Below are 57,671 nucleotides of genomic sequence, written 5' to 3'. Positions count from 1 at the left end.
ACTTTCGATGAAGTGATGCAGGCTTTTTCGCGATCGCACCACCGAGGATTTCCAGTCGTTGAAGATGGCAAATTAGTCGGAATTGTCAGTCAAACCGATTTGGCAAATGCCCGCGAGCGCAATTTGTCCGGCAACTCGCTGCTCAAAGAATTTATGACTGTACAGCCGATCGCAGTCAAAGCAAGCGATACTTTAAGCGAGGTATTGTACAGGCTTAACAACTACAATATCAGCCGCTTACCAGTCGTAGAAGGTCGGCGTTTGGTGGGAATTATTACCCGCAGCGACATTATCCGAGTTGAATCCGATCGCCTCAGCGGAGAAACAACCCGGGGCCCGCATCCAGAACCTTCCTATGTTGTCTATCAAACCAGAGCTCCGCAAGTCGGAAACGGCCGCTTATTAGTGCCGCTTTCCAACCCCCAAACAGCACCCGCTTTGCTGCGGCTGGCGGCCGCGATCGCGCGCGATCGTAATTATGAATTAGAATGCCTGCAAATCATCTTAGTACCGCGCAACAGTTCCCCCTCAGAAACCACAGTGCGGACAACAAAAAGCCGCCGCCTGCTGCAACAAGCCGAACGAATTATTCGCAATTGGAACTTGCCTGTACACACCCAAATACGGGTAGCTCATGACGTACCTCACGCGATTTTAGAGACAATTAAGGAGCGACATATCGATTTAATTTTGATGGGATGGCAAGGCGAAACATCCACCACTGGACGCATTTTTGGTGATGTGGTCGATACCGTAATTAGGCAAGCCGGCTGCGAGGTTATTTTGGTTAAATGGAGCGAAAAAATATTAGCAAACCGCAAGAAAAATGAGTTTGCCACCGCTCTTAACGGGGGGAAATATGCGTCTATAGAATGCGACTTAAATCCCGAAAGAGTTGACGGCGCAGATCATCCCAAATTTGCGATATCCTCAGATTCATCAGCGACTCCAGAGACTGAACTTTCCCCGCCGAATTCAGACATTCCAGGGCCAGAATTGGGACTGCACACCCTGATGGGTTTGCACCGCTGGTTGGTTCCTATTCGGGGCGGTTACAAGCAAGCTGCAGCTTTGAGGCTGCTACCTGCTTTGGTGGCTGCAAGTGCTGTACCGGAGATTAAATTGTGTCAGGTTCACCAGCCTTCTGTTGCAGAACCAGATAGGGGGGAATTAAAGCAAGCAGCGGAGTTTATCAAGCGCAGGGTTAGCTGTTCGATAATAGCGACTTCGGTTTGCGCTAAATCGGTTTCGGATGCTTTAATTGATTTGGCTCAGAACGATCAGTGCGATGCGATCGTCCTGGGAGCTAGCCGGGAAGGGCTGCTGAAGCAGGTGATTCACGGGAACATTCCGGAATCTGTGGCGCGGGGGTGCGACTGTACAGTCATTTTAGTGCGATCGGCTTCTTAGCAAATTAATACTATTTTAGTCTTGTTTCCAGGCAGACCTCCTAAATAATTAGACTTTAAATAATTATGGCTTACAGCTAGATAGTTTTCCTAATCCGGAGGCGTTTTCCTGAATTCCCTTCAAATTTCATAAAAAACTATCCATGCCTTTTTCTGCTTCTGCTTCACAACAGCTAAATTCTCGCTTTCCTTTTATTTTTAACACTCAATTGCTTAGTAAGTGATGTATAATAATGCAAAGCAAAAAGCAGATTAATTCCAAAAAAAACCAAAGTTAAAACAAAGGTAAAAAAAGAGGTAAACGACAGCCGGGAAGTCATCGTAAACATAGCCAGAATGATGGAGCAAAGCCCAAAACCTGCAGCAAAAGAACTTAAAAGCAGCAACCGTACCCTAGACATAGTTTTATTGAAAAATTATCAGTAAAATACACTTTTGGCACCTAACGATGAGTGCCAAATGATAATTATTACTATATAGCGAAATTGCTCAGTTCCGCCAAGGACAAAACGACTGCTTTCCTCAAAAGGTTTGAATTCTACAAAAAAATACAGCCCGCGCTCTTGTAAACTCGTATTGCTCGACTTAATACCAATCAAAGGAATTCGCCAGCCCAAGCTGAGCATTCCACCTTTGGCTGTACAGCCAGCGCAGGTGCAATCCCGCTGACAGCAAACTATTAGTTTCCAAAACCGCGCTTTCCCTGGGGTTCCAAACATTGCCAAAATCCACAAACGGCGTCACCTGCAAAACTCCTTGTTTGTCGTCGGTGCGCTTGCATCGGATACCGCAACTCGCCTGAATAGAAAATCCCGCTATTATCGGCAAGCATTGCATCCTGACGGTAGCCCGGCAATGTGTCTGAGCCTCCTATACCGAATGGTTCGATCGCCAAAAGCTCTGCCTCAGCCAATTTCACATCACCGCCCCCAGCAGCGTCTCACGAGCCAACCACCGCACGTACTGCAATTGACCGCTGCCAAGTCAAAAATTGACTGTCTGAGCTGCTGCTGCTCACCTTAGCGCCCAATGCTGCCATTCCCAGAGTGAACTGCGATCGCCTCGCCAAGACATCTCTCCCCTTTGAGTAAAATCCTGAAACAGCCTCAGCACCGCAACCGGATTTCTATCCGGATTATCTGCTTCCGGCGACAGTGGAAAATCCTTTCGCAGCAAAGATGTATCGCTTTCTCGACTGCAGGTACCAATATTGATCGCGATTTCTTTTCTGGGATTTTGCACGATCGGCTCGCGGTAAATCAACTGCCAACTACTTCCCATCGATCGACTTTTATCGTACCCGGAATCTTAGCAATTCTGCAGGCTGTGCCAGTGGGGGAACAGCAGGTGGCAAAAGCGGTTCGCCTGAAGGCAAGGGCTTTGGTGTTGCGGGTTATGGGAGAGGAGCCGGATTTGGCAGCCGCGGGTTAGGAATCGGAAATTCGTGTCTATTTTCTCCTCGGTTCGGCAATTGAGGGAGAGTTTCTGCAGGCTCACTTTGGGTCGATCGATCAAACTCCGGGATGCTATTTTCTTGCTCTTTACTGCCTCTATCTAATTCTGAACCCGAGTATAAATCACGAAGCCGATCGCGATCGTCTGCTGTTTCTTGATTTAGTTTTAATTGAGACAGTAAATTATCCTGTAAAATGGGCGCTTGCACCCCTGAGTCGGTAGCAACCATCGACTCGTTAACACTTAGAGCTGATAGCAGTGCGGGACAAATAGCTGCAATTGAAAAACCAAGTGCTAATGCCTTGAAAAACTTGATTTTACAAAAGCCTCTAGAAAATTGCACGGGCATGACAGGTTAGCAATATTTGATAGTTATTTACACTTACGATCGGGCGCGACCGACGCAATTGCAAGGAATAAAATTACTTTATCACTTTTTAAAGAGTTAATTTCTTAAATCAATATAAAGATAGTTGACAGCACTCCTGTTTTGTGTAATGACAAATTGCTCAAAAACTCTTACCTCCCAAGCTAGACTTCTTGCAAGAAATAAAATTACTTTATCACTTTTTAAAGAGTTAATTTCTTAAGTCAATATAAAGATAGTTGACATCACTTCTGTTTTGTGTAGTCAAAAATTACCAAAAAAACTCCGACCTCCCAAGCTAGCCCTGTAGGTCGGCGGAGCATTCTATCAAACCTGCGATCTGAGAAATAGGTAAATTTTGATAGAGATTACTACATTTTATTGAGCTGCGATCGCAATTCTTCCAACTCAGCGTCAATCACCGGGCTCGACTCCGAGCTACTAGCTGCTGCCGTTTTACCCGCAGCCGGCAATTGACCTTGAGACACAGAACCCCCGGTCAGTTGAGCTTTCATCTGAGCCAACTCGTCGTCAACATCACCACCGCTTTCGAGCAAGCGGAACTGTTCCTCTAAATTGCTGCTGCCGGCTGCCAATTCTGCCGAAGCCCCCGCGCGAGCTTCAATCTGCAAAACTTTTTCTTCCATGCGATCGAAAGCCGCCATTGAACTGCCTGTATTCAAGGTGCCAATGGTATTGTTGAGCTGTTCCTGAGCTTTAGCCGCCGATATCCTCGCTTTGAGCATATCCTTCTTAGTCTTAGCTTCAGAAATTTTGCTCTCCAAACCGATCAAGTTGCGCTTGAGACTTTCCACCTGAGCCGATTGCTGATCCAGACTGGCTTTCAGCGTAGCCGCCGTTTCAGCGTGAGACTTTTTGCGAACTAGCGCTTCCCGGGCCAAAGTCTCGTCTCCTTTTTGCAGGGCTAGCTGAGCGCGCTGCTGCCACTGGTTAGACTGAGATTCAGCTTGATTGTACTGAGTCTGGGTGCGCTTTTGAGTTGCGATCGCGCTGGCAACGGCCTGACGCAACTGCACCAAGTCTTCCTGCATATCCGTAACGGACTGTTCTAAAATCTTTTCCGGGTCTTCAGCTTTGTTGACCAGATCGTTAAGATTGGCTTTGACGACTCGGCTAATGCGGTCAAATAATCCCATAATGCTATTTTTCCTGGGTGAGGTGTACGAAGTAGGCGGAAAGCAGGCTTGATAGCCCTAGCCCGCAGTTGTGAAATTCACTCTTGTCAGATTTTTAGTGCGATTTAGTTTTTGGCAATTTTTGCAGACAGATAAATCCAGTTTAAAGCGATCGAGTAATGCGATGCAGGCAAGCTTATTCATGCACCTATCTATTGAGTTTAACGTCGATCCGGGAATTCCCCAACAGGCTTCGAGCCATCTCTAGCTAGGCTGTTGAGAAGTTTTTGCTCGTCCCGACTATTGTTCTGCTGCTTGGAGTTCAGGATGCGGGCGGCTCGCCCGACGGCAATTTGGGTGTATTGTTGCCCGGAAGCATTTGTGCTTTCATCGCCGCCAACTCGGTATCCACATCGTCGGCACCTTCGAGAGAGAGAAACTTCTTTTCTAAATCATTAGTTCCGAGTTCTGCGATTGCTTCGGAGCGAGCTTCTAGCTGCATGACTTTCTCTTCCATCCGTTCAAACGCGCTCAAAGCGCTGCCGGTACTCAGATTGCCCATCATTTCTTGCAGCCTTTCCGACGACGCGGCCGATCGAGCTCGGGCAATGTACATATCTTTTTTAGATTTTGCCTCGGAAATTTTACTTTCGAGCGCCCGCATATTTTCTTTAAGTTTAGTCACAACAGCGTTCTGTTGCCCGAGACTGGCTTTCATCGCCGTTGCCGTTTCTTGATAAGATTTTTTGCGCGTCAGAGCTTCCCGCGCCAAATTTTCCTCGCCTTTTTGCAAAGCTAGCTGCGCCCGCTGATGCCATTCTGCGGCTGTAGACTCAGCTTGGGAACACTGGCGTTCGGTGCGTTTTTGAGCTGCAATCGCTCCTGCGACAGCTTGTCTGAGCTGCACTAAGTCTTCCTGCATATCCATTACAGCCTGTTCCAGAATTTTTTCGGGGTCTTCTGCAGCCCCGACCAAACTGTTAATATTGGCTCGAATCACTCGCCATAGGCGATCGAATAATCCCATTTTGCCAGTCTCCCGATTTTATTAAATTTTAGATTTAGGACTGGGAATTGACAATTACAAAACCAATTTTGTGTTAGACAAAACATTCCTCATTGTCTAGCTTTGTCTAACAATTTAGTTAAAGTTTTTCACCCTTTACCTAATTTATGGCTGATAGTATTGTGGCTTCACCCCTTTTTCTTGGAGTTCTTTCGCCAAACGTTCTGCTGAGGCAGGATCGTTCAAAGCCCCCATTTGGATCTTGACACCCTTTGAGAAGTTCCGCACGTAGGCATCTGGAACTGCGGTTCTGGCTTGCTGCAGCGATTTTTCGCCTGTGTAATCGGTGACAACGTAATAAAAACCGTCAGCGGCCCGTGCAGGCCTTCCCAGCGGGGATGCGGCGGCTGGCGATGCGGCGGCCGGGGATGCTGTCGCCGGGGATGCGGCGGCAGGCTGGGCTGGGGAGGGTGTTGGAGGCAGTGTCGGCAGAGTCGGCACTGGCTGCGCGGCACTGGGGCTGGGAGTGGGAAGCAAAGCCGTACTCAGATTGCTGAGTCCTTGTTCCCTGCCTCTGGCCGGGTTGCCGTCTTCTGTAGGAATTGGCACAGCCCCGCTGGGACCCGGAGGCGCTGGCGGAGTTGGCGGGATTGATGCTTTTGGTGACGGGGAAGGAATCGGGCTGACTGTCGGCTGGACATTGCTGAGAGTGCTCAAATCTAGCTCGACAAATTCTTTGGATACCAGATTTGGAGCTTTCGGCAGTTCTTTGGTGCTGGTATCTGAGATGGAAGTAGAGGCGGGACTGTCGTTTGGAGAGGATGAGGTGCGATCGAGCAAACGATTCAGGCCGACCATCTTAACTAGATTTGACGGGTACATGACTGCATAGCCCAAAGCTGTGCACGACAGCAAAAACAGCAGCATCGAACTCAGTCCCAACGGAGTTAACAAACTGGCGGCTAAACTGCGTTCTACCGCAGGCTCAGCTTTTGACTCGTCCAAACTTTCGATCAGTTTTTCGCTTGATTCGAGATAATTGTTGGGTGCGAAAGCACTGCTAGATAATTTTGTGCCACCCCTGGTAGTTGCTAGCGGGGCATCGCCCTGAGTGCCGGCAAGGGATAGGGGCAGCGATAGCGGCTGCTGGGTTTCTTCCGCAGTCTCCGGCGCCAAATTTTGGGCTAGCTGTTGCTCGGTTGTGGCTGTTTGCTTGCCGGTACGAACTGAGGGCGACACCCACTGTTCGGCCCGCCGCCTGTGCCTTCTGTATGTTGTCAGTTCTGCTTCTAGGTTTACATCTAGACTCCCCAGGACTGCTTGCAAAGCAGGGTTGATTGGGGTTGAAGAGGATTGATGATTTGGGGATTCAACCGAAGAACGCTTACTCATTAGCAAAACTCCTACCGCCTCTGAATTAATTTTAATGTTTTGATTTTGACACTCCCGGGCCTAAAGGCGTGGGGATTCTTGCTTCGCAGGGATTCCAATGAATTTACCCTCGGCAAGCATCTTGACCGTATGCCCTACGGCTGCAAGCCCTCGGTTGAGAACTACTTGTGCGGCTGCAACATCTCTGTCGGTTGTATAGCCGCAATTGTGACACGAGTGAGTTGGTTGTGATAACTCTTTTTTGCTTGTTTGGTTAAGGCAATTGGGACAAATTTGGCTAGTCTTTTTAGCATCTAGTTTCTGGAAATACACACCGCGCTTAAAGCAAGTTTTCTCCAATATGTTGAAGAATTGCCCAAACCCAGCATCTAAGCAGTGCTTACCTAACATCCCCGTTTTCAGTTCGACCAGATTAAGGTCTTCGACAAACACCATACCCGCGTCATCACAGATTTGATGTGACAACTTGCGATGCCAGTCTTTTCGGCCGTTTGCCACGTATTCATGCAGCAAAGCGACTTTTTTTTGAGCCTTTTTCCAATTATTTGACCCGATTTTTTTTCTAGTAACGCGCTGTTGCAGCAATTTAAGCTTGCGTTCTGCGTCAGCAAAAAACCTCGTTCTTTTAATTAAAAGCCCGTTAGAAGTTGAAATCAAATTAGTCAACCCTATATCAATTCCTACGGGATTGCCGTGAGGAATGATATCGGGAATTGAGACATCCCATTGCAAAGTCAACATTATATACCAGCCACTAGACCGTCTAACGACGCGAGCCTGTTTGATGATTGCGCCCTGGGGGATGGGACGTGACTGACAAAATTTTATCGAGCCAATTACAGGCAATTTAAAGCGGTTGCCTTGATGGAAAGTTGTACCCAACTGTGGGAAACTCAAAGACCTCAAAGCACCCTGTTTTTTGAACCGAGGAAACCCGTGATTTTGCTCCCACATACTGACGAAAGCTTTTTCCAATCTCCGCAGCGTTTGTTGCAACACCTGAGCGTTGACTCGCTGCAATGCGGGGCTGGTCTTCCTGTATGCTGTTAAAGCCTTGCATTGACTTGAATATGTCGGTCTAGGCTCCTCAGCAGGAATAATATACTCGGAGCCAATGGAGCAAGAGTTGATCTGACATTTGCGTGAGTTGTACCAGTCTTTGCGTTCTCTTAGGGCATAGTTGTACACCTTGCGGCACTGTTCTAGCCAATCTTCAAAAACTGCTATTTGTGTCGCTGTGGGCTTCAACTTAAATTCAAACGTCAAATTAAACACTTGCTTCACCTCCTTGACTTAGCATACAGCAAGTCTACAAATCGTCTAAGAATTTCTTAGAACCAATTAAAATAGCCCGCTTATGGGCGAGGCTCTCACCCCAAAATTTTGGTAGATATAGAGAAGAAGCTTAAAAACTTGCCTATTTTATGATTAGCTACTTTTGGTGTCTATGCAACAGGGACCCGATCGCCTCCTGTCGATCGCCGGCAGCTATTTTTCATTTTCATTTGAAAACTTAATTGTTGCTGTTTTCCAGAGGCTGCTTAGCGACACTCTCAGCGAATTTTTGTATTCTAAGCTACCGCCTGTTTGTAACCTCTCATACTCTTCGGGCATTTGTACTTTTTCTTGATCCCTAACGGCTTTATAAACTTTTAACCTTTGTTTTTACCTATACAATGAGCAAGCACCGAGCTAATTGTTTCTATATATAACGAGATTATAAATAAATTATAAAATTTAATTATGCTTCGGGGATCGCTACAACCCAGACAGCATAAAGGTTGGGATGCTCTAAAACCTGCTAGCTCTACAAAGGAGAATTAGAGATGAAAATGATTTCCCTAAGAACTTTTATGCAAACCTCATTAACTTCACCTTTAACTTCAGCTTGTGGTCACTGCCGTCACTATACCCCTGAAGGCAGACGCGGGGGTGTTTGCGCTTTACTAGGCGGGCCGGTTCAAAGTCACTGGAAAGCTTGTGCTTTAGCAGTTTCGCCTTTTAGGTCATCTTGGGAAAACATAGAAGAAATTGGACTGTGGCAAGAACCCACTGTGACGCTGCAGGATGCCACCCTCACTCTTTCTGAGCGTCATGCCTGCCAGCTTACAGGCACAACGTTAACCGAAAAAACCGCAGCAGCAGTCTCGGTTTAGTTCGTCGGCTGCCCTGCTGCTCATACCATTTTCGATTTTCGATTTTCGATAGGGGAATCACCGATCATTATCATGGTTTGGATCTGGCAAAGCAGTTTCATTCTTTTTGGGAACTGGTATCAATACTGACACTTTTGGACGATCGGGTGCATTTGGCTTTACTAACTCATAAAAATCAGCAGTATCTACTTTAATATGAGCGCATAAAAAAACTGATTTTTCCATCCCGCTATGGCAGCCAAGGATATTGACTAAAATCAGGTTGCCGTTTTTCCAAAAAGGCTTGTTTGCCTTCGGCGCCTTCCTGCGTCATATAGTACAGCAAAGTGGCATTTCCCGCCAGTTCTTGCAAACCGGCTTGACCGTCGCAGTCGGCATTAAAGGCAGATTTCAAGCAGCGAATCGCGATCGGACTTTTTTCGAGAATTTCCGCAGCCCACTGAATCCCTTCTCTTTCTAGTTGTTCGACGGGCACGACGCAGTTGACTAAACCCATTTCTAGGGCTTGCTGTGCGCTGTACTGGCGACACAAAAACCAAATTTCTCTGGCTTTTTTCTGGCCGACAACTCTGGCGAGATAGCTAGCTCCGAAACCACCGTCGAAACTGCCGACTTTGGGACCGGTCTGTCCGAAAATAGCATTGTCAGCAGCGATCGTCAAGTCGCAAATTAAGTGGAGAACGTGACCCCCTCCAATTGCGTAGCCTGCAACTAAAGCAATTACTACTTTGGGCATAGAGCGAATCAACTTCTGCAAGTCGAGCACGTTCAAGCGGGGTATGCCACCTTCGTCTACATATCCCGCCGTACCCCGCACGCTTTGGTCGCCGCCGGCGCAAAAGGCGTATTTGCCGTCTGTATGAGGCCCCGCACCGGTGAACAGGACAACGCCGATTTTTGTGTCTTCGCGGGCATCAGTAAAGGCATCGCACAGTTCCAGCACGGTTTTGGGACGGAAAGCGTTCCGTTTGTGAGGTCGATTGATGGTAATTTTGGCGGTGCCGCCGCTTTTGTGATAGAGAATGTCTTCGTAGGTTTTGGCGGTTTGCCATTCAATTTGCATAATCAATCAATTTGAGATTTGAGATTGAGCTGGGTCAATCAAGGCAGCGACAAGTCGCTTTTAGATTTTAGAGGCATTCGGTTCAATGGGATACAAGGGTCGATCGACTCTTGCAAAAAAAATAAAGCGGGACTTAGGCAGAAACCAGGTTTTTGATCGAGATACGCCGTGCAGCGCTCTTGGTAGGGGTTAAACAACCCGGTTTTTGAGGGTAAGAGCGCCCAAGTCCCATCTCAAATGGAAACACCGTCAAATCCTCGAAATCCTCTCACTACTTTGTACTGCCCAAAAATTTGCGCTGGATTATTTGCGGAGTAAAATACTCAGCAAGTGCTTTGCTGCTTTGCCAAATACCGGATCGCGGGACTCGAATTCGCTGGGATCGAGTAAAGCTTGAACTTCGCCAAAAGCTTCTGAGTCGAGGGTCCCTTCTTTAGTAAATAAAGTGTCTAGGACTGCAATGTGTCTGGAGTCGAGGCCGAGCCGATTTGCGATCGACTGTAAGTACATTTGCTCCCGCATATCGATGTGCCCGTCGGCTGCTGACATTTCGTAGCCGGAACCGATAAGCAACAGTTTTTCTGATTCTGAGAACAAAGCTGTCAGGGTTAGCAATTCCGTGGGGTTGAAGTAAACCTGCTGTTTGGATACTCCTTTGACAAGGCGCTGAATTAGTTCTACCCGATCGCGGTCGCCGCTGGCAAAGGCTTTGAGAGTCTTTTGCAGCCGTTCTTCTTCTTCAACTGCGATCGTCCTGTCAATAATCATCACTCCGCGCAGGATGGAAATTAGAGCAGTCACAAACACTACCAAAGGAGTGATATCTTGTTCGCGCAGCTTTTGCCGGCTAATGCGGCACAACAGCTCAACAATTTCAGTGGTGATCGTCGTGGTGTCCATAATTAAAAATGACTTTCTATTAAGCTGTGATGTAACTTTCTTTCTCGATCTTAAGTTTTTCTGTTACGTAGGTATGACGTGAATTCTAAAACTGAGCCATTGTCTATTAGTGATACTACTTATTTTATTCACAAACACTGGATGACTAGGGCTGTGGAATTGGCGCAAGCAGCCGGTGATGCCGGTGAAGTACCCGTGGGTGCTGCCATTGTTGACGGTACTGGCAAATTGATTGCTGAAGCGCAAAATCGGCGAGAGCGAGACTGCGATCCGACTGCTCACGCTGAAATCTTGGCTTTGCGGGCGGCCGGCCAAGTTTTGCAAGACTGGCATCTGAACCAATGCACGCTGTATGTAACACTGGAACCTTGCCCGATGTGCGCTGGTGCGATCGTCCAAGCTCGGATTGGCCTGCTGGTATACGGAGCAGATGACCCGAAAACTGGCACGATTCGGACTGCGGCTAATATTCCCGATAGCGCGCATTCGTGTCACCGCTTAGAGGTGCTCGGCGGTATTATGGAGTCTGTTTGCCGCGATCAGTTGCTTTCTTGGTTTGAAGGGCGCCGGAAAAATTAACAGGTAAAATTTTTTACTTTCTTCGGGGCGAGGTTTAATCAAAATTGACCCTTTAGCTGAAATAATAGATCCGTAATTGCCCGATCGAGCTTTCCAGGCGGCCGACTACTTTGTATTGGTGCTGTCCGGTTGGCTGAGGTTTTATCTGTTAGAGATTATCTCTTGCGGGCGCGATCGCTCGATCGGTACAAGGCCAATAGCAAAACTGTCCCGACCCAAAAACTAAAGATTTGTCCAATCACTTACTTTAGACTTGAGATCTCGAGAGAGCAGCTTAATTGCTATGCCCCACACCGCCACGATCGCCGTTGAGTCCAGTAAATCATCTCTAGTGAAGCCAATGCCTGCCAAGGTAGCATCTAATACCTCTCGCGTTTCTCCTTGGTTAACCTCCTTGCTCTATCCGCTAGGTCACTATGTTGTCCTACCGTTTCATTTTGGCAAGATTGAGATAACCGGACAGGAGCACTTGCCGAAAGACGGGCCTGTCATCTTAGCCCCTACGCACCGCTCCCGGTGGGATGCCCTGATGATGCCCTATTCAACGGGACAGAAGGTGACTGGACGCGATTTGCGGTTTATGGTAACTGCTGATGAGGTCAAAGGACTGCAAGGTTGGTTCATCAGACATTTGGGGGGTTTTGCTGTGGATCTCAAGCATCCGGCAATTGGCAGTCTCCGTTATGGGGTGGAACTACTCCTCGACAGGGAAATGTTGGTGATTTTTCCCGAAGGCGGTATTTTTCAGGATGGCGAAGTTCATCCGATTAAGCCGGGATTGGCGCGTTTGGCAATGCAAGCAGAGTTGAGCAAACCGGGTTTGGGGGTGAAAATTGTACCGATGAGTATCCGCTATCGCCCGCGCATTCCTCAATGGGGTTCTCACGTAAAAATTGCGATCGGTGCTCCGATTTCCGTGGCGGATTATGCCAATGGTGGCGGTGGTAAAAAAGAAGCACGATTGTTGAGTGCCCAGCTCGAAATGGATCTTAAAAAGCTTGATGAAAGTTGAGAAGAAGGAAGTTCGGCAACGGATTCTGTAACGGATGTAACGGATATCTGGAAGAAGGAAGTTCGGCAACGGATTCTGTAACGGATGTTAGGAAGAAGGAAGAAGGAATTATGATATAATGTTGTATGGTGCTGTCGAGAGCTGTACCACTTGTTTTGTTTGGTTATATATGTATTAAAAGTCAGGATTAATGGGTTGTGCTTTGAACTTTAAGCCTGGTCAAATTGTTAGTTTAGAATGTGGAGATGCGTGCCTGCATTCCGAGGTAATCCAAGTGGTTGAGGCACGTCAAGTTTGTTGGGTGCGCCCTTTGATGTTAGTTGTATCGGCGTCGGGGAAGGATTTTTCGGCAGAATACACTTTATCCGATTTGCGAGATGGTGCTGATTTGCTTTGGCCGCTGAGCTTGTTTCGGGCGGCTTTAGATACTGAGGTAATTTCACTATTGACCGAGTTGCACTCTCTGGATGCTGAAAAAAAGGATGGTGCGATCGCATCTCGGCAACTTAGAGATTTTGTCGATCGAGTTTGGGAAGCTTTTCCCAGTGCTTTTCATTAAGTAGATATCTGGCGTTTTATCTATTAGTCCGCCAGGGGTTGAAAACCCCTGTCTAATAGCTAAAGTCCTGTTGCATAGGACTGATACCCTCTTGATTCTTCAGTCCGCGTAGGCGGACTTCGTTTGTCTAGAAGCGATTTCAATCGCCCAATTTTCTTTTCGCTTTTCGCAGACTCTTATACTAAAATACCGCGTGTGAAAGCTCTTCGGGGTTGAGATTATTGTGAATAACTTTACCGTCCCGGAACCAGACAACGCGGCGAGTTTGGCGCGCTACTTCGGGTTCGTGCGTTACCATAACAACAGTCATGCCGCTTTCGTTGAATTCGGTAAAAATATCCATTACTTCTTGAGTAGTTTTTGTATCCAATGCACCTGTAGGTTCATCAGCCAGCAACAACACGGGACGGTTGACAATAGCCCTGGCAATGGCTACCCGCTGCTGCTGTCCTCCTGATAGTTGATTCGGTCTGTTTTGCAGCCGACTTTCCAGGCCTACTTTTGTTAAAGCCTCTACTCCCCGTTCGCGTCTTTCTGCTGCGGGAATGCCTGCATAAACCATCGGTAACATGACATTTTCTAAGGCTGTCAATTGAGGCAACAGGTGAAATTGTTGGAATACAAAACCTAATTTTAAATTCCGAATTCCGGCTAATTCTGATTCGGGCATTTGGGCGACATCTACGCCGTCTAAGTAGTAACTGCCGCTCGTAGGTCGATCGAGACAGCCAATAATATTCATAGCTGTAGATTTGCCGGAACCAGACGCGCCCATAATCGAGCAATATTCTCCTTGTCTTACGGTCAAGCTGACGCCGTTTAAGGCGCGAACTTCCAGGTCGCCAATCCCGTAAACTTTTGTTACCTCTTCCAGACCGACAACAACGGGCTTTGAGAGGACTTGCGGGTCGAGGTCTTGGTATGTATCGGTTTGTAGTTCAGGCATTTTTTTTCTGTGCGATCGACACAACTAACTACTAACTTAACACTTCTTATCGGTTTTCGCGGGTGGAAGGGCGATCGTTTGGAGGTTAATTTCAGTATCAGGCGTCTTTGCAAATGCAGCGGATTGGAGTGAACCAATGTCGAAGAATAGAGATTGCTTCGCGATTTTAAACAAGTCGGACAAGTGGTAATTATGGGACTTGCACAAGGGTGGTGAGAAACCGGGTTTTTTCACGAAAATCATTCGCTACAGCGCGCAAAAATCATAAAAAACCCGGTTTCTTTGGTCTTGATGCGTAAACCCTAAATTAAACAATTTGTCGCTTAAATGCTCTCAGGATCGATGTTCAATTCGCGCAGCTTTGCTGCCAAACGTTCGGCCCTTTGAGATTCTTGTTCGGCCCTTTGAGATTCTTGCTCGGCCCTTTGAGATTCTTGTTCGGCTCTTTGAGCTTCTTGTTTGGCTCTTTGAGCTTCTTGTTGTGCACGCTGGCGGTTTAATTCCCCCTGTTCCTCCAATTCCGCATAGGAAAGAAACCTTTGTCCATCGGGTCGATATATTTCTAACCCTGCTTCGCCCAACTCAAATCGCACTCCCAATCTCGGACTTACCCAGCCCTCCATCGGCTCAATTATTTCTAAGTTTCCTTCAATTCTTTGCCAACCGCTCAAATCGTTGTTTTCGGGATCGTAAAGGTAATATTCATCGACTCCATAGCGATTGTAAAATGAAAGTTTTTTGTACATTTTGGTTTGTCTGTCGTTGTGAGAGCGAATCTCAAACGCAACCTGGGGAGCAATATTATCTTCGTTAAATTGCAGGTAGGAACGTCGATCGCCCTTTGGTCTACCAAATATTACCATGACATCCGGTGCTTGAGAAATGTCTGGTCTACCTTCAACTGGATACCACAGTAAATCGGCTGCTACAAACACGTTTGGGTCGTTTTTAAACAGCGATTCGCAACCTTCTTTGATTTTGACAATTAATTTGTATTGTATTGTGCTATCTGCCATTGGTTGACCGTCGCTGCATGGATAAATAATTTCTTCGATCGTGACTTGCATAGTGGTTGTCTCCGAGAACTATTTGATATTAATTATACTATTTTTGAACTAGCATAATTTGTGAATACTTTTTTTGTTTAGATTACAAATTCTCTAGTTCGGTCAACTTTTCCTATGAAAACAGGGAGAGTTGTGCACCTGGAGGATCATCTGATTGAGCGCATTCTCTGAGGATATGTAATGTTTCGGGGTCATCTTTCCACCCCCGTAGTAATTCTTGAAATGCTGCACGTCGCACATCCGAATTATGGTCAGATTGAGCGCATTCTTTGAGGATAGGTAATGTTTCGTGGTCATCTTTCCACCCCCGTACTAATTCTTGGACTGCTGCACGTCGCACATCCGAATTATGGTCAGATTGAGCACATTCTTTGAGGATAGGTAATGTTTCGGGGTCATTTTTCCACCCCCGTGCTAATTCTTGGACTGCTGCACGTCGCACAACCGAATTACGGTCTGATTGAGCCAGTTGTTTGAGCCAAGGTAAGGTTTTGGGGTCATCTTTCCACCCCCGTGCTAATTTTTGGACTGCTGCACGTCGCACAACCGAATTATGGCCTGATTGAGCCAGTTGTTTGAGCCAAGGTAAGGTTTTGGGGTCATCTTTCCACCCCCGTGCTAATTCTAGGACTGCTGAAGAGCGCACATCCCAATTATCATCTGATTGAGCCAGTTGTTTGAGCCAAGGTAAGGTTTTGGGGTCATCTTTCCACCCCCGTGCTAATTCTAGAACTGCTGAAGAGCGCACATCCCAATTATCGTCAGATTGAGCGCATTCTTTGAGGATATGTAATGTTTCGGGGTCATCTTTCCACCCCCGTGCTAATTCTTGGACTGCTACACGTCGCACATCCCATTTATGGTCAGATTGAGCGCGTTGTTTGAGCCAAGGTAAGGTTTCCGGGTCATCTTTCCACCCCCGTACTAATTCTTGGACTGCTGCACGTCGCACAGCCGAATTATGGTCAGATTGAGCGCGTTGTTTGAGCCAAGGTAAGGTTTCGGGGTCATCTTTCCACCCCCGTGCTAATTCTTGGACTGCTGCATATCCCACATCCCAATTATGGTCTGATTGAGTGCGTTGTTTGAGCCAAGGTAAGGTTTCCGGGTCATCTTTCCAAGTAAAGGCGATCGCACTTACTGCTTGAGTGCGAATTTCCTTCACTAGATGTGCCTTGTCTCCATCGGGCTTATAATGGTACTTGAAGTTGTACTTGGTTAACTCTTTTAAGCGTTTAAGCAATTGACTCTCCACCGAAGCAATCTCTTTTCTATCCCTCACCTCATTCACACACTTCGCCGCCAAAAACAGATGGTTGAACTTTTGGGCTACCCCATCCTGTTCCATCAAAAACTCAATCAATTTCCCTGTAAACTTTCCAGCAATCAATCCCGCAATCAAGCACAAAACTTCCTGCCAAGATTCATCATCCCAGTGCTTGCCAAAAACTTCGGTTTTCAACTCATCTAAACAAAGTTGGCGCGTTTTTTCAAATCGATATACAACCTCCGACGCACAGAAATATTCCAAAAAAGTTCGATGCACAAACCCATAAGTATCCGCACCCAAATAACATAAAATAAAGTTGCGAGTTCGCAGTTGATTAATTATCAACCTGGCCCGCTCTTTCGGTCGGTCGAAACCTTTATTATTTAGATATGCTGTCAGGGTATTCTCCAAATCTTCCGCACTAATAATATTGCCAGCCAACCCTTCAGGTGCTGCTTGCATTTCGTAAGCGACTCGACGCAGCATTTCTTGCTTATCTTTAGCATCAATTGTTTTCGGATCGAGCCTACTATCCTCTACTAAAGACCTTTCCACATCCCATTGATAAAGCAATACCCGCGAAGCATGATTGTAAAGTTCCGCCCTGTCTCTCGGCAATTCTTGCCCGCGATTTAAAATCGCCATAATCGTCAACAATAACGGATTACCCGCTAAATCTCGAATCGTTGATGAATACGCTAATGCTCTTTTCATGCGCTCACTAATCCGCGCTTTTTCCACAGTATCAGTAAAAGTTAATTCGTGCCAGCGGTGAACAAAATCCTGAATTTGTTCCGCATTCAAATCTTGGAGAATAAAGTGATGAAACCCTGCATCTTGCAAGCGTTGAGGTTTGTAACCAATAATCCGAGACGTGACAATCACTCGCACGCCGCGATACTCATTGGTAAACCGATGAATCGCCGTAATTACATCTTCTCGTTTTCCTGGATCGAAAATTTCATCTAACCCGTCGAACATCACCACAGCGTCGCCTGCTTTAAGCTGTTCCTGCAATTGATGCTGATTCAAGTGACAAATTGAACCCAGACTTTGATGGAAAAATTCGAGGAAATTCTTGCAATCTCCTGATTCCCCGTTGCGAAGGTAAGTCCGCAATTCTATTAGCAGCGGAATCGGCAGAGATGTCACGCTATTTAAGGGCGATCTCGCCCATTCTAATGCTAAATATTGTAACAGAATAGACTTGCCAGAACCCGGATCGCCTAAAATAACAATGTAGGGATACTTTTGCTTGTCATTGATAACATCTAACACGGATACGATCGGCTGAGAAAAATAACCGCGCCGATATTTCTCTAAATTTTCTAGATCGAGCGCGTCTAATTGATTGCTGTCTTGCAGCCGCCGTTGATGTTCTTTAGGAATTTCGTAAGCTTGGGGCAGAAATGATTCGTAAATCGATCGCACATCTTGGGAAATAAAGATTTGCCAAACTTTCAGTTTTTCCCGATAATCGTAGGTATTGGGATCGACGCTGCTTAAATTGAGATTGCTGTAACGCTCGCACAGAGCTTTTTGATATTGCCTCAAGTCAAAATCGGGGATAATTCCCGCCGTTTCTTGAGTATTTTTCTGAATGCTATCCAGATTTTGAGCATTCAAGATATCGCGCAAGTCTTTTGAGTCAGAGAGAATTTCTTGAGCTGCTTTGAGATACTGATTGGCGATGGTTTGCCACTTAAATCTTGCTGGTAAAGAAGTTAAATTTAGTTGAGTCCAGGTTTGTTCGAGAAGTTCTGCATCGAGAGATTTGCGATCGCTCTCAAAAGCCTTGCCCAAAATTTCCTTAACAGACTTGTTATTGATAAACTGTTTAACATCTTTAATATACCGCTTTCTTTGCTCTGGGGAAACTCCGCCAATTTTCAACTGCTGTTCCACCAACTCCAAAAACTTTTTGATTGCTTTGCCCGCTGCGACTTGTCGGGGGTCTTTTTCGCCAAATAAGACGTTTTTCAGGGAATCTTTAAAAAAATCTTTAGCAAAATCCTTCGCGCCGTCTTTGATCAAGTCTTCTAAGATGGGTTGAACGAGAATGCCCACTCCTTGCGTCACTCCCCAGATCACAAGCCAATCGATCATAAAGCTAGCCCGAAAATTAATTTATGTTTATAATATAGCAATTATCAAGGATTGATGAAATTCTCAAAAACTGTAGGGTAATCTCCCGTGATTGCCCCGATAGGTTAGGGTAGTATCAGTTTTCTATCGCTGCGCTGCGATTAGTCCCGATCCCGCCTGATTGTTGCCCCCTACTACCCCTTAAAAATCGGGAAGAGCATCAAAGTTGCGCTTTTTTACAGGGATTTACGGCAGTTCGACTCGGGTAGAAGGAGCGATCGACAATTAGGTCTTTCCTTCTTGGAAGCGCTCTCAAAAGAGTAAAATTTTAATATTTTTTTTGTCGATCACTTGTGCTATACTCTAATAATGGGAGTGTGGGCAATTTAATATTAACTCACAGATTTCTATTATTTAATAATACCTGGTAAAGGGCAAAAAGTAAAGTAGTTGACCCCAAAAAAAAACAAAAAATTTTTGAGATATCATTAAGAAAAGTAAACCGTAAAATTGGTAAGTTGGCGATAAAAAGGTACAGACAATTATGACATACGACTACGACTTGTTTGTGATAGGTGCGGGTTCCGGCGGATTGGCGAGTTCCAAGCGAGCAGCCTCCTACGGCGCAAAAGTGGCGATCGCCGAAAATGACTTAGTAGGCGGAACCTGCGTAATTCGCGGCTGTGTCCCCAAAAAACTCATGGTGTACGCCTCAACATTTTCGCACCTTTATGAAGATGCGGTGGGCTACGGTTGGAGTCCAGTAAAAAGCAGTTTCGACTGGGAAAAACTCGTCACCACCGTAGACGCTGAAGTGCGGCGGCTGAGCAAACTGCACATCAGCTTCCTCGAAAAAGCCGGAGTCGAATTAATCTCAGGATACGCCAAATTTATTGACCCCCATACCGTCGAAGTTGGTGACAAAAAATTTACCGCAGCTAAAATCTTAATTGCAGTCGGCGGAGAAGCGCAAAGAGTCCCAATTGTCGGCATTGAACACGCGATTACCTCTCGCGAAATCTTCCTACTAAAAGAGCAGCCAAAACGGTTGGCAATTTGGGGAGGAGGCTACATCGGCGTAGAATTTGCTTGCATTATGAACGGATTGGGAAGCGAAGTAACTCAAATCATCCGCCGTGACTTAATTTTGAACGAGTTTGACACAGAAATTCGCACCAACGTGCAAGAAGGAATGATTAAGCACGGAATAAACATTTTGACAGAAAGCTCGATCAACCACATTGAGAAAACCCCAGAAGGCTTAAAGTTAACTCTGTCGGGAACATCCGAAGGAACGCTAATAGTAGACGCGCTGTTGTGCGCTACCGGGCGTCAGCCTAATTTAGAAAAATTGGGTTTAGAAAATGCGGGAGTAGAAACAGATAAAGGTGCGATCGCAGTTACCAAAGACAGCCGCACCAGTCAGCCGCACATCTTTGCAGTAGGAGACTGCACGAACAGGATTAATTTAACACCAGTTGCGATCGCCGAAGGACGCGCTTTTGCAGATACTGAGTTTGGCCACAATCCCAGAGCAATCACTCACGAAAATGTGCCGTCGGCGGTATTTTCCCAGCCGGAAGCTGCTACAGTCGGCTTAAACGAAGTCCAGGCTAGAGCAAAGTTCCCCGACTCAATTAAGTGCTACACAGCCAAGTTTAGGCCAATGTTTCACGCTTTGACAGGTGCAGACGAGAAAACTTTTGTCAAGTTAATTGTTGAGACTAATACTGACAGAGTTTTGGGCGTGCACATGGTTGGGAAAGACGCCGGCGAGATTATTCAAGGAATGGCGATCGCTGTTAATATGGGAGCTACGAAGAAAGACTTCGATGCGACTATTGGCATTCACCCATCAACTGCTGAAGAGTTTGTTACTTTGCGGTAAAGCCCGCGAAGCCGCCAGGGGTTTAAACCCCTGGCTAATAGCTAAACTCGCTTAAAACCGACTGAATATCATCTTTTTGATGTTTTGTATAGCAGATCAATGAGTAATTCAACCCAACAAAACAAAATTTTAGCATTCTATCTCGGTCAGCAGCCTGATTCACAAGGTCGGGCGATAGAGCATATTTGGTCGTGGGATTACCAGAAGCTGGAATCTGTGCACAATTACATTCAATGGCTGTTTCCGCTGAGGGAAAAGAGTCGCTTTAATTCTACTGCTCCGACTTTAAATGATGAGGTGATTCAAGCTTTTAGAACAACTGAAGAGTTGAGAAATCGCTTACTCCATTCGTTCAAAGTCATGCTGGCGTTTTACGGGTTGGAATGCCGGGCAGGGGAAAACGCAGAAATTGTAATTGCCAAATCCGCCGAATATTTCTCAAGAAAAAGAGAGTGGATTGAAAAATTTAATCACAATTACTTGCGGCTGACTAGGATTCTTACAAGTTTGACCGAGTTAGGATTAAAAAATTACGCTTTAGCTCTTTTCAAGTGTTTAGATGAGATTTATAATGAAGAGAAAGAAAGTATTGGTTTAGAAACTTATACTTATTGGAAAAAAGCTGTAAATAGTTAGAATTTATATTGGCGACTTGCCGCCATAGCCAACCATACGCCCCACAAAAAAATTAAATTTTTGTTGAACGGGCCGGAGAACTTGTTCAGACCCACGACCCACAATCTGCTGTATGGGTTTTGGAAGAGGCCGGAAAGCCTGTTACTGACCTTGGTGCAGTTTTCCGCCCCAGACGGATTAATGCTCAAAATAATATTTTAAATAATTTGAACCTTTTTTAGAGCTGTCCTGTCTAAACACTCCAGATAACGAACTGGTGAGGGAGACTTCACAGGTGTTAGGTGTGCCAGCCAATGTTTTAACCGATGACTGTTCCGACTCCGACTTAGTTGCTGAGTGTCTAAAGGGCGATCGCACTTGCTTTCGCTACCTTTACCAACGCCACCAACACAAAGTCAGGTCAACCCTTTACCAACTCTGCGGCCCCTCGCTTCTTGACGATTTAGCACAAGAAGTATTTCTGCGAGTGTGGAAAGGATTACCCAAACTCAAGCACCAGGAAAACTTTTCTACTTGGCTTTATCGAATCACTTGGAATGTGGCTTCCGACCAAAGACAAGCATTTGCTAAACAGCATTCTTTTGACTCCAAACTCAAAAATCAAGAAACAATGGATCGGGTTATTGTCAAAGATAACACATCGGACTTGATGCAGTTGCACTATCAAGATTTAGTGCAGCGGGGACTGGAGCAATTGAGCTTTGAACACCGCAGCGTTTTGGTGCTGCACGACTTAGAAGACATCCCGCAAAAAGAAGTAGCCCAAATTTTGGGGCTGCCTGCGGGAACCGTGAAATCTCGCGTGTTTTATGCCCGAAATGCTGTGCGGCAATTTTTGCAAAAAGAAGGTGTCAGCGAGCTATGAATAACCCAAGCAGCGACCAAGAGTTAGTTAATTTCTTGAAGCAACATCGCCCCAATATTCCTGAAGCTGTACCAGACTTAGAGCAAAAAATTCTAGCAGCAATCGACAGTAATCAGGCGAGTGTTTTCCATGAAAGCCACCGCAAAAAGACGCGATTAAGTTCCTCAGCTAAGCCTGATGACAGGTTAAAAATCTCCTCGATTTCTAAGTGGGCTTTATCGTCTGCGATTACTGCTAGCCTGCTACTTTTTTGGTCGGGCTACCGTCCGTTTGAGACTGCACAAGTGTCCGATAAAGAAACAGCTCAGTTAGAAGCATTTTTAGTTACTAACTGGGAGGGTGTACTCCATGATTCTCCCCAAGAAAGTATGACCGATCGCTCACAAACAGACTGGTTGACTTTCAGCCCGGGTGCTGACAGTGAACCGCCAACAAATAAGTAATATCAAAGAGGCAATTTTCATGTCAATTCGTCGTATATCTGCCCTAGCCGTTTTAATGCTGACTCTCGGTAGCACAGCCGCAGCAATAGCAGTTCCTAATCCCCTAGAACCCCAAACACTTGCACAAAATCAGCGACCAAATCGACCTGCGGGCAAGGAAGGTGGGATGTTCGAGAAACTGAATTTAAGCGCAGACCAAAAGCAGCAAATGCAGGCAGTTCGCGATCGCTACAAAGACCAAGTTTCCCAGCGGATGCAAGCAGTCCGCCAAGCCAGACAAGAATTGGAAACGATGATGTCGGGTACGGCAAATGCTAGCGAAATACGCGAAAAACACCGTCAAATAGTCGGATTGAGACAGCAGTTGGAAGAGGTGCAGTTTGAAAGTACACTTGCAATGCGAGAAGTCCTCACTGCCGAACAGCGCAGCCAATTAGCTCAACTGATGCAGCAGCGCCGACAAACGGCTAGAAACAGGATGCAAAACGGTCAAAAACCGCAGTAGTTGACGAGGATTTTTGAGTGAACCGCAGGGTGTTTACGCCCTCTGCGATTAATTAGTTCAAGCTCCCAGATTGGGAGCTTGAACTTTTTCAGGTAAGCTATAAATTGGAGTTTTAAGGCAGGAGCCAGAAGGAAACAGGAAGAAGAAAGAAGTCATAAGAAGTGTTTTTACAAATATGAGATGCTCTCCCAGATTCATTGAGTAAATCTAAAATCTAAAACCTAAAATCGAATGACCCCTCTAGCCGCGGCGAAACGTTAGCTTTCATCCTGGTTCCGTCGCCTAATGTAAAGGTGTGGGTTGAGATTTTCCCCTCCAGCATGATATCATCAGGCTGCTATATTTGGTTTGTTAATTTATACTGGCTTTTAATATAGAATTTACTAAATGAACTGCCGAGAAGGCAGAAACTACAGAGGTGAGAGAAATATCCAATTAGAAATTTATTGATATGAGTACAATTTTCTATTAAACCGGAGCTATTGAAATGAGATTGTTAAAACCCTGGCGTTTAGTTTTATTAAGTCTAGTTTTTGGAATGGCTGTAATTTTATCAAATTGCGGCACGCCCTCAAACACGGTTAGCAATAATTCTCCAACTCGGACAACTCCTGCTGCGGTTCCTGCTGGGGCTTTGGTTTACGGTGCGGGCGGGCAGCCGATCAATCTGGAACCGGGAAATATTACTGATGGCAATTCGGTGATTGTTATCGACCAAATTTACAATCGCTTGACTGATTTCAAACCGGGAACTGTGGAACTTGAGCCGAGTCTCGCTACTGAATGGTCAAGTTCTAAAGATGGTAAAAGTTGGACTTTTAAGCTGCGTTCCGGGGTAAAGTTTCACGACGGTACGGATTTTGATGCGGAATCTGTAAAGTTTAATGTGGAGCGCTGGTGGGATGCAAAAAATTCTAACGGTTATCGAGAATCTGGCAAAACTTATCCTATTTGGAAGAATTTTTTTGGTGGTTTCAAGGGAGATAAAAATTCCCTGGTAAAAGATGTGGCAGTTGTTGATCGGTCTACGATTAAGTTTGTTTTAAATCAACCTTTTGCTGCTTTTCCCTCGGCGATTGGGTCTGGTTATTTCGGGATAGCGAGTCCGGCGGCGGTGAAAAAAGCGGGTGCTAAATACGGCACTCCGGGGTCGGTCGCGGTGGGTACTGGGCCTTTTATGTTTAAGGAATGGCGATCGGGCGATCGCATTGTTTTAGAGAAAAATCCTAATTATTGGAAAACTGGGACGCCAAAAGTCAATCAATTGGTAATTCGTTTTGTTGACGATCCGGCGGCAAGATTGGCTCAATTGAGAGCTGGTCAACTTGATTTTAGTGTTGATTTAACGCCGGATCAATTGAAAGAGGTTCAAGCAGATACTAATTTAGAAGCTGTTGTGCGACCTTCTTTTAATGTCGGTTATTTAGCCTTAAATCCGAGTTACGAACCTTTGTCAAAACCAGAAGTCAGGCGGGCGATCGCCCAAACAATTAACAAGCCAGCAATAGTCCAAGCTTTCTGGGGAGAACTCGGAAAACATGATTCGCAATTTATCCCGCCTGCGCTGAATTGGGCAGCGTCTGATAAAGTTAAAGATTATGAATTTAACCCGCAGCAAGCTAAAGAAATGCTCGCGAAAGCCGGCTATCCGAACGGTTTTGATTTGGATTTGTGGTATATGCCCGTCAGCCGTCCCTATTTTCCCACGCCGAAGCCGATCGCTGAGGCTTTGGCGGCGGATTTGAGCGCGATCGGGATTCGGGTAAAATTGCTGACAAAGGATTGGTCTGCTTATTTAGCCGATCGGCTAAAACCTCCTGGGTTTCAAGCTTTTATGATGGGTTGGACTGGAGATTACGGCGATCCAGACAATTTTTATTATCCTCACTTCGGACCGGGTTCGACGGCGGATTTGGGAAATTGGAAAAATCCGAAAGTTCTGGAACTTTTGGATCGGGGGAGGGCCAGTGGCGATAAAGCAGCTAGGGCGAAAATTTATGCGGAAGTTAGCGAGATTTTGCACGAGGAAGCTGTGCGTTTGCCGATCGTACATTCGCAGCCGCTTTTAGGGAAACGCAAGAATATTCAAGGTTGGATTCCGAGCCCTTTGGGGTCGGAGTCTTTTGAGGAAGTGAGCAAAAATTGAGAGTTTAGATCGAGACACCTCTCCTGGGTTCTCATACTTTACATGAATTTACCTTAACAAACAGTATGGAGAGCAATCAACAACCTGCAAATCATCAGCCACAAATTATTTTGATTACCGGAAACATGGCTGCCGGAAAATCAAGTGTGGCCCAATCACTTGCCGAACGCTTGCCCAAAAGCGTCCACCTTCGCGGCGATATCTTTCGTCGCATGATTGTCAATGGACAGGCCCAAATGGCGTTAAATTTGTCAGCAGAGGCATATCAGCAGCTTCAACTGCGATATCACCTGGCAGCAATGGCAGCGCGACACTATCTCCAGGCTGGTTTTACGGTGGTTTATCAAGACATCATCATTGGTTCGGCACTGGCTGAGGTACTTGCCACTTTCCACGATGTGCCGTTGTCCGCGATCGTTCTGTGTCCGAAGGCAGAAGTTGTAGCGGCACGGGATGCAGCAAGATCGAAGACCGGATATGCCAACGAAACAATGGTTTATGCCTTCGATCGCATTCTCCGTACCGAAACTCCTCGCCTTGGCTACTGGCTGGATTCAACCCATCTAACGGTAGAAGAAACGGTCGATCGGATTTTGGCAAATTTGCAAGGTGAATGAGATCGACTGATGTTTCAATATATTCTTAAACGTTTGCTGGGACTATTGCCAGTCCTTTTCGGAATCACTCTGCTAGTATTTACTTTTTTGCATTTGATACCGGGAGACCCAGCTACAGTGCTTTTGGGAGAACGCGGAACTCCCGAACAGGTGGAAATTTTGAAAGCGAGATTAGGTTTAAATCAGCCTTTACCTTTGCAATATTTGGCTTTTTTATGGAGTTTGCTGCGCTTGGATTTGGGAAATAGCATTATTAGCGGTATTCCGATAATTGATGAAATTACAAGCCGCTGGCCTGCTACTTTTGAACTGTCTGTGGTGGCGATGTTGCTGGCACTTTTAATCGGAATTCCGGCGGGGATTTTGGCTGCTGTTCGGAAAAATAGCTGGCTGGACAATCTCGCGATGAGTGGTTCGTTAATTGGCGTATCTTTGCCCGTGTATTGGTTGGGATTGATGTTGATTTATTTGTTTGCTGTTTATCTGAAATGGCTGCCTCCAAGCGGGCGGATTAGTGTAGATTTGGGGTTTGGTTTTAAGTCGATTACGGGTGTTTATATTTTGGATTCTTTGCTGAGGTGGAATTTAGCGGCTTTGCGAGATGCGATCGCCCATTTAATCCTGCCAGCTTTGACTTTAGGAACTATTCCCCTGGCGATTATAGCTCGCATCACTCGTTCTGCGATGCTGGAAGTGCTTTCTCAAGACTACATCCGCACTGCGAGGGCTAAGGGATTACCGGAATATTGGGTGATTTTGAAACACGCTTTGAAAAATGCGTTTTTGCCGATCGTCACAACTATCGGTTTGCAGTTTGGCACTCTTTTAGGTGGCGCTATTTTGACTGAAACTATTTTCTCGTGGCCGGGAATTGGTTCTTGGATTTACACTGGTATTCTGACGCGGGATTACCCAATTGTCCAAGGAGGAGTAATTTTTGTGGCTGTGACTTTTGTACTGATTAATCTGGCGGTTGATATTTCCTATGCTTTTTTCGATCCGAGAATTCAGTACCGTTAATTAAAAGGAAATTAAACAAGAAATGCTTGTTTAACATCCGGACGCAGCAGGTAGTAAATGCTAGCCACTGCAAAACCCAGGGTTAAAAAATTAACGGCTGCACCTGCGCTGCCAAACATTTTAGCAATTTGCGCGAGGGTGGCGATGACATGGATAATTAATGTTCCCGTCCAAGCCCATTTTTTTAGTTGAAACAAACCCCATGTTAAGATTAAGGAAATAATTCCGATAATTAGAGCGATCGTCGCAAAAATTGCAATGAAGCCGCCGATTACAGTGCCAACTCTCGCCCCGCCGACAGCCGCACCGAGACCGCCAAAAATGCCAGCAAAAAGTAAGATGAACAAGCCGTCAAGGAGGCTGAATACGCCGCTAATTAGCTGCAAAATTGCCAGAACTGTAACGCTTTGAGGACGATTCATTATTTTGATTTTCCCTTTTTAACGAGTTTGAAAAATATTTTAACCTGTTGTGGACACCGTGCGGATATGTATTCAGGACTTAGGCACCGCTACCAGTGAAACCGGGTTTATGAGAATAAGTGTGTCCATACTCTGTCGTTACGAGCTTAGCACTGGCCGATCCCGTTGCGATCGCTAACACGAGTCTGCAATGACCTAGTGACGATCGATCGCCCCCTGCCATATCTGCCTTGGTTGCTGGTGAGAAGCACGATCCTAGATCCCAAAAACAATATTATCTGCTAAAATATATTTTTATTTGCCAGCAGCCAGGATCGATTTTGTTTAGAACCACCTCTTTTGGCTGAAAAAAACTTAACATTTTTTAATAAATTGCAAAGATTAGCTATAATTGTTTACAGGTGCTGGTTGGGGAACTTTTTTTAAATCACCCGATCGGATGAGTCTGAAAGACGATGCCAAGCATCAGCAAAAATTTTACCTTTAAGGTAATCCTGAGATTAAATTAGGTGAGTCGGTATGATCGTTAGCCCTAAAAAGGAAACTGCTCAGGTCAAGGTGGAAGATACTCAGACTGTAGACACCAAGGCCGCAGAGACTAAAATTGCAGATAACAAAACCGCCCAAAAGCAGTCTCCGAAGCAACCCGCGCGCAAACCGCAGCGGTGGGTAATTGGGTTGGTTGCAGCCGGGTTGCTAGCTGTACCGACCACTATATATGTAGCAAAAAGTCGATCGCAGCCGAAAGTAGATGCGATCGCCACTATGACAGTGCCGGTGGAAGCGCAAAACCTCACGGTACGGATCACGTCTAGCGGCACGGTGCAGCCCGTACAGCGGGTGAATCTCAGCCCCAAAGGTTCCGGCAGGATCGCAGAATTGTTTGTCGAACAGGGCGATAAAGTCGAAGCAGGACAGATTGTGGCGCGCATGGAAAGCCGCGATGTAGAAGCTCAACTAGCTCAAGCTAAAGCCCGCGAAGCCAGCGCTAGAGCCAAACTCGCCAAAATCGAAGCCGGGAATCGATCGGAAGACATCGCCAGCGCCCGAGCGCGTTTAGAGCAAGCCGAGGCCAGTCTGGCACAAGTCCAAGCCGGCAGCCGCGTGGAAGAAGTTGCAGGAGCCAGAGCCCGCTTGCAGCAAACTCAAGCAGGCTTGCAGCGACTGAGAGCCGGCAGCCGCGTTGAAGAAGTCAGCCAAGCACGAGCTCGTTTAGCCCAAGCTCAAGCTCGTTTAGCCGACGCTCAAACCGGCAGTGTCAAACAAGAAATTGCCCAAGCACAAACGCAAATTGACTCGAGCAAAGCTCAAGCCGAACTAACCGCTCAACGGGTGGAACGCAATCGACCGTTAGTGGAAGAAGGTGCTCTGGCTAAAGATAAACTGGATGAATTAATTAAAGAAAATCGTACAGCCCAAGCTAAATTAATAGAATCTCAAAGACGCCTGCAACAACTGCAAGAAAATCGGCTGTCGCAAATTCAGCAACTGCAAGCTGCTGTGCAAGTCGAGCAGCAAGCATTGAACCAATTGCAAAACGGCACGCGATCGGAAGAAATTGCTCAAGCCGAAGCAGAAGTTGCCGAAGCTAAAAGCAAATTAGCGCAGCTAGAAAACGGCAACCGTCCCGAAGAAATCGCCAAAGCCGAAGCAGCAGTTGCTGAAGCAAAAAGCCAATTGGCGGCACAAGAAAACGGTTCTCGCCCGGAAGAAATAGCTCAAGCTCAAGCTGAATTAGCCGAAGCTCAAGCTCAAGTCCGCTTTCAAGAAGTGCAGTTAGAAGATACGAAAGTTCGCGCTCCTTTTGCTGGAATTATTACCCAAAGATACGCCATCCAAGGAGCTTTTGTAACTCCCGCAACTTCGGCCTCGGAAGCTACTTCGGCAACTTCGACATCGATTGTCGCTCTCGCAAGAGATGTGGAAGTTTTGGCGAAAGTCCCGGAGGCTGATATCAGTCAAATTAAACCGGGTCAAGAAGTTGAAATAGTCGCCGATGCTTATCCAGATAAAGTGTTTAAAGGCCGCGTTAAGTTAATTGCGCCGGAAGCTGTTAAGGAACGGGATGTGACGCTATTTCAAGTGCGAGTTGCCATTGATACGGGCAAAGAGTCGCTGCAATCGGGGATGAATGTAGATTTGAGATTTGTCGGTCAAAAGCTGAGCAATGCTTTAGTTGTGCCGACGGTGGCAATTGTGACTAATAAAGGTCAAACAGGTGTGCTAGTTCCCGATGAGAAACAGCAGCCGAAGTTTAAGCCTGTTACGGTTGGTTCGACTATTGGCAACAAGATTCAGATTTTAGAGGGTGCAAAAGCGGGCGATCGCGTTTTTACCGAACTTCCTCAAGGTAAAAAACTAGAGGATATCATCAAGAATCAAAAGTAGTCATTTCAGTGCGCTCCTCTCCCTCGCGAGTCATTAGTAGGGTGTGCAATGCGCCCCTTACCCAATTACCAATTCCTTAATCTAAAATCTAAAATTCAAAATCGAATTATGGATATTGTTGAAAGCGTCAAAATGGCTGTCACAACTTTGATGGCAAACAAGCTTCGCAGCACCTTGACGATGTTAGGAATTATCATCGGCAATGCTTCGGTAATTTCTATGATAGGTATCGGCGAAGGAGCTCAAACATTTATCGAGGGACAAGTTAACTCTCTGGGATCAAACTTGCTATTTATTATTCCCGGAAGTCCTGAAGCGCAAACGCGCCCGGTGATTCCGCCCCAGACTTTAGTAGTGGAAGATGCAGAGGCGATCGCATCTCAAGTTCCTTCGGTCCAAGAAGTCGCACCAACTCTCAATGATAGTCAAATCGTTACTTACCGCAATAAAAATGTCTCATCTTCCATTGTCGGAACTACCCCAGAATTTCTGACAGTCAGAAGCTTTGATATGGGTCAAGGTCGTTTTTTAAGCAAATTAGATTTAGAAAGACAAGAAAATGTGGTTGCTTTAGGATCGGAAGCAGCCGAACAATTATTTGGCAATACACAACCAGTTGGTCAATACATTCGCATCAAAAACTCTACCTTTCAAGTGATTGGAGTCATGCAGGCAAAAGGTTCAAGTTTTGGTGACAATCAAGATATGAACGTCTATTTGCCACTGACGACAATGGCAAACCGGATCGTAGGTCGCTCATCTCCCTACGGTACAAAAGTAACATTTATTTCGGTTGCTATTAAAGATGAAAATATGATGCAAGCAGCCCAATTTCAAATAGAAAATCTGCTCAGATTGCGTCATAAAATTACTAAGGAAGATGATTTTACTGTCCGAAATCAGAAAGATTTGATGAAGACTTTGGGAAGTATTACTGGTGCTTTGACGTTGATGTTGGCTTTCGTGGCGGCAATTTCGCTATTTGTCGGCGGCATCGGGATTATGAATATTATGCTAGTTTCCGTTACCGAACGCACGAAGGAAATTGGATTGAGAAAGGCGATCGGAGCTTCTCAGCAAGATATCCTAATTCAGTTTATGATAGAGTCTGTGATTTTGTCGGCAGCAGGCGGTGCGATCGGCACTGGATTCGGCATCGGCGGCGTGCTTTTAGTCGCTGCTTTTACTCCCCTGCAAGCTAGTGTTTCCCTAGTGGCGATCGCACTTGCAGTCGGTGTTTCCGGCAGCATCGGCCTATTTTTCGGCATTGTACCCGCCAAACAAGCTGCTAAATTAGACCCGATTGTGGCATTGAGAAGTGCTTAATTAATTTGTTGACGGTTGACGGTTGACTGTTGACTGTTATAAAAATAACTCATAATTAATAACTCATAATTAATAACTAAGTATGAATTTTATTGAAAGCGTCAAAATGGCAGGTCAAACACTGCTAGCTAATAAAACTCGCAGCAGTTTAACAATGATCGGCATGATTGTCGGCAACGCCTCAGTAATTGCGATGATTGGAGTGGGACAAGGAGCTCAAAAATTTGTAGCAGGACAAGTTCAATCCCTCGGTACAAACGTATTGATAGTTAGACCCGGAGTTCCCAACGCTAGGCGAAGTTCTATCGCAAGTGCGCCTCAAACACTGATAGTAGAAGATGCTAAGGCGATCGCAACTCAAGTCCCCTCCGTTCAAGGCGTGTCAGCAGAACTTAACAGTTCAGAGATTGTTCGCTACAGCAACAAAAACGTTTCTGCTCTAATTTTTGGCACGATTCCAGAATTCATAGAAGTCAGAAGCTTTGAAATGGCAAAAGGGCGGTTTTTGACCGAAGTAGATGTTAAACAAAGTAACCAAGTTGTCGTTTTAGGTTCCGAATTAGCGGAAAAACTTTTTGGGAATATAAATCCCTTGGGCGAACAAGTGCGTATCCAAAATGTCAGCCTCAAAGTAATAGGAGTATTGGCACCTAAAGGCACATCTTTTGGTACGAATTACGATAACTCTGCCGCAGTGCCGATCGCCACAATGGCAAACCGCATTGTCGGGCGGAAATCTCCCTACGGTTTAGCTGTCACGTCGGTATTTATTTCTATTAAAGATGAGTTGCAAATGGACGCGGCTCAATTTCAGGTAGAAAACTTGCTGAGACTGCGGCACAAAGTTACTACCGAAGACGACTTTACAGTCAGAAATCAAAAAGATTTAATGGCAACAATGGGTGCGATTTCTGGGGCTCTGACACTGATGTTAACTGCTGTTGCCAGCATTTCCCTATTAGTCGGTGGCATTGGGATTATGAATATTATGCTGGTTTCCGTCAGCGAACGCACTCAGGAAATTGGACTCAGAAAAGCGATCGGCGCATCCCAACAAGATATCTTGTTTCAATTTATTGTCGAAGCTGTAATTTTGTCAGCTGCCGGAGGGATAGTCGGTACTTGCGTAGGTGTCGGCGGTATCTTGCTTGTAGGTAATTTCACGCCCTTGCAAGCTGGAATATCACCCGTGGCGATCGCCCTTGCTGTCAGTGTATCCGGTGCAGTCGGCCTCTTCTTCGGCGTTGTCCCTGCCCGCCAAGCCGCCAAACTCGACCCGATCGCAGCTTTGAGAAGTGCTTAATCAATATATACTTATTCAGTTACACAATCCGCGCCTTTTATGCTGGTAAAAATTATCTCTATCTAAATATTAAAAAAGTGTTTTTTTATAAACAATTAACAACATTGCAGTATCGAATGCAGTTTTAATCTCTGTATTTTTACGCAGATTCAAAGCGCAAAACTTTATAAAAAGCCCGTTAAATATTAAATAAAGCTTGGTTGTGGCGTTTACTTGTCAACCAGAAAGTTTAATACTATTAAATCAGGGGTAAACACACCGAAGCATCTACAGACGGTACAAACCTTTGCGCTTTAATCAAAATATCCAATAAATAAACATGGCATCCCTCACCCCTAGTTCTAACTTTGACTATCTTGAAGGAACCACCCAACCAGACAGATTGAACGCCTTAGATGGCAACGACATCATTTATGCCAACAGCGGAGACGACTATCTCGAAGGCGATGTCGGTAAAGACAAAATCTGCGGCGACCAAGGCAACGATACGATTGTTGGCGGTGCGGACAATGACATCCTCTGGGGAGGCAAAGGCAGCGACCTAATTGGTGGCGATTCCGGCAACGATATCATCTACGCGGGCGCAGGTAGCGATACCGTGAGCGGTGGCGCAGGCGATGATATATTTGCCATTGCTAAAGGCCTCGGCGGGCCAACTTTAGCCACAGCCGACTACATCGCCGACTTGGGCAACGGCAATGACAAAATTCGATTGCTAGACGGTCTCACCTTTGAAGATTTAAACATCCAGCAAGGCACCGGAGTCAACAGCAACAGCACCGTAATTCAAGACAAACTCACGGGCGAATATTTAGCAGTCTTGCCAGGAGTCAACAGCAACACAATCAACCGCGACCAATTCACAAATCAGCTATCGGGCAACCCTGTCACCGAGTGGAACGGAGTCCTGCTGAATGCAGTGCGGACGGCCAGCACCGCGCCTCCCCTCGCTTCCCGCAACATGGCAATGGTTCACGTAGCCATTTACGATGCTGTTAACTCGATCGGCAAAAAATACAGCCCTTACCTCGTGGAAATAGACCCACCCGCAGGTACATCAGCAGAAGCAGCCACCGCCGCAGCCGCCCACCGCGTCTTAGTCAACCTCTACCCAGCGCAAGCAGCCACATTTGACCAAGCATACGCATCGTCTCTAGCTAAAATTACCGACGGTAAAGCCAAACAAGACGGGATTGCCCTCGGACAGCAAGTTGCCGACCAAATTATCAGTTCGCGGAGTACAGACGGCATCACGAAAGTAGTGCAGTACACTCCCTCAACCGACCCCGGCAGTTGGGTGCCGACTCCCCCCGCTTTTGCAGCAGCGTTAGCGCCACAGTGGGTCGAAGTTACTCCCTTTGCGATGACTAGCGGTTCTCAGTTCCGCCCGTCGGGCCCGCCCACCCTTGACAGCGCCAAGTACGCAGAGGAGGTTAACTATATCAAAGAAATCGGCAAAAGTGACAGCCTCACGCGCACCCCAGACCAAACAGTCATCGCCAAATTCTGGGCTAATGGCGCTGGGACGTTTACGCCTCCGGGCCACTGGAACCAAATCGCCGAAGAAACAGCGACTCTCACTGGTCAATCCTTAGAAGATAACGCCCGCTTGTTCTCCCTGCTGAATATTGCTCTGGCCGATGCAGCTATTAGCTGCTGGGATGCCAAGTATGAGTACAACTTGTGGCGGCCCGTGACAGCTATCCGCCAAGCTGACACAGACAACAATCCCGCAACGACAGCCGACCCCCTGTGGACTCCGCTGCTAACTACTCCGCCGTTCCCTGAGTACACGTCGGGTCACAGTACCTTTAGCGGTGCGGCAGATACTGTTATGAGTTCTGTATTTGGTTCGGATTATGGCTTTGGAGATCGGGGAGACAGGAGTGTCAACACTTTGCGAACCTTTGAAAACTTCAGCGAAGCGGCCGATGAATCGGGCATGAGTCGCCTTTACGGAGGCATTCATTTCATGAGTGCTAACGTAAATGGTTTAAGTGTGGGTAGAAATGTGGGGAATTATGTTGTGCAGAATTTCTTAAAGGCTTAGGAAAGCTTTTTTGTGGGGTGGGGGCGGGTTTACGAGATTGCTGAGATGTTGCACCATTTTCAATAATCTTTTTATGAACAGGCAAGATGCCTGTTCCACAAGAAATAAACTCTTTGTGGAACAGGCATCTTGCCTGTTGCTAATTATTCCAGCAATTCTACAGTGCCGAGATACCCGTCTACTCGGACTTTTTGACCGTCTCGCAATCGAGTTGTAGCTTCAGCAATATTCATGACTGCGGGAATTTTGTACTCGCGAGCGATTATTGCTCCGTGAGATAGTTGGCCGCCAACTTCGGCGATAATTGCTGTTGCTCCTAATAGCAGCGGCGCCCAACCTGCATCGGTGTAAGGAACTACTGCGATCGCATTTTCTCCTAAATCTGTGCTCGCGGTGCGGCAAATCTTGACAAAGCCTTCGACACGGCCGATACTCGCGGGAATTCCCTGGATGATATTAGTTGCGGATTGGGTAAGTTCGATCGCCCTTTTCTGAGAATTTGGCAGCAAATTGCCGTAGACCACGGGGGGAATCGGGCGATCGCGATCGGCTAACAGGCGATCGCGCCTTTCCCTAATTGTATCCTTAAACGAAACACTGGCACCGCTGCGAATCCACTGCTGAATTTCCCCAAATTCCAGATAAAAAATATCTCCGCTTTCCTGAAACACCTGCATTGCCAATCCGCAAGCTTCAATCTCCAAAAAATTCCAGCGTAAATGAGCCAACAACCGCGCGTAAATTTCGCTAATTTCGTTTTTGACGATCGCTCTTTCCTGACATTTATCTAGTCGCCACTTCTGCCCCCAAGTCAATCCTAATTTCCCCTTTTCGACTAAATTAGTTTCGCCTTTTTGAGCCATGCTTATTAGCAGTTTTTGGTACACTTCCGGTTGTTCTCGCCAAGTAGGAACAGCGATATCCGTTCCCACCTCGCTCAAATATCCGTAAGTATCAAGCCACTTTTTAAATTCTGCTTGTAAAGCCGGACTTTCGGCAAATATATGTGCTAAATCTGCTACTGAAACAGTTTCGTCAGACTGCGAAACAGCAGCTTGTCGCAACTTCTGAGCCAACTGCTGTAAAGCTCGCACAGAAGCAATTTCAGGAGCGCTGTCATTAGCTAGCCATTCATCAGAAACGCGAAAAATGGCCTTGCGAATAGCCAGCCCGATCGGTCCTAATATATTGTAGTAAGTAATCGGTTTTAGCCACTCCTGAATTTGCTCGGCTTTCTCCAACAATTCCGACAAATATTGATAATTGGGCATTGGGCGTTGGGCATTGGGCATTAATATTGCTTCGCTCGAGCCTCTTCCTTCTTCCTGCTCCAGAATTTGCAGTGCAGGGAGAAAAACAGAAGTACGATCGACCTTAAATTCTGCATTCAGCGCCCTCTCCCGCTGTACCAAACGCCACAAACCAGGCAAAGAAGGCAAAATCTTCCCCAAAGGCGGCTTACCCATTTTTTGCCCTCTCAGCAAAAATTCCAAACCCTGCTCCGGCAATCCCATCATCCGAAAGATTTCGCCCAACAAAGTCGCATTAAAATAGGCGTGAGAACCGAGCAAAGTTGCCGTTTCATTAAAGTTTAAGCCACTGGCGCGATCGCCCAAAACCACCTTAAAAATCTCTCCCCAAACCCCGCAAGTCAGCGGCCGGTTAATCGACCAAGTTAGGGGACGAATTGCACCGGGAATCACTTCTGCTGCAATAGTTCGCGTCCAGAATGGCTGCAAATTAGTAATGGGGCGACTTTGCAAAATCCAAACTTTTTCACCGTCCCAACTCCACTCAATATCCTGCGGGATGCCGTGAAAAAATGCTTCAATTGCTTGGGCTTGTTTCGCTAATTCTGCTATAATCGATTTATCAATAATTGAATTATTTTTAAATTTACTTAAACTTTCTTCTAATGATTCCGGTCTACTAAAATCTATTTCCAAATGAATCGGAGTAACTTGTCCGCCGACAACAGATTCAGCCCCTCCCGGTAAAGCTTCAATAATAATCTGGGAACCGCCATCTAAAGGATTGCGGCTGAACATGACTCCCGCAATTTGGCTGTCAATGTAAGGCTGAATCAGTACAGCCATTTGAGTATCGGGCAATTGTCGCTGTCGGCGGTAAGCAACGGCTTCGGAAGTCCAATAAGACTGGCGACAGCGATTAATTGCATCGAGCAATTCTGATTTAGTTGAAACAGGCCCAATGGTTTGATATTGTCCAGCCGCTGAACTAATATCCCCGTCTTCTCCCGCAGCAGAAGAACGCACAATTATGCGATTTTGGATTTGGGATTTTAGATTTTGGATTAAAACATCAATACTTGACAAATGCTCGGCATTTTTCTTTTCCCCTCTTCCCTCTTTCTTCTTCCGTCGGACTTCTTCCTTCTTACTTCCATCCGTTACATCCGTTACATAATCCGTTGCCGAACTTCCTTCTTCCTTGGATAACAATATAAAACCAGCAGGTACGTTAAAACCTGCGCGTTTCAGTTGAGACAATTTAGCAGCTTTATCGCCGCATATTGCAGCATCTAACGAGTCATCAAGAGAAAACAATTGTTCGGATTTAGATAAAGCCATATCATCACCCTGGCTGAAATTAATTGCTGCTAACAACAAAGCTAATCCTGTTGCTGCTAAAAATTCGGGGATTGATTGTCGCCACACCCAAACCCAGATTGGCGTGCACAGACACCCGCAACGGGAAGCAAAGAGTCTCGCCCGATCGCCCTCACCCCACCACCGCTGTGCCAAACTCCACACCAGCAGCCCCCAAATGCCCGATGAAACAGCCACTGGCGGCGAAAATACCAAAAGACCCCAAACAGCGTTGGTCACGCCTCCACCTCTGGCGATCGCATATCTGCCGGCAACTAGCGGAATTAACAGCGCGATCGCGATCGCAGGTGCATCCGGGAAGCAAAATCGCCCTGCCAAAACCGGTACAATACCCCTGGCAATTTCCGCCAACACCGCAGCAATTCCCGCTAATTTCCCCCCGTGAATGAAAGCTGCCGACACGCCAACATTCCCCGTACCCAGTGCCCTCAAATCTCGGCGGGTAAAAACTCGCACCGCCCATCCCGTTAGCGGTAAAGCACCCAGGCTGAAACTAGCAGCCAACAGCAATGCTATTGTCCCCAACGGCATAAATTCAGCTCTCATATTTTCAACCTCTAACCATTATGCCGACAATTCTGTCACTTTTTCTGCCTTCAGATATATCAACAAAACGGCATTAGCACTTAAGATAATGTAAAAGTAGAGTAGATAAGGATTTGGCCTAATGATAGATATAAGCTTGACCGCTCCCATGGCAGTTCTTGTTACACCCATCAAGCGAGTAACGATCGATCTGCTGATGCAGCAGCCAGTGCCGGAATCAAGTGTCAGCTTGACCGCTCCAATAGCAGTTCTTGGTGTTGGCTTTGTTGCCGCAGTTACCATCGGCTCGATCGCCTGGTACAACTCCAAGCGCCCCCCCGGTTGGGAATCCAAAGAACGCCCTGATTTTGTCCCGAAAGTTGATAAAGACGATTTGATTGCTGATGTTTCTGATTCAAAGAAAAAATAGAACCAAGCTGTTTTAGATCGGAAAAAGCTTTGAGAGGAATAGAAATTACCCTTGCTTATATATCAGGTAGGGTGCGCCTCGGCGCGCCTTACGCTGCTATTATGTATAAAAACTTTGAGTGAATATTTTTAATTGACAGAAAGCACTAAGGTCAATAAATCGAGTTGTCATCCCGCCCTCGAACCCTTTATTGACCTTGATGCAATAGATCGTTGAGATACATTTAATTATAGAAAGTTAGACATTGACTACAGCTTTAGAGTTCTCAGGAGATTCAGCCTCTTTTGGAAGCCGGCATTTGAGACATCTCACCACATATTCGTAAATTTGACTGCTAAGGCGATCGCCCCGACGACCATTTCCAGTTTAATGTCATAAGTTTATTTTTTTGAGGTATGGACGCTCAATCTAAAGCAATCCGGTGACTTGAGGCTGTGACTTTTTTTCTACGCCTAATTATGTCCGCTTCAAAACCAACAGCGTAATATCATCAAACACTTTTTGAGTGCCGATATGTCGCCGTAAATCGTCAATCACCGCTTGCTTAATTTTCCCAGCCGACAAATGCCAGTTTTGGCTAATGACTTCACACATCGCTTCCACGCCATATTGTTTTGTCTTAATGTCTTTTGCTTCGGGAATACCATCGGTATATAGCACGATACCATCTCCTGAGTATAGCTCCATTGAAATATGACTGATGAACTCAGCAATGTCATCGTGGAGGGCGATAGGAAAAAAAAATTCCTCGCAAGCAACACCAATCTGTCGGGAGAGATCAGGGCAAAACTTCTGATATAGAAAGATTCAATAATATCCTGATGCCAATGAACATTCGCTTTTTTAATATAAACTCGATCGTTTGATAAAAAGCTTTCCAATCAGGTGGGAGCTATCTGTTATTTTATCTATCATTACAATGCTTCTTTAAGCATAAAAGTATTTAATTTAGGGTTTTTGCTAGGTCTGTAAAATAATCTTATTAAAGTTTAAGTTTTGTAATATAATTGTAATCGAATTTTTCTTGTATATTCAGCTAATTCACTGCAAACAAATGTTTTGTTTAGCACAGTTAATCGCTCGATGCCCTCACGAAACAAACAACCCAGTCAGTTTAATTTATGGTAAAATAGTTCATGTTAATCAATATGTTTGAGATTTATTCATGATTACAATTTACCAAAAACACTATCGGTAATCGCAGCCTAAATCCCAGAAAATGTCAAATATATTGCTCTGCCTCATAAAAAAACAGAAAAAGAGTTAATTTTTTGAGCATATAACAGCTCTACAAGCATTTATATACTTTGGTTAAATTATATTATATATTATTTATGTAGGGGCTAATTTCAGACAGCCCCTACATTATTTTAGGTTATGCTTGCTTATTTTTGCAGCGGATTGAGTTTCGTAACCGAGCTTTCCTTGGCATCTTCAGCACTATCTTTGAGGAAACCAGAAGCATCCTTAAACGCAGCGCCTACTTTCTCTAAAATATTGGCATCAGAATCGCTTTGTCCGTCTGGCGCTTCTAACACAGTTTTATCTCCGCCGCGTTCGGGGTCTAACTTGTCAGTTTCCATGGGTGCAGAACCCGGATAAAGCAGCTTTGAGGAATTAGATTCACCCGTAGTCGCAGCCATAAGACGATCGCCCAAGATCGACAAATCAGCCCGATTCTTTTGTGCTTGAGCAGGCGACTGATTTACTTTAGGATCGGTGGAGGTTTTATAATTCGTGTATCCATCACCGCCACCCTTGTGAGGATTATTCATTCCTCCAGCTTGAACGGGAGGATTGTCAGGCCGAGCACCTCGAACATCGCCCGCATTGCAAGCGGTGCTGGTAAACAGCAGCACACCTGCCATCAATACAGTCAAAAATTGAGTCAAAAATCTACCGTTACGCAGTTTTTTCAAAAAAGAAATTACAGTGTTCATTAAAAGTTTCCGATTTTTTACTACTACTTGTCAAGAGTAAAAGTAAACTCCCGATGCCTGCCTCTAACGGCGGTAATATTTTGCTGCGGGTTGCTATCTACTTTTTTATAACTTTAGGGGGATTTAATAAACTGCCGAGATTTTTCCAAAGCAAAGCATAATAGTAGGGTTCGCCAGTTCCAATAGTTGCTGGAATTGAAGAGCTTTTTTGTTTCTGACACACCCTACAAGCTCCTAATTAGGGAATTTTTCGACTTTCGCTTCAGCTTGCAAAGTTAGCAAACCAGCTTCCACATTTAGCTGCTGGATCCGCAGGGACATTCCCTCAAGTTCAAAATTTCGCAAGTTTAAAACTTCACCAGCTTTGTCAGCCAAAGCTTCAGTTAACTCCGGCGAAAATTCCTTGTTTTCGGGATACTCGACATCCTGAAGAGAAATTGCCCAACCGCCCGCTGCGATCTCAGGTTTTGCTGTGAAATAAATCTTTTCCGTGGAAGCAGTTTCCCGCACCAATACCTCAGCATTTAAAGCGATTTTTCCAGCCAGCAATTTGCACTCAATAGTTTTAACGTCTATTGTCTGCTGTTGTCCGTCAACAGTAACTTTTAAGTTTTTCAGTTTCCTGCTGATGTATTCGGAATTAAAAGCGCGGTTGATATCGCTTTCTGTTAAAACTGCGCGCGCCCCACCGAAGGCAGGCCCGTTCAGTTCAATTTTGCCAAACATAGCGGTTAGGGGATTGACTGCAATATCCTTGACGTGGATTTGCAATTCTTCCACGCGCAAATCTTGCTGCATTACCAATCCTTTGCCCTCAACGGCAACGGCCTCTACTTCTCCCTGGGCTAGCTGGGCAGGATCGGTGTTAACTGTGACAGACAAAGTTTCGGATTCGTCTAATTTGCTAGCAATAGCAATCTCTGCCACTTTGTCGATCGCCTGTTCCCCTAAACTTCTATTTTGTTGAAGCACGCTCAGAATTCCTAATAATATTGTTGTCAAAATAGTAGTTAATACCTAAGTCATTTACCGTCTTCCTCTCGGCAGGTTTCTCGTCTGAAAAAAACTCAGCCAAAGACAGAGGGTTTCCAGAAAATTCCTAAAATTAATCAGGTACTCTTCGGCGCACTCTACATTGACTCGGTTGCGAAGCGGTGAAAACTCAAAAACTCGGACTTTTGCCCAAAGTCTTTTCTAGAAGTTCGATCGCCCGCTACAATAAGTAAGAGCCGGCACCGCTTTTTGCAATGAATTCAGAATCAACTCTCGCTAGACTACAAGCTACACTTCCCGACGGAAAACTGCCTTCTAGCTACGGGGTATACTTCAAAAACACCCTAGTAGCCCTATGTCACGCCCTAGAAGACCACATTTTGCAAACCAGTGGCGGGGACAAGAGCGAACTCCAACCCTTAGTTTTGGTAACGTTTCAGCAAGGTAAATGGTATTTACAGGAAGCCGATCGCTACCTAGATATTGCTAATGCCTCTCGGCGCGTTGTCATCGGTGCAGTAGCCGACAGCGGTTTCGCTACCCACAAAACGGGTCAATTAGAAAATGTATCTTTAATAAATCTCGATGAGAGCGACCCCCTCATCCAAGAATGGAATTTAATCATCGTCGCCCCCACATACAAAGCAATGGTGCTTTGCCGCGAACTTTCAGCCGAGGAATACTTGCCCGAGGGCAAGCCAGAAGTCGATACAGAACGAAAGTTCTACGGTTTGTGGTCGTTTGACCAGTCTTTGGTGTCGGCCTCGGCAGAAATTTTTATAGAACAGACGCGACATTACAACTCCCCCCTAGCCGACAGTTTGCTGGAAATGTACCGCGAAATCCTGGCAACCAAAGGCCCGCCCTTGGCAGATATTAGTGGCGTGGTATCGCGGATAGTCACTTACCTGCAAAGTTCTCAGCAGCAAATGGTGGCAATTAACCGCCAAACCCGCGAATTGTGGGAATTAGAAGGTCAAGCTTTGCGCGTCAGCCGCAATTTGAACGCTAACAAACTTCAAGCTTTTCTGCGGATGGCCCAGCGCGTGGACGAACGCGATACCTCAAATCCTACAGCGTCTTTGCAGGTGGCGGCTTTGTCGGAAACTTTGGGTCAACTGCTGGATTTGCCGGCTTTGCAGTTGCGGAGGCTGCGGCTGGCTGGATTGCTGTTTCGAGTCGGCTTAATTTCGGCCCCGAATGAGGTGTTCGATCGCACTCCCGATGCTTTCGACCAAGCAACTTTATCATTTTGGCGCGATCGCAGTTTCATTGGTTCCCAACTGCTGCAAGCAATGCCGGAACTAGCACCTGTGGCGGAAATTGTCAAGCACCAACTCGAATATTGGGACGGCAGCGGCAGGCCAGAGGGTTTGCGAGCCGAAACCATACCCGTTGCTTCGCGGATTTTGGGGTTGGTCGCTGATTTTCAAGAATTGACTCAACCCCGTGGCGATCGTCCAGCTTTGAGTTTGAGCGAAGCTTTGGAACAGTGCCGCGAACTGTCGGGCACTCGCTTCGATCCGGCTTTGGTGGAAACACTCAGCAACGTCGTCAGGCTGGCAGAAATGGGTTTGATGCAGTTACCGAACCGCCCCAGCCAACTGCCTAACGTATGGCTGGAGGATTTGGGCGATCGAACGACCGCGACCGCTCCGGCATTATAAAATAACTGGATGGGTAATGGGCGATCGGTAATTGGTAATTGGGAACTTGTACACAGCTTGTGCTGAGCGCAGCCGAAGTGCCTAGCCGAAGTATTGGGCATTTAAAACTCAGCACAAAATCTTTTCCAACACTACAAAAAATCAGCCTGTGCTTGCTAAGCGCACCCTACCACTGGGAGTTGTAGCCACCGCCTGTCTGTGCGCTAATGACTAATGACGACAATGACTAATGACTAAAAACTAATGACTAATGACCTCGAAGCCATACGCAAAGGCAAAATTTTGATGTTGGCCGGCACTGATTTAGCCGGCAAAGACTTAGCGGGAGCCGATCTCGCAGGTGCTGACTTGTCTCAAGCCAACTTGAGTGGAGCTAATCTCGCCGGCGCTAACTTGCAGCGGGCCGTATTGCGAGCCAACCTCAGAGGTGCTGACTTGAGCGGCGCTGACTTGCGAGGCGCAGATTTTCGCAATGCCGATTTGCGGGGAGCTTCCTTCGCTAACGCTTTAGTCCGCGACGCAAGTTTTGGGGGTGCTTTTTTGACGGGGGCATCCATCGGCAATTTGGATTTGAGCGGTGTCGATTTTCGTGGCGCCGATTTGCGGGGCGCTGCTTTGGCTCGGGCAATTTTGCTTGGTGCCGATTTGAGCAATGCCAATTTGTCCGGCGCTGATTTGTCAGGAGCTGACTTGGAAGAAGCGATTCTGAATGGAGCCGTACTGCGCGGCGCTAACCTGACGGGAGCTAATTTGCTTTGCGCCATGATCGAACAAACCCTGTGGGATGGAGCGTTGCTCGATCGCGCCTGTCTCCAAGGCACCCCCCTGAGCCTTTAAATTTCAACAATGTTGTTTTGAAGACAGACAAAAAAACAAGATCTGCTTATAGAGTGAATAAGCACAAGCGATTTTTACATTTCTTAATATAGGGTTATAATGGCGACTGTAGATGAGCAAACGAATAAATGGTAGCAGCTTTGTTTAGCGGTACATCCTTTCAAGGTCAAAGTGGCGATCGCCTTGTTAGTAAAGTAGCAGGAGCTGCGATCGCAGCCTTATTCAAGCGTTCTGAAAAGGCCGAGGCCAACATCCGAGTCGAACCAGTAGCCAAACTCTTGCAGGGAAGCATCGACGGTTTCGACTTTGTTGGCAAAGGTATGTTGATGTACAACGGCCTCCGCATAGAAGTGATGGAACTCTACCTGCAAGCAGTCTCAATTGATTTTGGGGCGATTTTTGCAGGTCAAGTGAAATTGCGACAGCCTACCCAGGCAAATATGCGAGTAGTCTTAAGTCGATCGGATTTAACCACCTCATTCAATACACCTTTTGTAGTTGAAAAACTCCAGAAGCTGAAGTATCAAGAGCAATCTCTGCACTTTCAAAACACTGAAGTCAGCTTCGGAAGTGACAAATCAATTCGGCTTCAGTCCGAAATTACCGTAGGCGAGGCCAGCGAACCCGTCAAAATAGATATTACAGCTCAATTGCAAGTAGAAGACCGACGTAAAATCCAATTTGTCAGCGTTACTTACGGCGGTGACGGGCAAGCAGTAGACTTGGGTCAGGCTATAATTGCCCACGTAAATAACTTGCTAGACTTAGACAAATTTGCCTTAGAAGGCACTCAACTGCGAGTAGACCGCTGCCGAGTTCAGAACGACGAGCTAGTTTTCTACGGTTGGGCTGGTATCGAACAGTTCCCCAAAGGCAAGCGCTAAACCTCAGCAGGCTGAGGTTGGCGCAGCCATCTAATTCGGAAAAAGAGCATTTTCAGTTAGCAAACAACCCGCACCGGCGGGTTTTGCTTTAGGTTTTAGATGGGAAGAAAAATCTAAGATCTAAAATCTCGCATCTCAGTTCGATCGACTCAAAATCAGCACTGAGGTTGATTCGAGGGGCAAATTATTTTGATAGATTTAAATAATAAATTAAATCACCCCTGAAGAATAAAAATGCTCGGATTTTATTTATTTTGTATCTACGTCGCAGTCTTGTCCGTCTTTGCGGGGCCCAGCCACCGCCAGTCTGAGAAATGGTGGGTAGAAATTGTCACCGACTTGCCCCACTGTACCTACTATTTTGGCCCCTTTGACACCGACAAAGAAGCTTCCAGCAATACTCCAGGCTACATAGAAGACTTGGAAAGCGAGGGAGCCAAAAAAGTTAGCATCCGCATCAAACGGTGTCAGCCTTCGGCTCTCACCATTTGTGATGAATTCTCAGAAGGTGTCGCAGCTTAATAATTTTGATAGTCCAACCGGCAGAAACCGGGTTTTTTAACGCAAATACTCCATCTATTGCGAGGGGTATCGGTTAAACAACCCGGTTTCTGGGCGTCTAGAGAGTGTAAGTTCTGTTTGAGTTTTTCCTTAACTGAAGCCTCAACAATAATATTAAGCATCATGTTGTCTTAGTCCTTACCCTGCGGACTTTATATTTGTAGTGGTGGCTTAAATGTCGGTATCTTCTCAGCCAAAATGCAGATTTTAGCTAGCACTAACTGCCAAAAATAATCGGGGCTAAATCAGCACTGAGGACGAGCCGATAGCTCCTGTTGCCTTGATAAATTGAGATAGAACAGAAAAAACTACTTAAATCTTCCCAGAGGTAAATATGTTTGAAATATCTATGTTGGCTATGTTTTTCACGGCCTTTTGGGTGCTAGCTCAACCTGCTAGCAGCACTCGACGTGGCGAATGGTGGGTAGAAGTTGAGACTGATTCGCCAAAGCGTACCTATTACTTTGGTCCCTATGACAGCAGACAGGAAGCTTCTAACAGCTCGAACAGGTACATCCGAGACCTGGAGAACAAAGGAGCTAAAAAAATTAGCATTAACATCAAAGAAGGTAGCAAGCCTACTCAGCTAACAGCTAGCGAAGAGTCTTGATCGCGTTGGAAACTGCCAATTACGGGCGAATAAAATTTCAGTTCTTAACAGGGTTTTTTTAAAATGAGAGCGCGCTTGCATACAGTAGGGACACAAAAATGCTGTGTCCCTAGGAAATATGTCAGAAATGGTATTATTTGCGTCTGAGAAATGCACGTTTTTTCAAAGCAGCATTTGGTTGATATTGCTGCGGGGATTAAAAGTGCGATTTGCCTTGATTTTTTCATAGCATTCGCGTTCTACACTGCTCATTTCTTTCGGCGGCACGATCGCAATTTTTACTAACAAATCAGTCCGCTCGTCTTTCTTGGGTTTGGGCCATCCTTTGCCCCGCAACCGCAAAGACTGACCCGATCGCATCCCGGCTGGAAATTTTACAGTTATCATACCTTCAGGCGCCGGCACTTCAATTGAAGCTCCCAAAACCGCTTCGTCGGGAGTTATAGGCACTTCGCAGACCAAATTCTCTCCTTCAAACTGGAAGAAAGCATGAGGCAAGACTTCTAATTTTAGGTACAAATCTCCCTGTTGCTTGGTGTACGGGTCAACTTGACCTTTGCCTTTTACCCGAATTTTGCTGCCAGTTTTTACTCCTGCTGGAATCGAAACTTCGCCCGTGGCGACTCGCTTGGAAGTGCCGCGAAATGCTTCCCCCAAAGTCAGGGAAACCACCACCTCTGTGTCGAGAGAGCTTCCTGCGCTGCGGTTTTCATACCCCGCAAAATCTTCAAATCCGCCAAAACCGGTGGGCCCGCCGGCGCGGTAGTTGCTGTAATTCCACTTGGCGTTGCGGGCACTACTGGCATTGGTACCTGCGCGGCCGAGCAAGGCATTGATAAATTCGTCAAAACTGCCGTACTGGCTGAAGTCAACGCCGCCAAAGTCTACAGTCGTACCGCCCCCACCTGGCCATCCGCCTGGAGTGGTGGCAGCTTGCTTCCAGTATTGACCGTATTGATCGTATTTTTTGCGTTTTTCTGGGTCTGATAGCACTTCGTAAGCTTCGTTTACTTCTTTAAAACGAGCTTCGGCTTCTTTGTTCCCGGGGTTCATATCCGGGTGATATTTCCGGGCTAGTTTGCGGAAAGTTTTTTTAATTTCGTCAGAGCTGGCAGTTTTGTTGAGTCCCAAAATAGCGTAATAGTCTTTAAAATCTGTTGCAGCCATTAAGCAATCCCCTCTTTATTAGTTGTTATTTGTTAGTTGTTAGAAAGAATAAATCCCAAATTAGCCGCAGGATGGCGAATTAGTTTAATGCCAGGGGTAAAAGTACCTGCGGCATCTCATTCAAATTATAGGTTATCAAAGGTTTGGACTCTATCGAGTTCGGTTGTTGCTTGCGCGACGATCGCAATTTCCGCACCCCGCTGTGGTTTTAGATTTTATAGCATTCGGCTCTCTGGTGCTGAGGGCAGCCGGAGCAGCCGGGTCTAGAAATGCTTTTGGCATTCGACAACAAAAACAATGTTTCATCAATGAATGAACAACACCCTTACCCTATTGGCGGTTGCTACACCTTTGAACTTTTAGAGGGTAAGACTCTTGCCACCATAAATTTTTAGGAGTTGTGCGCCTTCGGGCTTTTGGGAGGAGGCGAGAGCTTTAGGGTGCATCCCGGTTGAAGCGAGCCCGGGAGAGCTGCTGCTGTTGCTGGCGCGAGTACCCGTCGGGTTGAGTGTTGCGGAAGAGCGAGCTTTTTTTGCTCTTTTGTTGCGGTGCGCGGTGCGATCGAACTTCTCTATAGGAGGTTTTACTCAATGCAAATCTTAGCAGGTTCTCAGCAGCAATTCCGGTCGAATCTGGTGTCTGAATTGTGACTGTATTATACCCTAAAGTGCGCCGTCATCCCACAAAATTTCGAGATATTTTTTCCTCACCCCAGACCAGTGCTGTAGAAGCTTATTTTTACAACCTCTGAATAGATTTTAATCAAACTAATATAGCATAATATCTCCGCTGTCTGTTAGCTACATCACACACTTCTATAAAACATTAAGATAAGATAATAGAGGGATCAGGTTTTAACGCCACGAGGGTGCTCACATTATGAATTATTTGCTAAGTTGGCCTTGCGGCTGCTGCGACGAGTGGAAAGATAGTTCCGAGAGTTGTGTTGTACTCAGAAACGGGCAGCGCATTTGTCAGTCGTGCTACGAGCGCAAATACAAGAATCAGAAGCTATTCTCCAGACGCAGGCGATCGGACATATCTGTATCACGGCAGACAGTAACAGAGACTGTCCCTTATTAATAATGCGCGAGCCTTTGAATGAAGCCAAGTATTTCGACAACCTCGCCTCAGCGGTGGGAATTAATAATCAACAAAAAAAAGAATGAATTTCGTCATCAGTCATCAGTCATCGGTCATTGGTGATCTGTCACTAATTTACTTATTTATCATCAGTCACTTGCTGAGAGGTAACAGATTTTAACTTAAAAAATTAATGACTGACGACTAATGACTAATGACTAATAACTAAATGATAGTTCCATCAGGAATTGTGGCATTTTTCAGGACTACGATAATGCCGCTGCGGATGTAAAAACCTTGGTTTTCGCGGTTTGCTTCTTCCACTCGGTCTTTATTAATTATTTGAACATTGCGGCCGATGCGGGCATTTTTATCCACAATCGCGCGGCGAATTGTAGTATCTGCACCGATACCGAGGGCGACGCCGCCGTTGTCCAAACTCGAATGCCGTTCGGCGTCAGGTTCGTAGAAGTCAGCACCCATGACTAGAGTGTCTTGAATCGTACATCCAGCTTCAATGCGCGATCGAACTCCCAACACAGAATGGTCGATCCGGCACTGCTTGAGAATGCAGCCTTCAGCAATAATCGATTCAGTGACGTGAGTATCTAAAAGCTTAGTCGGCGGCAAGAAACGCGGGCGAGTGTAAATCGGCGCATCTTCATCGTAGAAACTGAAAGGTGGCTGAGGCTGTTTTGTCAGCGCCAAGTTAGCATCGTAAAAAGCCTCAATGGTTCCGATATCCTCCCAGTAATCGTCAAACAAATAAGCTTGAACGTTGTGGTCTTTTGCATTATTCGGAATAATCTCTTTACCAAAATCAGTTTGGTTGGGAGATTCTTTCAGAAGTTTAATCAGAACTTCTTTTTTGAAGACGTAAATCCCCATCGAAGCAATGTAAGGACTTTCCTGAGCCTGCTGTGCTGTCAGTCCCAGTTTAGTAGTATCCACCTGCATTTGTTTGAGCGCATCGCCTTTTGGCTTTTCGCTGAAAGAAACAATGCGGCCGTTGTCGTCGATTTTCATCAAACCAAAATCCGAGGCCCGCTTCTCGTCCATTGGCAAAACCGAGAGGGTGATATCGGCGTTGGTTTCGCGGTGTCTCTGCACAAACTTCTGGTAGTCCATGCGGTAGAGGTGGTCGCCCGAAAGAATCAAATATTCGTCAACGTCCCACTCTTCTAGCAGCCACAGATATTGGCGAACTGCGTCCGCTGTCCCTTGAAACCAGTTGGGGTTTTCCTGAGTTTGCTGGGCGGCGAGCACCTCGGCAAATCCGTCGGTGAAGCCGGAAAAGTTGTAGGTGCGAGCGATGTGGCGGTTGAGGGATGCCGAGTTGAATTGCGTGAGGACGTAAATTTTGACTATTTCGGAGTTGATGCAGTTGCTGACAGGAATATCGATGAGGCGATATTTGCCTGCGAGGGGAACTGCGGGTTTGGCCCGCAGTTTGGTTAGGGGGTAAAGGCGGGTGCCTACACCGCCACCGAGGATGATGGCTAAGACTTTTTTCAAGGAACTTTCTCCCTAGGGTCGATTAACTCTCCAAGTACAGTGTCGGATGGTGAGGGCTTCTTGACAAGGGGGGAGAGCAAGGAAGTTTTGAGTTTTCACTTATGAGTGGAGTCGCTTACGCAGAAACCGGGTTGTTTAATCCAAATACTTCTTCACACCCTCAATAAGAGTTAAAAAACCCGGTTTATAAGAGTTGGAGTGCGTTCGGGACTGGAGTTTTGAGTTTTGAGTTTTAAGTTAAAATACCCATCAATCAATAATGGATATTTAACAAAGTTTTGAGTTGTGAGTTAAAATACCCCTCAGTAAATAACGGCAGTTTAAGGAAAGAATAAGGTTGGGGATTTTGGCTGTTAATAACAACTTTCTTAGGTAAATTGCTCGTTTTCGCAATTTCTCCCTCCAGGATGGCGCGCGCTGTTGTTCTTTTTCCAGGGTGGCCGGCACCGCCACGCCCAGTGAGGCTTTGTATGGGCCCAAAGTTCGCTCTGGTTATGCTTGAGTTTGATCCTGTTGTTTTTGCTGGCGTTCCTGTTATGTGAGTTTGTCTAACTCCACAGCACTCAGGAAGCGCAGGCCGGCGGGACTATAAATTTATAGGTAGAGTCAGTTTTCAATCTTAAATTGACTGCACATTTGTGTAATATTTTACAATTTGTCGATCGATCAAATGGGATTAAATGTCTATTCTCTACCAAAAGCTAGATCCCCTGGAAACCCCTGCTACGGTAGCCTAAGCCGTAAAAGCTAGAAAAAGTGTATGCAAATTCAAACGCCGGACTGGGTGAAAAACGCCGTATTCTACCAAATATTCCCCGATCGCTTCGCCAAAAGCAAACAGCCCCGCAAACGCCTGCTGCAAAACTTCATGTGGGAAGAATGGCACGACATCCCCACCCTCCAAGGCTACAAAGGTGGCGACTTGTGGGGCGTGATGGAACAGCTAGACTACTTGCAAGACTTAGGCATTAACGCAATTTACTTCACCCCCATATTTCAGTCGGCCAGCAATCACCGCTACCATACCCACGACTACTATCAAGTCGATCCGATGTTGGGCGGCAATCCAGCGTTTAAAGAACTTCTAGACGCCGCCCACGATCGCAACATCAAAATCGTCCTCGACGGCGTATTCAACCACGCCAGCCGCGGCTTTTTCTTCTTTCACGACATCCTCGAAAACGGCCCCCATTCTCCTTGGGTAGATTGGTTTAAAGTTGAAGGCTGGCCGCTATCTGCCTACGACGGCAATTTTCCTGCTAATTATGCCGGTTGGGATGGGAATCGAGCACTTCCTGAATTCAATCACGACAATCCAGAAGTGCGAGAATACATAATGGAAATCGCCGAATACTGGATTAAATTCGGCATCGATGGCTGGCGGCTGGACGTTCCTTTTGAAATTAAAACGCCGGGATTTTGGCAGGAATTTCGAGAACGAGTTAAAGCCATTAATCCCGAAGCTTACATTGTTGGCGAAGTTTGGGAAGATGCCAGAGAGTGGCTCGACGGCAGTCAATTTGACGGAGTAATGAATTATCTTTTTGCTGCCCCGACTATTGCTTTTGCAGCGGGCGATCGGGTAGATTTAGCTCAAATAGAAGGTCGTTCTTACCATCCCTATCCGCCGCTTTTTGCTAAAGAATACGGTGACAAAATTCAGCACGTTTTGGAACTGTACCCGTGGCCGATACAGCTAACTCAACTTAATTTGTTGGCAAGTCACGATACAGCTAGGTTGCTGTCAATTGCTGGGGGCGATAAAGCTAGCGTCGAACTCGCTACTTTGCTGCTGTTAACTTTTCCTGGGGCTCCCAGCATTTACTACGGCGATGAAGTTGGTTTACCCGGTGCTCTAGATCCCGATTCTCGTCGCGGTTTCCCCTTAAAAGCTCACTGGGAACTCGATGTTTTAGATTATCACAAGCAGTTGATAGCTTTGCGGCACAAATACGAAGCTCTCCGCACTGGAGCGTACCACATTCTGTTTGCTGAAGGAACAGTTTACGTTTTTGCCCGAATTTTGGGGGATGAGGAAATAGTTGTTGCTGTCAATGTCGCGACCGAAGAAGCTAATATTAGCTTTGAGGCAGCTAATTTAAAATCTCCTCACGAGAAATTGCTGTTCGGTAAAGGCGAGTTTGTTTGGAAAGGTGAAGGAGAAACTCGGCAGTTAGAATTGATGCTGCCGGCACGATCTGGCTTGATTTTAGGTTCGGATAATTAGTTTAAAATGTAGGATAATCTGCTCCCCGTAGACCTACATTTATAGCAGGAAGGTGCGCGCCAGACATTTATGGGTGTAAGGTGCGCACCAGGCATTTATCGGTGATTTGCCCCGCTTATTCTAAATTTATTAGAATTTATTATAGGCATCAGGTGCGCCTAGCGCACCCGAAATTTATCAGCGAAAACACAAGTTTTATTCTGCTGCAACCATTGCTGGTAGTAGCACCGAATCAATGATATGAATGACGCCGTTGTCGGCAAGAATATCTGAACTGAGAACTTTAGCATCATTCACTTTAATGCCGTCAGAAGTATCAATTCCCACCACAGAACCTTCCACTGTTTCAGCAGAACTTAACTCAAGTAAGTTCTCAGTTAGTACCTCTCCAAACAGAATGTGATAAGTCAGAATTTTCTTGAGCTTGGGTATGTCTTCCAACCAAGACGTAATAGTATTTGTAGGAATTTTGGCAAATGCCTCGTCAGTTGGTGCTAAGACGGTGTAGGGACCCGGACTTTGCAATAAATCTAACAAACCAGCGGCTTCAATAACAGTCACGAGTGTTTTGAAAGAGCCGGCATTAGTGGCAGTCTCGACAATATCTGGCATGATGTTTTTCAGGAGTGCAAATAGCAGAAAATGAATCAGAGGCGACAATCATTTTAGCAATTTACAAATAGCAGAAAATGAATCGGAGGGATGATGATTATTTTCTTCATTATAAGTTATTTGGATGGCCGGCCCTGATGGATCGGGGCGATCGACGTTTTTAGCTTATCCTTGGCTGGAATCCTCCCCCTTGCGGAAAAACTGCTTTAAAATCTCTCCGGGTTTTCTGTCCCAGGTGTCGAGATGTTCGTAAATTAAGCCGTCTTTATCCAGTTTATAAGTAGAGTAGCCGTTGAAGAAGATCCGAGCTTTCCACGGAACCCGCAGGACGCCGCGAACAGTCCAATTTGCCACAATAGTATCAGGCGCTGTCTGACTTACGCCGTGCAGGTCGAAGTTAATGTCGCTAAAGAATAGCTGCCCGTGAAATCGCAGAGTCCAAAAGATAATGCGATAGTTGATTTTTCCTTTAAATTTGTTAACAGGGTCTTGAAAATAAACATCTTTTGTGTAGATGTCGTAGGAGATGTCTTTCTCAAAAAGCGTCGGGAGATCCGCTTTCAGGGTGTCTACTGCTTTTTCTACCTGCATTTGATATTCGATCGCGCTCAAACTACCACCTTGTGACAGTATTAATTTATAACTTTAAATGAATAATCTCGATCGGCAGCGGGATGAGAAAAAAATTGATACTTCATCCAGCTCTAATCTTACTTCTAATTATATTGTCCGCGCCGGCCTTTCTGCTGGCCCGGACTTGCGACATCGAAACCTTGACACAGATTTGACAGAACACCCCCACTCCTCTGACATTCTCGTAGAAATCAACAGCGGCAAGCTGTTGATGGTAGATAGCCGTCGCCGGAACGGCCTAATTTTGATTAAACGTTTCCACGCGGAGTTTGCCGGGCCTGGGGCTGCCGTTGGGGGCGCTTTTGATCTTGACTCTCAACAGGCGATTCCCGTCGGGAATTTTTGTTTGGTTTGCCCTCAATCTCCCGAACAAATACAGAAAGCTTTTGGAATTCGGCGGCAGTGGGTGCGGTTAATGGAACAGTTAACGGCAAAGCCAGCAGCTTTGGAACGCGCACAAATGGTTTTAACTCAATTTGAACAATATTTGGATTCGGAAACGGTGGCACAAATTCCCGATGAAGCTTTGGCACTTTTAGTAGGCGTATTTCCCCAAACCATTCGGGCGGCGCGACAAGGAAAGGATGAGTTATAAATTGGTGTAGATACCTGATGCGACGATCGCGCTGCTACAAGCTCCACTCGGCATTCTGCAAAACGACTCGATAGCCATCTGGGTCTTCAAAGGTCACTCCATCTTTGTCCCAGTAGGGATTGTAGGACTTTACCGGCTCAAGTCCAATTGCTTTCATTCGCTCAACAGCCTGCTGCCATTCTTGTTGGTTAGGAAGGTAAAAGACGATAATATTGTCTTGAGTTGGAGCGCCACCTACAATATGTCCCCGTTGATGGATGAATTCAAAGTGGTGGCTTTCTCCTGGCATCCCAACCATTACTCCGTCAAAACCTTCATGGTTTTCAAAACTATCGAGGATTTGCAGCCCTAAACCCTCTGTGTAGAAATGAACAACTTGATCGAGGCAATCCGTTGGACGAGCAACTCGTAAAACCTTTCCTTGAAGCATATATATCTTCTCCAAAGTTATTTTTGTGTCAAGCAGAAACTGGATACCGAATATTATGACTTGTCAAAAATTTCTCCAATTCGATAGACGGTTCGCTGATTTTCATCGGGACTGCCCACCGTAATTCGCAAACCTCCCCCAGTATGCCGAATTAAAGTACCTCTCTCTTTTAGCTGCTGCATGATTTGTTTGTGTTCAGTTTCTGCTAAATTACGATCGCCGGCTTTCACCCGCAGGTAAACGAAGTTAGCCGCACTCGGCCAAACTTGTAATTTTTGATGCTGAGTTAGCGCTGCAATTAATTTTGTTCTTTCTGATATAGTTTTGGAAATGGTTGCTAGCAATAACTGCCGCTGCGCTAAGGCTAACTCGGCTGCAGTTTGCGAGAAACTGGGAAGGTTGTAGGGGAGGCGGATTTTTTCTAAGGCGGCTGCGAGTTCGGGATGGGCGATCGCATATCCGACTCTCATTGATGCCAATCGAAATGCTTTGGAAAATGTGCGTAAAATTATCCAATTCGGGTGTTGGTGCAATTGGTCGGCTAAAGTATTTTGGCTGAATTCAAAATAAGCTTCGTCAATTACTACTAATATCTCTTCTGGTAAAGTTGACAACCATTCTATTTCATCGCTTGTCAAAGCATTGGCTGTAGGGGAATTGGGATGAACGACAAAGACGGCGCGCACGGGGGGATTTTGATTTTGGGCGATCGCCCTTTTAGCAGCCTCGATATCGATTTCAAAATTCTCCTCTTTCCGCTGAACACTCACAACGGGAATGCCGAGGGTTTGGGCGATTATTCCATACATCGAGAAGGTGGGATTCGCCACCAAAATAGAGCCTTGTCCGCCTAAACAAGTAGCTATTAAGAGCGATCTAATTAGTTCGTCGGAACCGTTACCCACAGAAATATTGTCGGCTGTAATGGCGGTTTTTGGCAGTGTAACCCCCCCTAATCCCCCCTTAATCAGGGGGGCGACATTTAGGGATTCATTGACGTATTGGGCTATCGCCTCTTTGAGGGCTGCGTGTCCTCCGTCGGGATAGCGATTTGTCTCAATTAACTGCTGGTAAGTCCAAGCTAACTTTTTTTTTAATTCCTCTGGCAAGTCGTAGGGGCATTCGTTGGTATCGAGGCGATCGATCGCCCTTTCCGAGTGCGCTGGTTCTCCTGATGTGCCGCCCGGATGGGGAGTGTATGCGGTAAGTTCGGCTAAATCTTTTCGGATAAAGGGAAGCATGGTATAGTTTTAGACTTTTTATTTTAGATAATCTGCTTACAAGCATCTGAACTTAGCATAGAGCTTGTTCTATCTCGAAAGCAAGAGGAGAGGGGGGATTTAGTTTCTGTCGATCGATTGATGCGTCGGCGGCGACAAATTGATTATTTTGATAAAGTAACTGCTGATATTTGGAGACCGAGTATGAAAGTCAAGCCTTCCGATATATCTAAAAATACCGCTGCTACCCTGATAGCTTTGAGTTTGGCTGTTCTCCCTTCAGCTATGCCTGCCTCAGCTCAAACCGATTCAGCTCCGGCCCAGAACAATACTGGTTCTAATGGAGTCGTTCTCGACAGAACTCCTTTTCAAGAAAGCAAAAACGACAACAATCATTGGGGTGCTTTGGGTTTGTTGGGCATCCTCGGTTTGGCGAATCTGTTTCGCAAGGATGAACCCAAACGCTACCGCGATCCAATGGGCGAATAACTTTTTCAACGGCGACCCTCTTCGATGGCTCCGCTACCGCACAAGCCCAAAACAAAATCAACAGTGGTGGATTCAGAAACCGTATTTTTTACCGAAAGACTCGATTATTGCCTTTAATCAGAGCAAAAAATCCGGTTTCTTTGATTTTCTTTGATATTGATGATGGGCATTTGTGCCACAAAGTTTATTCAATCGCGCCACAAAGCAATCCCGCCCAATAAACCGCTCACATTTGGTACTATTTTAACCTGTGGCGGTAACTCAAAAGCAATTTTTTTAGTATTGCCGCCACCGATGTAAATGCGATCGCAGTTAAAGAGATTTTGCACAGACGTGAGCGCTTTTTCTAGACGGCGATTCCATCTTTTGGAACCGACTGTATCTAATGCCGATCGGCCTAGTTGCTGTTCGTAAGTTTCCCCTTTGCGGAACGGGTGATGTCCTAACTCTAGATTTGGCACCAAGATACCATCGACAAATAAGGCAGAACCAAAACCGGTGCCAAGGGTAATTACTAATTCTACCCCCGTCCCAGCAATTGCTCCCAATCCTTGAATATCCGCATCGTTAGCCACTCGCACAGGTTTTCCCAAGCGATCTTTGAGAGTAGTTTCTAAGTCAAAATCTATCCAAGACGGATCTAAATTCACTGCGGTTTTGATGACGCCTAGACGCACGACGCCTGGAAAACCGACGGATACTCTGTCAAATTCCCCTTGTCCGCTGGCTAAAGAGGCGATCGCCTCTAGTATCGGTTCCGGTTTCGGTGGTTGAGGCGTTTCTAAACGGCTGCGTTCCGTTTGGGGTGCGCCTTCATTGTCCAAAACCATAACTTTGATGCCACTTCCGCCAATGTCAACGGCTAAGGTGCGGGTCGATCTATCTTGTTCAGTCATTTTATTGTTAAGACTTGCAAGTTTGTCTAATTTTAATTTTTGAATGGGCAAAACTTTTGAATCGCTTCCCACATTTCCGCTAGGACATTTCCCAAAGAATGATCGTCTTCTAATTCGATTAATTGCACCCAGGGACGGTTAGCGGCAAAATTTCTGCTAGCTTGAACCGGTATTATTGTATCATGCTGACCGTGAAGGATTAACGTAGGGACTGACCGCATTAATTTTTCTTCAGGGTATTGAGCCATGTCTGCCAAAAACTGATAATTCAGTGGCAGATAACGCTGTTGGCCGTAGTGGTAAACGGGCAAATATTTCTCAGACTGCCACTTTTCTAACTGTTGCTGTCCCAACAGTGGCAGCCAGTGGGAGATAAAGTCAAAAGCCGGTGCTAACAAAACTATTTGCTTTACTGACAATTGTCGCTGGGCCAACCAAGCTGCTGTCAGTCCCCCAAAACTAGACCCAATTATGGTGACTCCCCCTATACTTTTTACATTTTCTGTTGGAGATTGGGAGGATTCGCTTGACAAAAAGTCTGTTTCTATTTGATTTAATTGGCGGGTGAGAGTGATTCCCGAAAAATCATTTTGATTGAGATCGGGAGTTTTTAGGTCAATTCCTAGGTAAGAAAAGCGATCTCGGAAATATTTAGCCTTCGCTGAATCAGGACTTGAAGCAAATCCATGTAAATAAATGTAACTCGAATCGTTCTGTAGATTCATCCAGAAAAATTTATGAGACTTCCCAACTAATTATTTTAACTTAATATGAGTTATTAACTAAAGTAAAAAAGTTAAGACACTAACTCAAAGAAAATATATACTGATATTCGGAAGAGATTAAGGAGTCGCAGGGATTTAAATTATATAGCGATCGCAAATGGTTTGTAAATTCTAAATCATGTATAATAATGAGGTATAGCCTTTCTCAAAAAGATGAGGTACAATAACAGCAGTGTGTAAACCAGTTAAAAATATTTGACGATGTAACTTGCCCCAACGCAAACTCTATGGCTTTGGCTAATTCTTGATAATTAGTAGTCTTGATAGAACGGAGAATGATTTTAAGTTTTGACCACAGATTTTCAATTGGTGAAAAATCTGGTGAATAAGGTGATAAGTATATTAACTTTGCCCCTTTCTTTTCGATCGCTTTTTTCACTTCTTCTCCCAAGTGAATTGGACAATTATCCATCACGACACAAGCACCTTTCCATAGTTTGGGTACAAGTTTTCTGATGATAAAAGCTTCAAATGTAATTGCATCAGTTGAGCCTATTAAATTAACCGATGTCAAAATTTCCTTAACTGACATTGCTCCAATTATTGAGACATTTTTGCCACGCGCAAGTTGGTTTTGGCCCCCGGGCTCTTTCACCTTTTAGAGATCTAGCATATAACCTAACCATTGCTAAATTAACTCCCGATTCGTCAAGGAATATTAAGTCTTTCAAACCTTACTCTTTAATTGTTTTCCAGAACTCACATCGCAGGAGTTGAAATCGCTCCGTGCCTTTGCCTGAAGGGAAGAGCGTTTTTTTTTAACAGTAATATTTAAGAGTTTTATCATTCTTCCTATTGTTGCTCTACTAACGGAAAATCCAATTTTCCCATAAAGTTTGGGACGGAGTTCTTCACAGGGCGAACGCATCTAAATCTCATGTTAGCAGAATATGGTATATTGGAGCATAATTATTGAGTACCTACCAAACAT

The 57,671-nt window shown here is 45.8% G+C and carries 55 protein-coding genes (1 of these 55 running past the window's edge); 29 read left to right on the top strand and 26 right to left on the bottom strand.

Translation table 11 applies throughout. The features are described from left to right. Positions 1–1,410, top strand: partial view of a chloride channel protein gene (locus QUA33_RS14915; RefSeq protein WP_333149233.1) — the 3' portion only. The gene continues 1,404 nt to the left of window position 1, outside the view; 1,410 of the gene's 2,814 nt are visible here — the last part of the coding sequence; its start codon lies beyond the left edge, outside the window; it ends in the stop codon at positions 1,408–1,410. Between the two features lie 584 nt (positions 1,411–1,994). Here QUA33_RS14915 and QUA33_RS14910 read toward each other — a convergent pair. Next, on the bottom strand, positions 1,995–2,237 hold the full coding sequence (locus QUA33_RS14910; protein ID WP_333149232.1) for a hypothetical protein: 243 nt from the start codon (positions 2,235–2,237) through the stop codon (positions 1,995–1,997). A 255-nt stretch (positions 2,238–2,492) separates the two neighbouring features. Between QUA33_RS14910 and QUA33_RS14905 the strand changes: the two genes are divergently transcribed. Then, positions 2,493–2,840 (top strand): hypothetical protein, encoded by a 348-nt coding sequence (locus tag QUA33_RS14905; protein WP_333149231.1) that lies wholly within the window; start codon positions 2,493–2,495, stop codon positions 2,838–2,840. Here the strand turns inward: QUA33_RS14905 and QUA33_RS14900 are convergent. Both QUA33_RS14900 and QUA33_RS14895 read right to left on the bottom strand, forming a co-directional pair. Next, on the bottom strand, positions 2,803–3,093 hold the full coding sequence (locus QUA33_RS14900) for a hypothetical protein (protein ID WP_333149230.1): 291 nt from the start codon (positions 3,091–3,093) through the stop codon (positions 2,803–2,805). The genes QUA33_RS14905 and QUA33_RS14900 overlap by 38 nt on opposite strands. 509 nt (positions 3,094–3,602) lie before the next feature. After that, positions 3,603–4,388 carry a PspA/IM30 family protein gene (locus tag QUA33_RS14895; RefSeq protein WP_015176249.1) on the bottom strand — a complete coding sequence of 262 codons (786 nt, stop codon included), beginning with the start codon at positions 4,386–4,388 and terminating at the stop codon, positions 3,603–3,605. A gap of 70 nt (positions 4,389–4,458) precedes the next feature. On the opposite strand from QUA33_RS14895, the gene QUA33_RS14890 reads away from it, so the two are divergent. Further along, on the top strand, positions 4,459–4,635 hold the full coding sequence (locus tag QUA33_RS14890) for a hypothetical protein (RefSeq protein ID WP_190274389.1): 177 nt from the start codon (positions 4,459–4,461) through the stop codon (positions 4,633–4,635). A gap of 54 nt (positions 4,636–4,689) precedes the next feature. Here QUA33_RS14890 and QUA33_RS14885 read toward each other — a convergent pair whose 3' ends face one another. From QUA33_RS14885 to QUA33_RS14875, 3 genes are all read right to left on the bottom strand, one after another. Beyond that, complete coding sequence (locus QUA33_RS14885; RefSeq protein ID WP_333149229.1) at positions 4,690–5,394, bottom strand: PspA/IM30 family protein; 705 nt, start codon at positions 5,392–5,394, stop codon at positions 4,690–4,692. 144 nt (positions 5,395–5,538) lie between these two features. After that, on the bottom strand, positions 5,539–6,765 hold the full coding sequence (locus QUA33_RS14880; protein ID WP_333149228.1) for an SPOR domain-containing protein: 1,227 nt from the start codon (positions 6,763–6,765) through the stop codon (positions 5,539–5,541). A 60-nt stretch (positions 6,766–6,825) separates the two neighbouring features. Beyond that, entirely contained in the window at positions 6,826–8,040 is a 1,215-nt protein-coding gene (locus QUA33_RS14875) for a transposase (RefSeq protein WP_333149227.1), read from the bottom strand. A 578-nt stretch (positions 8,041–8,618) separates the two neighbouring features. Here QUA33_RS14875 and QUA33_RS14870 point away from each other — a divergent pair. Continuing rightward, positions 8,619–8,921 carry a hypothetical protein gene (locus tag QUA33_RS14870; protein ID WP_333149226.1) on the top strand — a complete coding sequence of 101 codons (303 nt, stop codon included), beginning with the start codon at positions 8,619–8,621 and terminating at the stop codon, positions 8,919–8,921. Positions 8,922–9,150: 229 nt separating this feature from the next. Here QUA33_RS14870 and menB read toward each other — a convergent pair whose 3' ends face one another. Continuing rightward, a complete protein-coding gene (gene menB, locus QUA33_RS14865) occupies positions 9,151–9,984 on the bottom strand; it encodes a 1,4-dihydroxy-2-naphthoyl-CoA synthase (RefSeq protein ID WP_333095756.1) in 834 nt (277 codons plus the stop codon). A gap of 303 nt (positions 9,985–10,287) precedes the next feature. Further along, positions 10,288–10,884 (bottom strand): TerB family tellurite resistance protein, encoded by a 597-nt coding sequence (locus QUA33_RS14860; protein ID WP_333095745.1) that lies wholly within the window; start codon positions 10,882–10,884, stop codon positions 10,288–10,290. A gap of 78 nt (positions 10,885–10,962) precedes the next feature. On the opposite strand from QUA33_RS14860, the gene tadA reads away from it, so the two are divergent. From tadA to QUA33_RS14845, 3 genes are all read left to right on the top strand, one after another. Continuing rightward, positions 10,963–11,463 (top strand): tRNA adenosine(34) deaminase TadA, encoded by a 501-nt coding sequence (gene tadA, locus QUA33_RS14855; protein ID WP_333149225.1) that lies wholly within the window; start codon positions 10,963–10,965, stop codon positions 11,461–11,463. Positions 11,464–11,746: 283 nt separating this feature from the next. Beyond that, positions 11,747–12,475: a lysophospholipid acyltransferase family protein gene (locus QUA33_RS14850; protein WP_333149224.1), complete on the top strand. Its 729-nt coding sequence runs from the start codon at positions 11,747–11,749 to the stop codon at positions 12,473–12,475. 202 nt (positions 12,476–12,677) lie between these two features. After that, positions 12,678–13,034 carry a hypothetical protein gene (locus tag QUA33_RS14845; RefSeq protein WP_333149223.1) on the top strand — a complete coding sequence of 119 codons (357 nt, stop codon included), beginning with the start codon at positions 12,678–12,680 and terminating at the stop codon, positions 13,032–13,034. Between the two features lie 181 nt (positions 13,035–13,215). Here the strand turns inward: QUA33_RS14845 and QUA33_RS14840 are convergent, their stop codons facing one another. The 3 genes from QUA33_RS14840 to QUA33_RS14830 all read right to left on the bottom strand — a co-directional run bounded on the left by QUA33_RS14840 (position 13,216) and on the right by QUA33_RS14830 (position 18,423). Beyond that, a complete protein-coding gene (locus tag QUA33_RS14840; protein ID WP_333149222.1) occupies positions 13,216–13,980 on the bottom strand; it encodes an ABC transporter ATP-binding protein in 765 nt (254 codons plus the stop codon). A 323-nt stretch (positions 13,981–14,303) separates the two neighbouring features. Further along, on the bottom strand, positions 14,304–15,047 hold the full coding sequence (locus QUA33_RS14835; RefSeq protein WP_333149221.1) for a Uma2 family endonuclease: 744 nt from the start codon (positions 15,045–15,047) through the stop codon (positions 14,304–14,306). Positions 15,048–15,159: 112 nt separating this feature from the next. Next, complete coding sequence (locus QUA33_RS14830; RefSeq protein WP_333149220.1) at positions 15,160–18,423, bottom strand: HEAT repeat domain-containing protein; 3,264 nt, start codon at positions 18,421–18,423, stop codon at positions 15,160–15,162. Positions 18,424–18,946: 523 nt separating this feature from the next. Here QUA33_RS14830 and gor point away from each other — a divergent pair. From gor to QUA33_RS14790, 8 genes are all read left to right on the top strand, one after another. Next, entirely contained in the window at positions 18,947–20,290 is a 1,344-nt protein-coding gene (gene gor / locus QUA33_RS14825) for a glutathione-disulfide reductase (RefSeq protein WP_333149219.1), read from the top strand. A gap of 99 nt (positions 20,291–20,389) precedes the next feature. Continuing rightward, the gene (locus QUA33_RS14820) at positions 20,390–20,926 is read left to right on the top strand and encodes an opioid growth factor receptor-related protein (RefSeq protein ID WP_333149218.1); all 537 of its coding nucleotides are present in this window, start codon (positions 20,390–20,392) and stop codon (positions 20,924–20,926) included. A gap of 274 nt (positions 20,927–21,200) precedes the next feature. Next, positions 21,201–21,791: a sigma-70 family RNA polymerase sigma factor gene (locus tag QUA33_RS14815; protein WP_333100492.1), complete on the top strand. Its 591-nt coding sequence runs from the start codon at positions 21,201–21,203 to the stop codon at positions 21,789–21,791. Then, positions 21,788–22,234, top strand: a complete 447-nt coding sequence (locus QUA33_RS14810) for a hypothetical protein (protein ID WP_333149217.1) — start codon at positions 21,788–21,790, stop codon at positions 22,232–22,234. Before QUA33_RS14815 ends, QUA33_RS14810 begins: the two co-directional genes overlap by 4 nt. A 19-nt stretch (positions 22,235–22,253) precedes the next feature. Further along, complete coding sequence (locus QUA33_RS14805) at positions 22,254–22,739, top strand: Spy/CpxP family protein refolding chaperone (RefSeq protein ID WP_333100490.1); 486 nt, start codon at positions 22,254–22,256, stop codon at positions 22,737–22,739. A 538-nt stretch (positions 22,740–23,277) separates the two neighbouring features. Then, the gene (locus tag QUA33_RS14800) at positions 23,278–24,885 is read left to right on the top strand and encodes an ABC transporter substrate-binding protein (protein WP_333149216.1); all 1,608 of its coding nucleotides are present in this window, start codon (positions 23,278–23,280) and stop codon (positions 24,883–24,885) included. Between the two features lie 65 nt (positions 24,886–24,950). Continuing rightward, a complete protein-coding gene (locus QUA33_RS14795; protein WP_333149215.1) occupies positions 24,951–25,502 on the top strand; it encodes an AAA family ATPase in 552 nt (183 codons plus the stop codon). Positions 25,503–25,511: 9 nt separating this feature from the next. Next, positions 25,512–26,522, top strand: a complete 1,011-nt coding sequence (locus QUA33_RS14790) for an ABC transporter permease (protein ID WP_333149214.1) — start codon at positions 25,512–25,514, stop codon at positions 26,520–26,522. A gap of 11 nt (positions 26,523–26,533) precedes the next feature. Here the strand turns inward: QUA33_RS14790 and QUA33_RS14785 are convergent, their stop codons facing one another. Beyond that, positions 26,534–26,944, bottom strand: a complete 411-nt coding sequence (locus QUA33_RS14785) for a hypothetical protein (RefSeq protein ID WP_333149213.1) — start codon at positions 26,942–26,944, stop codon at positions 26,534–26,536. A 519-nt stretch (positions 26,945–27,463) separates the two neighbouring features. Between QUA33_RS14785 and QUA33_RS14780 the strand changes: the two genes are divergently transcribed. The 4 genes from QUA33_RS14780 (at position 27,464) to QUA33_RS14765 (ending at position 34,011) form a co-directional block, all read left to right on the top strand. Next, positions 27,464–29,332, top strand: a complete 1,869-nt coding sequence (locus tag QUA33_RS14780; protein ID WP_333149212.1) for an efflux RND transporter periplasmic adaptor subunit — start codon at positions 27,464–27,466, stop codon at positions 29,330–29,332. Positions 29,333–29,440: 108 nt separating this feature from the next. Continuing rightward, complete coding sequence (locus QUA33_RS14775) at positions 29,441–30,658, top strand: ABC transporter permease (protein WP_333149211.1); 1,218 nt, start codon at positions 29,441–29,443, stop codon at positions 30,656–30,658. An 82-nt stretch (positions 30,659–30,740) separates the two neighbouring features. Then, positions 30,741–31,961, top strand: a complete 1,221-nt coding sequence (locus tag QUA33_RS14770; RefSeq protein ID WP_333149210.1) for an ABC transporter permease — start codon at positions 30,741–30,743, stop codon at positions 31,959–31,961. Between the two features lie 319 nt (positions 31,962–32,280). Further along, the gene (locus QUA33_RS14765; protein WP_333149209.1) at positions 32,281–34,011 is read left to right on the top strand and encodes a phosphatase PAP2 family protein; all 1,731 of its coding nucleotides are present in this window, start codon (positions 32,281–32,283) and stop codon (positions 34,009–34,011) included. Between the two features lie 143 nt (positions 34,012–34,154). Here QUA33_RS14765 and QUA33_RS14760 read toward each other — a convergent pair whose 3' ends face one another. Further along, complete coding sequence (locus QUA33_RS14760; protein WP_445243247.1) at positions 34,155–37,172, bottom strand: glycerol-3-phosphate acyltransferase; 3,018 nt, start codon at positions 37,170–37,172, stop codon at positions 34,155–34,157. 211 nt (positions 37,173–37,383) lie between these two features. On the opposite strand from QUA33_RS14760, the gene psb35 reads away from it, so the two are divergent. Next, positions 37,384–37,596, top strand: a complete 213-nt coding sequence (gene psb35, locus QUA33_RS14755) for a photosystem II assembly protein Psb35 (RefSeq protein WP_333071025.1) — start codon at positions 37,384–37,386, stop codon at positions 37,594–37,596. Between the two features lie 456 nt (positions 37,597–38,052). Here the strand turns inward: psb35 and QUA33_RS14750 are convergent, their stop codons facing one another. From QUA33_RS14750 to QUA33_RS14740, 3 genes are all read right to left on the bottom strand, one after another. After that, positions 38,053–38,298: a SpoIIE family protein phosphatase gene (locus tag QUA33_RS14750; protein WP_333149237.1), complete on the bottom strand. Its 246-nt coding sequence runs from the start codon at positions 38,296–38,298 to the stop codon at positions 38,053–38,055. Between the two features lie 683 nt (positions 38,299–38,981). Further along, on the bottom strand, positions 38,982–39,536 hold the full coding sequence (locus QUA33_RS14745; protein ID WP_333149207.1) for a DUF6658 family protein: 555 nt from the start codon (positions 39,534–39,536) through the stop codon (positions 38,982–38,984). Positions 39,537–39,770: 234 nt separating this feature from the next. Beyond that, complete coding sequence (locus QUA33_RS14740; RefSeq protein WP_333149206.1) at positions 39,771–40,508, bottom strand: DUF2993 domain-containing protein; 738 nt, start codon at positions 40,506–40,508, stop codon at positions 39,771–39,773. Positions 40,509–40,783: 275 nt separating this feature from the next. Here QUA33_RS14740 and QUA33_RS14735 point away from each other — a divergent pair, with 275 nt between their 5' ends. From QUA33_RS14735 to QUA33_RS14715, 5 genes are all read left to right on the top strand, one after another. After that, positions 40,784–42,196 carry an HD domain-containing phosphohydrolase gene (locus QUA33_RS14735; protein WP_333149205.1) on the top strand — a complete coding sequence of 471 codons (1,413 nt, stop codon included), beginning with the start codon at positions 40,784–40,786 and terminating at the stop codon, positions 42,194–42,196. Between the two features lie 243 nt (positions 42,197–42,439). Next, entirely contained in the window at positions 42,440–43,033 is a 594-nt protein-coding gene (locus QUA33_RS14730; RefSeq protein WP_333100695.1) for a pentapeptide repeat-containing protein, read from the top strand. 128 nt (positions 43,034–43,161) lie between these two features. Beyond that, complete coding sequence (locus QUA33_RS14725) at positions 43,162–43,917, top strand: DUF2993 domain-containing protein (RefSeq protein ID WP_333100696.1); 756 nt, start codon at positions 43,162–43,164, stop codon at positions 43,915–43,917. A 234-nt stretch (positions 43,918–44,151) separates the two neighbouring features. After that, on the top strand, positions 44,152–44,439 hold the full coding sequence (locus QUA33_RS14720; RefSeq protein WP_333076478.1) for a DUF1816 domain-containing protein: 288 nt from the start codon (positions 44,152–44,154) through the stop codon (positions 44,437–44,439). Between the two features lie 373 nt (positions 44,440–44,812). Beyond that, positions 44,813–45,088 carry a DUF1816 domain-containing protein gene (locus QUA33_RS14715; protein ID WP_333149204.1) on the top strand — a complete coding sequence of 92 codons (276 nt, stop codon included), beginning with the start codon at positions 44,813–44,815 and terminating at the stop codon, positions 45,086–45,088. Positions 45,089–45,250: 162 nt separating this feature from the next. Here the strand turns inward: QUA33_RS14715 and QUA33_RS14710 are convergent, their stop codons facing one another. Together QUA33_RS14710 and QUA33_RS14705 are read right to left on the bottom strand one after the other, a co-directional pair. Next, a complete protein-coding gene (locus QUA33_RS14710) occupies positions 45,251–46,255 on the bottom strand; it encodes a J domain-containing protein (RefSeq protein WP_333149203.1) in 1,005 nt (334 codons plus the stop codon). Positions 46,256–46,690: 435 nt separating this feature from the next. After that, positions 46,691–46,846 carry a hypothetical protein gene (locus QUA33_RS14705; RefSeq protein ID WP_333100704.1) on the bottom strand — a complete coding sequence of 52 codons (156 nt, stop codon included), beginning with the start codon at positions 46,844–46,846 and terminating at the stop codon, positions 46,691–46,693. A gap of 389 nt (positions 46,847–47,235) precedes the next feature. Between QUA33_RS14705 and QUA33_RS14700 the strand changes: the two genes are divergently transcribed. Next, a complete protein-coding gene (locus QUA33_RS14700) occupies positions 47,236–47,424 on the top strand; it encodes a hypothetical protein (protein WP_333149202.1) in 189 nt (62 codons plus the stop codon). 139 nt (positions 47,425–47,563) lie between these two features. Here the strand turns inward: QUA33_RS14700 and QUA33_RS14695 are convergent, their stop codons facing one another. Next, the gene (locus QUA33_RS14695) at positions 47,564–48,853 is read right to left on the bottom strand and encodes a glucose-1-phosphate adenylyltransferase (RefSeq protein WP_333070968.1); all 1,290 of its coding nucleotides are present in this window, start codon (positions 48,851–48,853) and stop codon (positions 47,564–47,566) included. Positions 48,854–49,613: 760 nt separating this feature from the next. On the opposite strand from QUA33_RS14695, the gene QUA33_RS14690 reads away from it, so the two are divergent. Further along, positions 49,614–51,080: an alpha-amylase family glycosyl hydrolase gene (locus QUA33_RS14690; protein ID WP_333100707.1), complete on the top strand. Its 1,467-nt coding sequence runs from the start codon at positions 49,614–49,616 to the stop codon at positions 51,078–51,080. Between the two features lie 195 nt (positions 51,081–51,275). Here the strand turns inward: QUA33_RS14690 and QUA33_RS14685 are convergent, their stop codons facing one another. Both QUA33_RS14685 and QUA33_RS14680 read right to left on the bottom strand, forming a co-directional pair. Next, entirely contained in the window at positions 51,276–51,692 is a 417-nt protein-coding gene (locus QUA33_RS14685) for a fasciclin domain-containing protein (RefSeq protein WP_333100709.1), read from the bottom strand. Positions 51,693–51,857: 165 nt separating this feature from the next. Beyond that, a complete protein-coding gene (locus tag QUA33_RS14680) occupies positions 51,858–52,283 on the bottom strand; it encodes a DUF2358 domain-containing protein (protein WP_333149236.1) in 426 nt (141 codons plus the stop codon). A gap of 58 nt (positions 52,284–52,341) precedes the next feature. Between QUA33_RS14680 and QUA33_RS14675 the strand changes: the two genes are divergently transcribed. Continuing rightward, complete coding sequence (locus tag QUA33_RS14675) at positions 52,342–52,920, top strand: hypothetical protein (RefSeq protein WP_333100711.1); 579 nt, start codon at positions 52,342–52,344, stop codon at positions 52,918–52,920. A 34-nt stretch (positions 52,921–52,954) separates the two neighbouring features. Here QUA33_RS14675 and QUA33_RS14670 read toward each other — a convergent pair whose 3' ends face one another. Beyond that, positions 52,955–53,350: a VOC family protein gene (locus QUA33_RS14670; protein WP_333149201.1), complete on the bottom strand. Its 396-nt coding sequence runs from the start codon at positions 53,348–53,350 to the stop codon at positions 52,955–52,957. 53 nt (positions 53,351–53,403) lie between these two features. After that, positions 53,404–54,591 (bottom strand): histidinol-phosphate transaminase, encoded by a 1,188-nt coding sequence (locus QUA33_RS14665; protein WP_333149200.1) that lies wholly within the window; start codon positions 54,589–54,591, stop codon positions 53,404–53,406. Between the two features lie 183 nt (positions 54,592–54,774). Here QUA33_RS14665 and QUA33_RS14660 point away from each other — a divergent pair, with 183 nt between their 5' ends. Continuing rightward, positions 54,775–55,059, top strand: coding sequence for a WGxxGxxG family protein (locus tag QUA33_RS14660; protein ID WP_333149199.1), 285 nt, complete (start codon positions 54,775–54,777; stop codon positions 55,057–55,059). A 188-nt stretch (positions 55,060–55,247) separates the two neighbouring features. On the opposite strand, the gene QUA33_RS14655 is transcribed toward QUA33_RS14660, so the two are convergent. The 3 genes from QUA33_RS14655 to QUA33_RS14645 form a co-directional block, all read right to left on the bottom strand. After that, positions 55,248–55,955, bottom strand: coding sequence for an ROK family protein (locus tag QUA33_RS14655; RefSeq protein WP_333069190.1), 708 nt, complete (start codon positions 55,953–55,955; stop codon positions 55,248–55,250). Positions 55,956–55,987: 32 nt separating this feature from the next. After that, the gene (locus tag QUA33_RS14650) at positions 55,988–56,680 is read right to left on the bottom strand and encodes a YqiA/YcfP family alpha/beta fold hydrolase (RefSeq protein WP_333149198.1); all 693 of its coding nucleotides are present in this window, start codon (positions 56,678–56,680) and stop codon (positions 55,988–55,990) included. Between the two features lie 205 nt (positions 56,681–56,885). Continuing rightward, complete coding sequence (locus tag QUA33_RS14645) at positions 56,886–57,335, bottom strand: transposase (protein WP_333149197.1); 450 nt, start codon at positions 57,333–57,335, stop codon at positions 56,886–56,888. Between the last annotated feature and the right edge of the window lie 336 nt (positions 57,336–57,671).

Origin of the sequence: Microcoleus sp. Pol14D4, from assembly GCF_036701245.1 — a bacterium.
GTDB lineage: Bacteria > Cyanobacteriota > Cyanobacteriia > Cyanobacteriales > Microcoleaceae > Microcoleus.
This window is presented reverse-complemented; position numbering and strand designations above follow the sequence as displayed.

Coding starts and splice junctions, on each gene's coding strand:
- QUA33_RS14900 (WP_333149230.1), bottom strand. CDS start 3,093: ATGGTTGCTACCGACTCAGGGGTGCAAGCGCCCATTTTACAGGATAAT.
- QUA33_RS14895 (WP_015176249.1), bottom strand. CDS start 4,388: ATGGGATTATTTGACCGCATTAGCCGAGTCGTCAAAGCCAATCTTAAC.
- QUA33_RS14885 (WP_333149229.1), bottom strand. CDS start 5,394: ATGGGATTATTCGATCGCCTATGGCGAGTGATTCGAGCCAATATTAAC.
- QUA33_RS14880 (WP_333149228.1), bottom strand. CDS start 6,765: ATGAGTAAGCGTTCTTCGGTTGAATCCCCAAATCATCAATCCTCTTCA.
- QUA33_RS14870 (WP_333149226.1), top strand. CDS start 8,619: ATGCAAACCTCATTAACTTCACCTTTAACTTCAGCTTGTGGTCACTGC.
- menB (WP_333095756.1), bottom strand. CDS start 9,984: ATGCAAATTGAATGGCAAACCGCCAAAACCTACGAAGACATTCTCTAT.
- QUA33_RS14860 (WP_333095745.1), bottom strand. CDS start 10,884: ATGGACACCACGACGATCACCACTGAAATTGTTGAGCTGTTGTGCCGC.
- QUA33_RS14850 (WP_333149224.1), top strand. CDS start 11,747: ATGCCCCACACCGCCACGATCGCCGTTGAGTCCAGTAAATCATCTCTA.
- QUA33_RS14840 (WP_333149222.1), bottom strand. CDS start 13,980: ATGCCTGAACTACAAACCGATACATACCAAGACCTCGACCCGCAAGTC.
- QUA33_RS14835 (WP_333149221.1), bottom strand. CDS start 15,047: ATGCAAGTCACGATCGAAGAAATTATTTATCCATGCAGCGACGGTCAA.
- QUA33_RS14830 (WP_333149220.1), bottom strand. CDS start 18,423: ATGATCGATTGGCTTGTGATCTGGGGAGTGACGCAAGGAGTGGGCATT.
- gor (WP_333149219.1), top strand. CDS start 18,947: ATGACATACGACTACGACTTGTTTGTGATAGGTGCGGGTTCCGGCGGA.
- QUA33_RS14820 (WP_333149218.1), top strand. CDS start 20,390: ATGAGTAATTCAACCCAACAAAACAAAATTTTAGCATTCTATCTCGGT.
- QUA33_RS14810 (WP_333149217.1), top strand. CDS start 21,788: ATGAATAACCCAAGCAGCGACCAAGAGTTAGTTAATTTCTTGAAGCAA.
- QUA33_RS14805 (WP_333100490.1), top strand. CDS start 22,254: ATGTCAATTCGTCGTATATCTGCCCTAGCCGTTTTAATGCTGACTCTC.
- QUA33_RS14800 (WP_333149216.1), top strand. CDS start 23,278: ATGGCTGTAATTTTATCAAATTGCGGCACGCCCTCAAACACGGTTAGC.
- QUA33_RS14795 (WP_333149215.1), top strand. CDS start 24,951: ATGGAGAGCAATCAACAACCTGCAAATCATCAGCCACAAATTATTTTG.
- QUA33_RS14790 (WP_333149214.1), top strand. CDS start 25,512: ATGTTTCAATATATTCTTAAACGTTTGCTGGGACTATTGCCAGTCCTT.
- QUA33_RS14785 (WP_333149213.1), bottom strand. CDS start 26,944: ATGAATCGTCCTCAAAGCGTTACAGTTCTGGCAATTTTGCAGCTAATT.
- QUA33_RS14780 (WP_333149212.1), top strand. CDS start 27,464: ATGATCGTTAGCCCTAAAAAGGAAACTGCTCAGGTCAAGGTGGAAGAT.
- QUA33_RS14775 (WP_333149211.1), top strand. CDS start 29,441: ATGGATATTGTTGAAAGCGTCAAAATGGCTGTCACAACTTTGATGGCA.
- QUA33_RS14770 (WP_333149210.1), top strand. CDS start 30,741: ATGAATTTTATTGAAAGCGTCAAAATGGCAGGTCAAACACTGCTAGCT.
- QUA33_RS14765 (WP_333149209.1), top strand. CDS start 32,281: ATGGCATCCCTCACCCCTAGTTCTAACTTTGACTATCTTGAAGGAACC.
- QUA33_RS14760 (WP_445243247.1), bottom strand. CDS start 37,172: ATGCCGTTGGGGACAATAGCATTGCTGTTGGCTGCTAGTTTCAGCCTG.
- psb35 (WP_333071025.1), top strand. CDS start 37,384: ATGCAGCAGCCAGTGCCGGAATCAAGTGTCAGCTTGACCGCTCCAATA.
- QUA33_RS14745 (WP_333149207.1), bottom strand. CDS start 39,536: ATGAACACTGTAATTTCTTTTTTGAAAAAACTGCGTAACGGTAGATTT.
- QUA33_RS14735 (WP_333149205.1), top strand. CDS start 40,784: ATGAATTCAGAATCAACTCTCGCTAGACTACAAGCTACACTTCCCGAC.
- QUA33_RS14730 (WP_333100695.1), top strand. CDS start 42,440: ATGACTAATGACCTCGAAGCCATACGCAAAGGCAAAATTTTGATGTTG.
- QUA33_RS14725 (WP_333100696.1), top strand. CDS start 43,162: ATGGTAGCAGCTTTGTTTAGCGGTACATCCTTTCAAGGTCAAAGTGGC.
- QUA33_RS14720 (WP_333076478.1), top strand. CDS start 44,152: ATGCTCGGATTTTATTTATTTTGTATCTACGTCGCAGTCTTGTCCGTC.
- QUA33_RS14715 (WP_333149204.1), top strand. CDS start 44,813: ATGTTTGAAATATCTATGTTGGCTATGTTTTTCACGGCCTTTTGGGTG.
- QUA33_RS14710 (WP_333149203.1), bottom strand. CDS start 46,255: ATGGCTGCAACAGATTTTAAAGACTATTACGCTATTTTGGGACTCAAC.
- QUA33_RS14690 (WP_333100707.1), top strand. CDS start 49,614: ATGCAAATTCAAACGCCGGACTGGGTGAAAAACGCCGTATTCTACCAA.
- QUA33_RS14685 (WP_333100709.1), bottom strand. CDS start 51,692: ATGCCAGATATTGTCGAGACTGCCACTAATGCCGGCTCTTTCAAAACA.
- QUA33_RS14680 (WP_333149236.1), bottom strand. CDS start 52,283: ATGCAGGTAGAAAAAGCAGTAGACACCCTGAAAGCGGATCTCCCGACG.
- QUA33_RS14675 (WP_333100711.1), top strand. CDS start 52,342: ATGAATAATCTCGATCGGCAGCGGGATGAGAAAAAAATTGATACTTCA.
- QUA33_RS14670 (WP_333149201.1), bottom strand. CDS start 53,350: ATGCTTCAAGGAAAGGTTTTACGAGTTGCTCGTCCAACGGATTGCCTC.
- QUA33_RS14665 (WP_333149200.1), bottom strand. CDS start 54,591: ATGCTTCCCTTTATCCGAAAAGATTTAGCCGAACTTACCGCATACACT.
- QUA33_RS14660 (WP_333149199.1), top strand. CDS start 54,775: ATGAAAGTCAAGCCTTCCGATATATCTAAAAATACCGCTGCTACCCTG.
- QUA33_RS14655 (WP_333069190.1), bottom strand. CDS start 55,955: ATGACTGAACAAGATAGATCGACCCGCACCTTAGCCGTTGACATTGGC.
- QUA33_RS14650 (WP_333149198.1), bottom strand. CDS start 56,680: ATGAATCTACAGAACGATTCGAGTTACATTTATTTACATGGATTTGCT.